We start from the raw sequence: 57,671 nt of genomic DNA on the forward strand, positions 1-57,671 counted from the left end.
ATGGGCGTATTGAATCACTTGGATTTACCGTAGGGCAAATGGTCATTACAAATGATAATTTGGCACAGGTGATCCCAAATGATGTAAAACCGACTTATTATTTAATCCTGTGGGTTCCTAATAACAGTTTACCCTACATTACAAAAGGTGATGCAATTAATATACGTTATGATGCCTTCCCATTTGAAAAATTCGGTCAGTTTTCAGGGCATATCAATAACATTTCATATGTTCCGGCTTCCTCTCAAGAAATGTCTCACTATAAAAGCTCACCGATAAATAAGGTTGGAGAAAAAGCCGAATCTTATTATAAGGTGTTAGTAAGTCTGGATAAGAATCAGTTCAGTTATAACGGAAAAAATTTATATTTATCTAATGGCATGAAAGCCCAGTCTACTTTCTTCCTTGAAAAAAGACCTCTTTATCAATGGATGTTCTCACCATTCTATGATATGAAAAAAACATTAACAGGCCCTAGCAATGAATAAAGCATCTTTTGACGTCATTACCGAAAAATTAAATTTAGGATTCAGAAGAAGAATCCCCAAGATTTTGCAAACTGAAGCAGCCGAATGTGGATTAGCAAGTTTAGCAATGGTATTTCATTATCATGGATTACAAATCGATTTATCCAGTTTACGCAGTCAGTTTGGAATTTCTACACGAGGAGCGACACTCCCTGTATTGATTAGCATAGCGACTGCGCTCAAATTTAAAACCAGGGCTGTGTCGTTAGATCTTGATGAACTTCATGCATTAAAAACCCCCTGTGTTTTACATTGGGATATGAATCATTTTGTTGTCTTGGTAAGTGTGAAAAAAAATAAAATTACTATCCATGATCCAGCATTTGGGCAACGGGTAATGAGTACTCAGGAATTTTCCAAACACTTTACGGGTATTGCACTGGAATTATGGCCGGGTAATGATTTTACTCCTGTAAAAAAACAAAATAGATTACGTATTATCTCCTTGTTAAATAATATTCAAGGAATTAAATCTGCACTGGGGAAAATTTTCTTCTTATCTGTTGTCATAGAGGCTATTAATATACTGCTCCCAGTGGGGACACAATTAGTTATGGATCATGTTATCGTTGCTCAAGATCATAACCTTTTAACTATTATTTGCTGTGGCTTGCTCTTCTTTATCTTATTTAGAGTCAGTGTGTCAACGTTACGCAGCTGGATATCCATTACTATGGAAGCATTCGTTGATGTACAGTGGAAATCAGGTGTATTCGACCATTTAATGAAATTACCTTTAGCTTACTTTGAAAAACGTAAGTTAGGTGATATTCAGTCACGCTTTGGTTCACTAAATATTATTCGCACAACCTTTACCCAAAATATTGTTAATGGAATTATTGACACCATTATGCTGATCAGCGTCTTTGTTATGATGTTGCTTTACGGTAACTGGCTGGTTTGGATTGTATCAGGGTTCACCATTATTTATATAGTAGTCAGATTTCTGACTTATCAATATTACAGACAGCTTTCTGAAGAACAGATCGTTAAAGAAGCCAGAGCAAACTCCCATTTTATGGAAACGTTATACAGTATTAATACCTTAAAGGCGTTGGGATTATGTGAAACCCGGGCAAAATCCTGGTTAAACCTGAATATTGATACCCTGAACTCAAATACTAAACTCAATAAGATAAGTTCAATTTTTAATATCATTAATGTTTTTATTACTACTTGTGAACAAATTATCATCCTGTGGTTAGGTGCATCATTAGTGATAGACAACCAAATGACTCTCGGGATGTTTGTTGCTTTTAACGCTTACCGGGGACAATTTGCGGATAGAGCAAGTAATTTGATCGATATGGCAATTAAATTGCGCATGTTAAATTTACATAATGAGAGAATTGCCGATATCGTCCTCTCTGAACCAGAAAGAGAAGCCCCTGCGCGGGAAATCGGCGTTTCAGGGCAACCTGTTGATTTGACAGTTCATGATTTACATTATCAATATGATAGCTTATCAAAACCTGTAATATCCGGCTTTAATCTTAATGTCAAAGCGGGAGAAAGTGTGGCCATTATTGGCCCATCTGGGGCTGGAAAAACAACACTCATGAAATTAATGAGTGGCTTATTAGAACCCGATAAAGGCACTATTTTAATGAACGGGCTTGATATTAATGTCATTGGTCTAAATAACTACCGGAAGTGTATCGCCTGTGTTTTGCAAGATGATAAATTACTTTCCGGCTCTATCGCTGAAAATATATCCGGCTTTGATCCTTCACCCGATATCGAACTTATACAAGAATGTGCTAAACGTTGCAGTATTCATGATGATATTTTATTGATGCCAATGGGGTATGAAACACTGATTGGTGAATTAGGCAATGGATTATCTGGCGGGCAAATACAAAGGTTATTGATAGCCAGAGCGCTTTATCGTCGCCCAAGTATTTTATTTATGGATGAAGCAACCAGCCATCTGGATTTAACTAATGAAGCATATATTAATGAATCAATCTCTGCATTGAATATTACCAGAATTATTATTGCCCATAGACCATCAACAATTAAATCTGCCGAGCGTGTTATCTCCATATCATAGATTTAATTCATTTTTTTCAATTTATTTTCTTCTATATTTTTAAACATACAGTAAATATTTTTAGGAAAATCATTAGCCATTCTAATAGAGTGGCTAATGATTCATATTATATTTAAAATTGATGTTCAAAACTTATCTGAATTAGTTATCACATACTGGTTCGAGATATGGGGGAATAATTGGCCATGCTGGGCGAATGGCATATGGTATATCTTCAATTACATGCTTTGCGTATTCTTCAATTTCTTTCAAGAATACAGAACCAGCACCTGAGACCTGCCCTAGTTCAATAGTTGTTAACTCTTTCATATATCACCTCATTATCTAATTATTGATTGCAATTGATATTAACTTTTTAGTACATTAATTAAAAAATCACATAAAATTCATATTATTCTATTTTATGAGTATGTACTCTGAAATTTGGAAGTTATTTATCACCAATACTATCAATTACATCGCAGCCAAAATTTCCTAAAGCATCTGCTTCACCTTTAATCAATCCGCCTAAATCTTTCGAAATATAGCCTTCATTAGCCAGAAAGTCAGTGGTATCACTAACTACTTTCTCAAAAAGGTGAATACCGGCTTTTACAGTTTTACGCCAGTCAAAAGTACCACCCGCAACCTGCTCTAATTCAATAATTGTTAACTCTTTCATATATCACCTCATTACTTAACTTATTAATATCATCATTAATTTATCTAAATTAGAACCATAATACATAAATAGATAATTGTTTGAATTATGGCTCCAGAAAAATTAAAATAATTATAAAATGAGACAAAGAAATTCAAAAAATAACTCTAAAGTCATTGAATAGAATCTTTCTGTGATTCAGATCAAATTTATATTTTTCTGGAGCCAGCTTTCTGCGCTTCTCCGATATCACCATAAATTATTTGTTCTTAACTTTTATTAAACAACCAACCATTTATCACATACTATTTTTGGAGTAGTGACTATCTTTTCAATAAGAAACTATTTTCATCCTTAATAGATAAAAAAAATTGATAATACATTAAAAATACTTATTTATTTGGCCACTTTCAATTTATCAACCATGACATACTATTATCTGAGAATTAATATAAATCACATTAACCTGAATATAGTCTTACTATTATTTTCCCACAGATAAATCATCAATAATTTTTAACAAAATTCATACAGAACAGATGGTTCTCATTCTTAGCTTGATCTGATCAATACAGAAGGCAAGAACCCTGTACTCCAGAGGGATATATATACCGTTCAGCTGCACCCAACTACTTGCGCCCAACGATGATATGATTATGCTGTTCACACTACATTAATTAGCGATTCTGGAGAGGCAAACAAACTATGCAGAATTCTCTTGACAGACTGAATCACAATGAAACAGAAAAGACGACTCCTCACGATAGTTATTCGGACACACAGGAATGGCAAGAACTATTCGACCAATTTACCACCAATATCGGTGAAAAAGCGTTGTCTGAACTGGAAGAGAAGATTGCAGATGATCCTATAGGTTATTGTTGCCGTGAGCTAAACAAACCAGTGCATGAATTAGCAGAACTGGAGAGAAAGTTCTCTTCAGTATTCATACCAGAAATGCCTGTCGATACCAAAAAATATATCCAAAATTTGAATGAAGATGTTCTTAACCAAGTGATGCCTGTGTCATCCCCCACTTTTGTTGGTCATATGACATCAGCCCTGCCCAGACATTTACCTGCGCTTGGCAAAATATTGACTGCCCTGAACCAAAATTTAGTCAAACTGGAAACATCACATGTTCTGACCGTACTGGAGCGCCAGGTATCGGGTATGATGCACAAACTGGTATACGGTTGTGATGAAAATTTTTATAAACAATGGCTGCACAGCGGTGATTATGCTCTGGCAGCCTTCTGTTCTGGCGGAACATTGGCTAATCTGACAGCCATGTGGACATGCCGAAACCTGCTCATGCCAGCCGACGAAAATTTTGCTGGTCTCAAGCGTGAGGGACTGGCCAGAGGCTTACTTCATTACGGTTATAATGGAGTGGCGATTTTGGTATCAGAACTAGGCCACTATTCGCTGAAAAAAGCTGTGGATGTGCTCGGACTTGGACAAGATGCACTAATCAGTGTTGATGCCGACAGGAACGGACAGATCTGCATTGATTCCCTGTACTCGCACCTGAAAAATCTGCGTCAGCGCAATATCAAGCCCATGGCAATTGTCGGAATAGCCGGAACAACCGAGACCGGCTCAATCGATCCGCTGGATGTGCTGGCAGATATCGCCGAACGCGAGCAGTGTCACTTCCATGTTGATGCTGCCTGGGGAGGCGCGAGCTTATTGTCAGAACGCTATCGGCATTTATTCAAAGGCATTGAGCGCGCTGATACTGTGACAATTGACGCTCATAAACAAATGTACGTTCCTATGGGAACAGGCATGGTACTGTTCCGCCAGCCTACTCTGACTGATTCTATTGCCCAACATGCCAATTATATTGTACGTAAAGGTTCAAAAGATTTAGGCCGCCACACTCTGGAAGGTTCACGCAGTGCGATGTCGCTTATGTTGCACAGTAACCTGCACCTGCTTGGCCGGCAGGGTTTTGCCCAATTAATAGATAGAAGTATCGAGAAGGCCCTGCAATTTGCAGACATTATCCGCCAGCAGGAAGATTTTGAGTTAGTCAGCGAACCACAACTTTGTCTGCTTACTTACCGATATATACCGCCAATGGCATTGACGGCACTACGCAACGCCCCTGAATCTGTGCGGGAAAAACTACACGATACACTTAATGTACTGAACCAAAATATCCAGTCTATGCAGTGGACTACCGGAAAGTTTTTTGTCTCACGCACCAGTCTCAGGCCTGTACAATGGGATCGACAACCAACAACTGTTTTGCGTGTTGTACTGGCAAATCCATTGACGACTTTGGAAATACTTGAGTGCATGCTGGAAGATCAACGCAAACTGGCACAGCAAAGTCCGTTATGGCAAACCTTACAGAATTTAATCAATTGAGATAACTTAATATCTGCTTCATCTTTCAAGTTGCAATTCGAACTCTATTGGGCATACACCCAATAGAGCTTCTGGGATAGTATGTATAAAAAAACAAATCGGAACAGTCATTACAGAATTAAATGAATCTGCCGCCTAAATAATACAAAACATTATTTAACCGCTTCAGCGATTAAATAAATAATATTTAAAACCAAACCTTTTAATTCAAATAAATATTTATAATGCCAGATCACTTTCGTACTCTTTGCTGTGCAAGGAGTAACAAAGTGCAACTAACAAAGCATGTTAATGGAATGATATAGAATTGCATAAAAGTACACCTACGTTACTACCTGATTACTTAGGGAATCATTTATGCGCCTTTATTCCACAATTACAAATAAACTCTATCAATTAATGAAAAAAATAACACACATCGGTTAATGTAATATCTATTACATCCTATTACATATGAATTGTGACTTTTATCACGATTTAACCTCATTCATATTTATGTTTATAAATCTTCCTTGATATTTCACCAGAAAAAAATAACCATGTTGAGTCTCATTGGCCAGTATATATTTTTTATATTACTCATAATTTCCTATAATGGTTTATTTTTATGACACTAATAGCTTATCTCTATCGTCAATCCTGGATATTGCTGTTTTTATCAACAATATTTGCATTAATCAGCGGGTTTGCTGGTGCATCAGTAGTAGGAATGATTAGCCAGGGAATTACAGGTGCAGCTAATCTCTCAACATTTATCTGGAACTTTTTTGGTATCTGTATTCTTTTTTTTATTACTAAAACTTTATCAGAAATTCTGCTTTCACATTTAACTCAGGCAACGATTTATTCCCTGCGACTGAGTCTGAGTAATAAAATATTACGGGCACCTTTTAAGAAGCTGAACAATATCGGGAAACATGGCCTGTTGGCTGTTCTGACCAAAGATGTCGATGTGTTTATACACTCTTTTATGTTAGCGCCAACCGTCTTTGGCAATATTACACTTATTATCGCTTGTTTCGGCTACTTAGCCTGGATTTCATGGCAACTCTTTATCATTCTGACTATTGTCTGTCTAATCACAATGTATATCTTCTATTTTTTGGAAAAGCGCCCTATCCGCCTGATGGAAGAAATGCGTGAGCAGGTAGATAAGATATACCTCAGCTTCCAACAGCTAATCGATGGCAGCAAAGAGTTAAAACTCAATAGCCAGAAAGGCAATGCATTTATTGACAGAGTCATTTCTCCCGGCGCGAAAAAAATTCAAAGATATCTGTATTAAAGCAAATAATAACTACGCCTGGGTACTGAATGCCGGCTCGATAGTCTTTTATATTGTCATCGGCTTGATGATTTTTGTTGTACCTATCTGGTTACCCCAAGAGCCTTCTGATTTGATGACAGTCACTCTGATTGTTCTATTTTTATCCGGCCCAATCAGCGAAGTGATCGGTGCAATTCCAGAATTAAGACAAGCCGAAATTTCACTACAAAAAATGAAACGACTGGATAGTCAGTTGGAAGAATCTCTGTATATACAACAAGCTAATACCCCAAACCCATTTGCAAATGAACAACCACTATCACTTGAATTGAGAGATGTTGTTCACCACTACACTACCGATAAAGAAGATCGGGAGTTTAAGCTAGGGCCAATGAGTCTGACTATTTCCCAAGGCGAAATTATTTTTATTGTCGGTGGAAACGGAAGCGGAAAGACAACACTTGCCATGCTGTTAGTCGGTTTGTTCGAACAAGAATCCGGCTCTATCTGGTTTAACGGTGTAAAAATGGATCAGACAAATAATGAACATTATCGCCAATATTTTTCAGCCGTTTTCTCTAATTATCATTTATTTGATCAATTGTTAAATACCGGGGCAAATGTTACCGAAAAAGCAACCCATTATATTGAAGCTTTAAACATGAGCCATAAAGTCAAAATCGTTAACGGACAATTTTCGACAACTGAACTTTCAGCCGGTCAGAGAAAACGCTTAGCCTTAGTGTCTGCTTATCTGGAAGATCGTCCTATTTATCTATTCGATGAATGGGCTGCGGATCAAGACCCTGTATTTAAAAGAATATTCTATACAGAATTACTGCCGGAACTAAAGGCTCGTGGTAAGACCGTTATTGTTATTAGCCATGATGATGCATATTTTGATATTGCAGAACGCATAATTAAGTTGGAAGATGGACACATTAAAGAGATAAACACTAATAGCCATTATTCTGACTGAAAATGATCTAGATCAAAGACAACCTACTTATTATAAATATATCCTCGCCCATTTTGAGAGCCTCGTTAAACAGGCTCTTTTTTTATAGGATATATATTATCATTTAGATTATTATGTAATATAAAATATTCATGCCAATAACACTATTATTACCTATAACAAAATTAGATATAAAAGTAAGGGAATATCACTATGTAAAGTTTTTTCATTTAATATATAATCTAACACCTTAAATACCATAATAAAGACAAAGTACAGCTTATATAAAAAATGAGATTAACTTATAACTTTCCTGTGAAATACCATTCATATCACTGTAATGGTTTTTTTTATTGCGTTGTACTTCCACCGCATTAATTTTCTGCTGGAAAATAAATTTATTGAACTTTATTTAACCAATATTTTTGGACTTAAATTCTGTTCTTATTTTTTTGTTTTATCAGTTCTCAAATTTTTGTTTTTCCATATACCCATAAAAGGGGAGCTATAAAATGAATTATCCTGAGACATTGAAATCATTTGCTTTATCAGAAGCACAAAGCAGCCGTTGGTTTCAATACCAAATTAACCCGGCCCAGAGGGGGCAGAATAATAGTGCGTTTTGTGCCAGAGTTAAAGGTTTAACTGCCGAGAAATTAGAAGACGCACTCAATCATCTGATAAAACGCCACCCCATGTTACGGGCTAGTTTTGGTCAATATGACGGTAAGTTAGGATACCAAATAGCAGAAAATGCCGTAATTAAGATCACAAGACATAATGCCAGGGATCTGAGTGAAGAAACACTACAACAGGTCGTCCGTAATGATTGCTGGCACGCTTTCGATCTGAATAACCCATTGCGTGTTTATGCCAGTTGGTATCAATGTGATGATCAGGAAAGTGTCATGGTATTAACCTTTGACCACCTTGCCGTTGATGGTTGGTCTTATTGGATATTATTGGAAGAACTGGGCAAGCTCTTAACCGAACAAGAATTACCCCCTGCACCAGAACGCAGTTACCAAGACTATGTTATCTGGCAACAGCAATGGCTGAATAGTAACAATGCCAAAAAACAACAACAATTCTGGTGCGATAACCTGAGCGGCCATTTAACAGAATTACAATTACCTGCCAGCAATAAACCGGTAATTAATCAATCTCCCTCAGCAACAGATAAAATTACGGTTCCCGGTAAGCTCTCCGCCACACTGGCCAGAAAACTACTGGTAATGGCGGAAAAATATGGCAATAGCCTGTTTGCAATTTTTCTGGCTGCCTATCAAATTCTGTTACATCGCTACACTGGTCAGGACGATATTTTTATCGGCTCCATCATGCCGGGGCGCAGCCGGGCTCCCTGGGGAAAATTGGTAGGTGAGTTTGTCAACCCAGTAGCCTTACGCGGCCAAATCAATGGCGAAATGACGGTACAGGAACATATCTTACAAGCAGCTAAAACTATTCGTCAGGCCATTGAGAACCAAAAATATCCTTTCCCCAAGATCCTGGAACAAATTAAGGTACAACGGCACGCAGATACTCACCCTGTTTTTCAGACGATTATGACCTTTCAACAACCCAGATATATCAGTAACCTGGTGTCGCTTTGGATGGATCAGAGCAGCAGTACGACTGTGCATTGGGGAGGAGCAGAACTGCGATCTTTCCCATATCCTTATTATGCCGAGATGCCTGTTCCTCTGATGGTCAATGTCATAGAAGTCGATCAACAGATTAATTGCGGTTTTCATTATGATACTAAATTGTTCGATGCTGAGTTAATCACTCAACTCATGAACAATTTTTTCAACTTGCTGACAGCAATGGCAGACGATGAGCAACAGACTATTGACAGCTTACCGTTGATGAATGAATCAGAACGCCAACGAATTCTCTATAATTTTAATGCAACTGACATCTCCTACCCGCAAAACGTTCTGCTTCACCAATTATTCGAACAACAAGTCAACTATGCACCGGCAGCAATTGCACTGATTTGTGATAACCACCAATTGACTTACGAGGAATTAAATCGTCAGGCCAATAAACTCGCACACGCTTTTGTTGCAGCCGGTATTCAGGCAGATAATCGCATCGGTCTCTGCATGGAACGTAGCCCGGAGATGGTCATCGCATTGCTAGGAATATTAAAAGCGGGGGCAGCTTATGTTCCTCTCGATCCAGAATATCCGGCAGATCGTCTCAGGCATATTCTGACCGACAGTGAACCGGCACTTGTCCTGAGCCATCATGGGCTACAAAGTCACTTACCAGACACTAGTGTTCCTTTGTGGATATGGGAAAGCGGAGAATTTCAGGCAACTATCACTGAGCAGCAGGAAGACAATCTCTCTATCACCGATTTGGGGCTGACATCACGTAATTTGGCTTATGTTCTGTATACCTCAGGGTCAACAGGTTTACCTAAAGGGGTAATGAATGAGCATCGTGGTATCGTCAACCGCTTACTCTGGGCTAAAGATGAATATCAATTGAGCCCTAACGATCTCGTATTGCAGAAAACCCCATTCAGTTTCGATGTTTCAGTATGGGAGTTTTTCCTGCCTTTGCTTGCCGGTGCTCAATTAGTTATGGCACGCCCCGGAGGTCACAAAGATCCCCTTTATTTGCTGGAAGAGATTGAATCCAGAGGTATCACAACCCTGCATTTTGTTCCTTCCATGCTGCAAAGTTTCATTCATCTCACTCCGGCAGAACGTTGCCCTTCCTTACGTCAGATTTTGTGTAGTGGAGAAGCCTTACCGTATTCCCTGCAACAACAGTGCTTGTCTCACTTCCCTCATAGTGAGCTGCATAATTTATATGGTCCGACCGAAGCCGCTATTGACGTGACTTCGTGGCGCTGTGGTTCAGAAAAATATGTCGATTTAGTCCCAATTGGTCATCCTATCGCTAATACACAAATCTATATTCTGGATAAACTTGGCCGGCTTGTTCCTATCGGTGTGACCGGGGAGATCCATATTGGTGGTATTGGTGTTGCCCGCGGTTACTTAAATCGCCCTGAACTAACGGCAGAACGTTTTGTTCATGATCCATTCAGTAATCGCCCGGATGCACGGATGTATAAAACGGGAGATTTGGGGCGTTGGTTACCTGATGGCAGCATTGATTATCTGGGCCGTAATGATTTTCAGGTCAAGATACGGGGAAATCGTATTGAGTTGGAAGAAATCGAAACTCGTCTGGCCCAATGCGCTGGTGTTCAGCAAGTTGTCGTTGTTGCACGTGCATATGACTCAGCAGATACAAGGCTGATCGCTTACATCATCCCCCAATCAGGTACTACACTGAATATTCCTGAACTGAGGGAACAATTGGGCAATAGCCTGCCTGATTACATGATCCCTGGCGCATTTGTCATGTTGGATACTTTCCCACTGACATTAAGTGGCAAATTGGATCGCCGCGCTCTACCCATTCCTGATCACCTGTCAGTGATCACACAAGAATATGCAGCACCACAAGGTGAAATTGAAGAACAACTGGCTGATATCTGGCAAACGATATTGAAGATAGATCGTATCGGACGTTATGACAATTTCTTTGAGCTCGGTGGTCACTCACTCTTGGTTCTGCAACTTCAATCAAGAATTAATGAAATCTTTGACGTTGATATTTCTATCCAGCAATTGTTTGCACATCCTTCTATCTGTCAGCTTGAAGAGTGCATTATCAACGCTCAATTACTGCAATTTGACGCAGATTCCCTACAAGATATTTATAAATCAATGGAATAAATCTGGCTCTCAAATGGTACTTAAACATGAATAATAATGAATTAACATCTTTACCATTAGCTGAACGGAAAAGACTACTTGAGTTAGCCAAAACCGCCAAGCTATCTCGTCAACATACACAAAAAGCAGAAATTCGCCCCCAAGCCCGCAACGGCAATGTGCCATTATCCTGGACACAACAACGCCTGTGGTTTCTGACCCAGTTAGATCCCGCAGCCCAGACGGCGTATCACATGTCAGTAGGGCTACATCTACAAGGTCAGCTTAACCTGAATGCGCTACAAGCGGCTTTGGATCGGATTATTGCCCGTCATGAGAGCCTGCGGACAACTTTTGTGGCCATTGAGGGTACTGCCCGGCAAATTATCGGGGATGCCAGCAGTGGTTTTGCTTTGACGACTGGAGATATCAGCCATTTACCAGAACCAGAGCAACAAACAACAGTGGAAGAGCGCGCCCGCCTTGAAGCTGTCAAACCTTTCGATTTTACCTGTGGGCCATTACTCAGAGGGCATTTGCTCCGTTTGGCAGCAGACGAACATGTTCTGCTGTTGACTCAGCATCACATTATTTCAGATGGCTGGTCAGTCAAGATATTGATACATGAACTCTCTGCTCTTTATCAGGCTTTCAGTCAGGGGCAACCCGATCCATTACCTGAATTGACGCTCCAGTATGCTGACTATGTTCTCTGGCAACAACAGTGGCTACAGAGCGATGTACTGAAAACTCAACTAAATTACTGGCGCAATCGTTTACAAGGTGCGCCTGAATTGCTCGAATTACCCACCGACAAACCTCGTCCGATACAGCAGAGTTACAGAGGTAAGCGCGTCGATCTGGCATTCTCACCGGAATTAAGTGCAGGATTAAAAAACCTCAGCCAGCGTCATGGCACAACTTTATTTATGACGTTGATGGCAGGTTGGGCAGTGCTGCTTTCTCGCATCAGTGGACAATCCGATCTGGTGATAGGAACGCCGATTGCCAACCGTCCACAACATGAGCTGGAGCCTTTGATCGGTTTCTTTGCCAATACACTGGCATTACGTATTCAATTAGGTGACAACCCAAATGTCAGCGAATTGCTGGCCCAGGTGAAAAATTGTGCGTTAAGCGCTTATGAGCATCAGGATTTACCATTTGAACAATTGGTCGAAGCTCTGCGACCAACCCGCAGCTTAAGCCATAGCCCTATTTTCCAGGTTATGCTGACTCTCGATAATAAATCAGAACAAAGGAATTTTGAGTTAGCCGGACTAAAACTGAGTGAACTTCCTCTGGTCAGAGAAAGCGCTTACTTTGATTTGACTCTGTCACTCAATGACAGCGAAAACGGGTTAACCGGTGAACTGGAATACGCCAGTGATCTGTTTGACCCGGCCACGGTTGAACGTATGGCGGGGTATCTGCACACCCTGCTGACCGCAATGGTGGCTGATGACAGCCAGCCGGTGGCCGATCTGCCGCTCCTGACGCCGCCTGAACGTACTCAGTTACTGACCGCATTCAATGCCCGCGAAGTCAGTTACCCGCAGGATCAGCTGCTGCAACAACTTTTCGAACAGCAAGTGACGAATTCACCGGCCGCAACGGCGCTGGTGTACGGCGAACAGCAGCTGAGTTATGCCGAACTGAACCGGCAAGCCAACCAGCTGGCCCATGCCCTGATAGCAGCCGGTGTACAGCCGGATGACCGTGTCGCCATTTGTGTTGAGCGCGGCGTTGATATGATCGCCGGCCTGTTCGGCATCCTGAAAGCCGGGGCCGGTTATGTGCCGTTAGATCCGGATTACCCGACTGAACGGCTGAATTACATTCTGTCCGACTGTGCACCTAAACTGCTTCTGACCCAGCAACACTTACAGCACCGTCTCACCGCCGGGGTGCCGGTCTGGGTCATGGATAACAGCGATTATCTGAACACGGTGGCCCAACAGCCCGGCCACAATCCTGCACCACAACAACGGGGCTTAAAGCCACACCATCTGGCCTATATTATCTACACCTCCGGCTCCACCGGACAGCCGAAAGGCGTAATGATTGAACACCGCCATGTGGTTAATTTTGTTCATGTCCAGCGCCAGACCAATGCACTGACGCCGGCGGACCGGGTACTGCAATTTACCTCGGTGGCCTTTGATACCACGGTTTCCGATATTTTCGCCACCCTGGCCGCCGGGGCCACCTTAGTGCTGCGTCCGGCGCCCCTGCGTATCCCGGATAAAACCTTCAGCCAGTTCTTACAGGCACAGGCGATCACCGTCTGCGATTTACCCACCGCGTTCTGGCATTTGTGGGTCCAGGAGATGGCCGCCGGCCGCTGTGGTTTCAGTGCGTCTTTACGGCTGGTGATTGTCGGCGGGGAAAAAGCCGAGCTGCGCCACTTCAACACCTGGCAATCGTTAGCGGAAACCCGGTCCTGCCGCTGGATCAACTCCTATGGCCCGACGGAAACCACGGTGATTGCCACCGTATGGCAGCCGGATACCCCGGCAGTTTGTCCGACCGGCACCGTCCCCATCGGCTACCCGCTGACCAATGCCCGTCTTTATATTCTGGATGCACAGGGGCAACCGGTGCCCATCGGCGTGACCGGTGAAATCCATATCGGCGGTGCCGGCGTCGCCCGCGGCTATCTGAACCGCCCTGACCTGACCGATGAGCGCTTTATACCCGATCCGTTCAGCGATCACGCCGGGGCCCGGATGTATAAAACCGGGGATCTGGGCCGCTGGCTGCCGGACGGCACGATTGAATACCGGGAGCGCAATGATTTTCAGGTCAAGATCCGCGGCTTCCGTATTGAACTGGGGGAAATTGAAGCCCAGCTGGCGCAGTGTGACGGTGTCAAAGATGCGGTGGTAACCGTCCATGAAGATGAAAGCGGCCATAAGCGTCTGGTCGCCTATCTGGTGCCGCAGCCTGAAATTACCCTGGATCTGGTGCCGTTGCGTGAGCAGCTCAGTACCCGCCTGATGGAGTATATGCTGCCCGGCGCTTATGTCATCTTAGACGCCTTCCCTGTTACCCCGAATGGCAAACTGGATCGCAAAGCCCTGCCCGCCCCGGACAGCGCGGCCCTTGTGCGCCGTGAATATGCCGCACCGCAGGGTGAAATTGAACAGACCCTGGCTGAAATCTGGCAGGATCTATTGGGCGCAGAGCAAATCGGGCGCCATGATAATTTCTTTGAACTGGGGGGACATTCGTTATTGACGGTACAGGCTGCTGCCCGTTTACGGGAAAAGCTGAATCTGGAAGTGACACTGCAAGATCTGTTCACTCACCCGGTACTGGCCGATTTGGCCGCTTCGCTGATGCATGCCGCCCAGTCCGTCCAGCCGGTGATTTTACCCGCAGACCGCCAGCAGCCGTTACCCCTTTCCTGGGCGCAGCAACGGCTCTGGTTTCTGGCACAACTGGACAGCGCCGCGCAGGCCGCCTACCACATTGCCGGCGGCTTAGAACTGCACGGTGTTTTAAATCCGGCCGCCCTGCAAGCGGCGCTGGATCGCATCGTGGCCCGTCATGAAATTCTGCGCACCACCATCACTGTTATCGACGGGGAAGCGCGCCAGATTATCGGTGAGGCTGACCGGGGCTTTGCCCTGATATACCGGGATCTCAGCCCGTTATCCCCGGCAGAGCAGAAAATGGCCCGGGCAGCGGCGGCCCAGGCGGAAGCCCGGCAGGATTTTGATTTTACGCAAGGGCCGTTAGTCCGCGCCCAACTGCTGAAACTCGCGGATCAACACCATATTCTGCTGGTGACCCAGCACCATATTATCTCTGACGGCTGGTCGATGAATATCCTGACGAAAGAGTTCTCCGCCCTTTATCAGGCCTTCTGCCAGCAACAGCCCGATCCGCTGCCACCGCTGCCCATCCAGTACGCTGACTACGCCCTGTGGCAGCGCCAGTGGTTGCAGGGAGACAGGCTGGACCAGCAGGTAAACTACTGGCGTAATGCCCTACAGGATGCGCCGGTCTTACTGGAACTGCCCACTGACCGCGTCCGCCCGCCGGAACAAAGCTATCGGGGAGATCTGGTACGCTTTACCCTGTCCCCTGCACTCAGCACCGGTTTACACGCCCTGAGCCAGCGTCATGGCACCACCCTGTTTATGACCCTGCTGGCCGGCTGGGCAGTTTTACTGTCCCGCCTCAGCGGGCAACCCGATGTGGTTATCGGCACGCCGGTGGCCAACCGCCGGTACAGTGAATTAGAGCCGCTGATCGGTTTCTTCGCCAATACGCTGGCCTTAAGAGTCCGGCTGGAGGATAACCCGACCATCAAAGCGCTATTGGCCCGTGTTAAAGCCCATGCGCTGGACGCCTACGCCCATCAGGATTTGCCTTTTGAACAGTTAGTGGAGGCATTACAACCGCCACGCAGCCTGAGTCACAGCCCGGTATTTCAGGTGATGATGGATCTGGATAATACCGCCAATCAACCGCGTTTTCATCTGCCGGAATTAACGCTCAGTGAACTGCCGTCAGACAGAAAAACCACCCAGTTTGATTTGTCACTGTCACTCAATGACAGCGAAAACGGGTTAACCGGTGAACTGGAATACGCCAGTGATCTGTTTGACCCGGCCACGGTTGAACGTATGGCGGGGTATCTGCACACCCTGCTGGCGGCGATGGTGGCTGATGACAGCCAGCCGGTGGCCGATCTGCCGCTCCTGACGCCGCCTGAGCGTACTCAGTTACTGACCGCATTCAATGCCCGCGAAGTCAGTTACCCGCAGGATCAGCTGCTGCAACAACTTTTCGAACAGCAAGTGACGAATTCACCGGCCGCGACGGCGCTGGTGTACGGCGAACAGCAGCTGAGTTATGCCGAACTGAACCGGCAAGCCAACCAGCTGGCCCATGCCCTGATAGCAGCCGGTGTACAGCCGGATGACCGTGTCGCCATTTGTGTTGAGCGCGGCGTTGATATGATCGCCGGCCTGTTCGGCATCCTGAAAGCCGGGGCCGGTTATGTGCCGTTAGATCCGGATTACCCGACTGAACGGCTGAATTACATTCTGTCCGACTGTGCACCTAAACTGCTTCTGACCCAGCAACACTTACAGCACCGTCTCACCGCCGGGGTGCCGGTCTGGGTCATGGATAACAGCGATTATCTGAACACGGTGGCCCAACAGCCCGGCCACAATCCTGCACCACAACAACGGGGCTTAAAGCCACACCATCTGGCCTATATTATCTACACCTCCGGCTCTACCGGACAGCCGAAAGGCGTAATGATTGAACACCGCCATGTGGTTAATTTTGTTCATGTCCAGCGCCAGACCAATGCACTGACGCCGGCGGACCGGGTACTGCAATTTACCTCGGTGGCCTTTGATACCACGGTTTCCGATATTTTCGCCACCCTGGCCGCCGGGGCCACCTTAGTGCTGCGTCCGGCGCCCCTGCGTATCCCGGATAAAACCTTCAGCCAGTTCTTACAGGCACAGGCGATCACCGTCTGCGATTTACCCACCGCGTTCTGGCATTTGTGGGTCCAGGAGATGGCCGCCGGCCGCTGTGGTTTCAGTGCGTCTTTACGGCTGGTGATTGTCGGCGGGGAAAAAGCCGAACTGCGCCACTTCAACACCTGGCAATCGTTAGCGGAAACCCGGTCCTGCCGCTGGATCAACTCCTATGGCCCGACGGAAACCACGGTGATTGCCACCGTATGGCAGCCGGATACCCCGGCAGTTTGTCCGGCCGGCACCGTCCCCATCGGCTACCCGCTGACCAATGCCCGTCTTTATATTCTGGATGCACAGGGGCAACCGGTGCCCATCGGCGTGACCGGTGAAATCCATATCGGCGGCGCCGGCGTCGCCCGCGGCTATCTGAACCGCCCTGACCTGACCGATGAGCGCTTTATACCCGATCCGTTCAGCGATCACGCCGGGGCCCGGATGTATAAAACCGGGGATCTGGGCCGCTGGCTGCCGGACGGCACGATTGAGTACCGGGAGCGCAATGATTTTCAGGTCAAGATCCGCGGCTTCCGTATTGAACTGGGGGAAATTGAAGCCCAGCTGGCGCAGTGTGACGGTGTCAAAGATGCGGTGGTAACCGTCCATGAAGATGAAAGCGGCCATAAGCGTCTGGTCGCCTATCTGGTGCCGCAGCCTGAAATTACCCTGGATCTGGTGCCGTTGCGTGAGCAGCTCAGTACCCGCCTGATGGAGTATATGCTGCCTAGTGCCTATGTTATCTTAGACGCCTTCCCTGTTACCCCGAATGGCAAACTGGATCGTAAAGCACTACCTGCTCCCGACCGTTCCGCTATTATCAGTCGGGAATATCAGGCTCCTCAGGGGGAAACTGAACAGCAATTAGCGTCTGTTTGGCAAGTCCTGCTAGGATTGGAACAAGTCGGACGCCATGACAATTTCTTTGAATTAGGCGGACATTCGTTGCTGGTCGTCAATTTAATCGAAGAACTTCGCCAACGAGGTTTCACTCTGGAGGTCAGTACCGTCTTCTCCTCTCCAACATTGATGGCAATGGCAGCACGTCTGATGGATACTGCGTTGGATGATACTGGCACATATGATGTACCTCCTAACCTCATTACTGGCGATTGCCAATCCATTACACCGCAAATGTTACCGCTAGTGACTCTGACACAGGATCACATCGACCAGATTGTGACTCATGTTTCCGGTGGTGTTACCAATGTTCAGGATATCTACCCGGCAGGGCCATTACAGGAAGGAATTTTGTTCCATCATTTGCTGGAAACAAAAGGTGATATTTATCTGGATAATCTGCTGATGAGTTTTGACAGCCGGGCCCGTCTGGATACTTTCCTGCTGACATTACAACAAGTCATTGACCGTCACGATATTCTGCGCAGTGCATTTCATTGGGATAACCTGCCGGAGCCTGTGCAGGTGGTTTATCGCCATGCACCTCTGCCAGTCATCGAATCAGAGCTATCATCTGATATCGACGCCATACAGCAATTACGTGATGTGACAGATCCCCGCTCAATACGGATGGATATCACCAGAGCACCACTATTGTCCGCCAATATTGCCAAAGATCCACAAACTGACTGTTGGCATTTGGCATTGCTCTACCATCATCTGGTTTGTGACCATTTGTCACTGGAAATGATCTTCAATGAAGTTGAAATGTTACTGCTTGGGCAAAAAGACCATTTACCGCCTTCTCTGCCTTACCGTAACTTTATCGCCCAGATCCGCTCGGTGCCAATTGAAAAACATCAAACCTATTTCCACCAGCTTTTGAGTGATGTGGATGAACCCACTCTGCCTTTTGACTTACTGGATGTACAAGGTAATCTCGACGAACACGACGATGCAAATGAAAACAGCAAGATAGAAGAGGCTGAATTTGCTTTGGATGATGAATTAGCTCATCAGATACGTGACTGTGCCCGTCAACAGGGGGTCAGTGCCGCGGTTCTGTTCCATGTGGCATGGGCACAGGTTCTCGCACAATGCAGCGGACGGGAAGATGTTGTTTTCGGTACAGTCTTATTGGGTCGTTCGCAACGAGGAACGGATACCACTCAGGTACTCGGTATGTTCATCAATACTCTGCCTGTACGTATTATGTTACAGGAGCGTACAGTACAGCAGGTGGTACAGGAAACTTACCAGCAACTCAGTACATTGCTGGAGCATGAACAGACTCCGTTAGCCATCGCCCAACGTTGCAGCGGTATTCAGGCACCTCAGCCACTGTTTAGTAGTCTGCTCAATTTCCGTCATAGCCAACGACACGATCAACAAGCCGGTTCACCCGTTTGGGAAGGTATTCAGACATTCAGCAGTGAAGAACGCAGTAATTATCCCTTGTCATTGGATGTGGATGATTTTGAAAATGGCTTTGCGTTAACTGCTCAGTGCAACCGTCAGGTTAACCCAACCCGCATTAACGCTTATATGGATACAGCGTTGAGAGCACTGGTAACGGCATTACAGAATATGCCAAAACAGCCTATTCAATCCATCACCATTCTGCCACCGGCAGAACGTGCACAGCTATTGGCAGACTTTAACAAGGCCAAAGTTGACTGTCCTCAGGATATGTTGCTCCAGCAGCTGTTTGAACAGCAGGTTGCGCTCACACCTGATGCCATCGCACTGATTCACGGCACACAAATTAGTACAGAGCAAATTAGTGAAGAACAGCAACTCACTTACAAAGATCTGAACCAGAGAGCCAATCAACTGGCTCACGCACTGATTGCAGCAGGGGTACAGCCTGATGATCGCGTGGCGATTTGTGTTGAGCGTGGTTTGGATATGGTGGTTGGCTTGTTCGGGATCTTAAAAGCGGGTGCTGGTTATGTGCCACTGGATACAGACTACCCGACTGAACGCCTGAATTACATTCTGTCAGATTGTGCACCTAAGTTATTGCTGACTCAGCAACACTTACAGACTCGCTTATCAACCGATGTACCTGTCTGGAACCTGGATAATCATCATCATGCAGAGCTGATGGCACAACAGCCCACTCACAACCCAGAACCGCAACAGTTAGGGCTGGAACCGCATCATCTGGCCTATATCATCTATACTTCCGGCTCTACCGGGCAGCCGAAAGGGGTGATGATTGAACACCGCAATGTGGTCAATTTTGTTCATGTCCAGTGTCAGACCAATGAGCTGACACCGGCAGATCGGGTACTGCAATTTACTTCCGTTGCGTTCGACACCACTGTGTCGGATATCTTTGCGACACTCGCAGCCGGCGCAACTTTAGTATTACGTCCATCCGAACTGCGTGTACCGGATAGCGCATTCGCCCGATTCTTACAACAACAGAAAATCACGGTGACTGATTTACCCACCGCGTTCTGGCATCTGTGGGTCCAGGAGATGGCCGCAGGACGTTGTGGTTTCAGCCCATATCTGCGTCTGGTGATTGTCGGCGGGGAAAAAGCGGAACTACGTCATTTTATGACCTGGCAATCTCTGCCGGAGACCCGTTCATGCCGTTGGATTAACTCTTATGGCCCAACCGAAACCACCGTTATTGCTACGGTGCTGAAACTGGATAGTACTTCTGTCTATACCGCAGAGGCGTTACCAATTGGCTACCCTCTCGCCAACACCCGCATCTATATCCTTGATACGCGGGGAGAGCCTGTCCCGATGGGCGTTTCCGGCGAAATTTATATTGCAGGTGCTGGTGTGGCCCGTGGTTATCTGAATCAGCCTGAACTCACGGCAGACCGTTTTGTACCTGATCCATTTGCTGGATCATCAACTGAGCCGTCACATGCCCGCATGTACAAAACCGGTGACTTAGGCCGCTGGCTGCCGGACGGCACGATTGAATACCTCGGACGCAATGATTTTCAGATCAAGCTCCGCGGATTCCGCATTGAGCCAGGGGAAATCGAAACTCAGCTAGCAGCTTGTGAGGGAGTCAAAGATGCTATCGCCATGGTTCGTGAAGATGAAACCGGTGATAAGCGTCTGGTGGCTTATCTGGTGCCACAACCTGATGCCACTCTGGAAGTCGCCAGCTTACGCGAACAACTGAGCAATCATCTGCTGGATTACATGATCCCCAGTGCCTTCATCGTACTGGATGCTTTCCCGCTGAACCCGAACGGTAAACTGGATCGTAAATCTCTGCCTGCCCCTGACCGTTCTGCTACGGCAACGCGGGAGTATGAAGCACCACAAGGAGAAGCAGAACAACAACTGGCGGCTATCTGGCAAACCCTGCTAGGGCTGGAGTTGGTTGGTCGTCATGATGATTTCTTTGAGCTTGGAGGAAATTCATTATCAATCATGCAATTATCAACGAGACTGCATGAAGAATTCCATCTGGAAATCTCAATTGCAGATATTTTCCGTCATTCAACCCTATCCAAACTTGCTGAACTTATTCTGTCAAAACAAGTAGAAACCTTTTTTGACCAGGATATTGAAGATATTCAAAAAGAGCTGGAAAACCTATCCGAAGAAGAGTTGCTTGCCATGCTAAATGGAGGTCAAAAATGAGTAAAAATGAACAAACACTGAATCAATTAAGGCAAGCAGTACTCCAGAAGAAACTGAAAGAACGCATTCAAAACAGTCTGACAGCAGAGAAAGATCAGATCCCTGCCAGAAATCCGCAGCAGGAAATACCATTATCCTGGGCGCAACAGCGCCTATGGTTCCTTGCACAATTAGATCCGGCGGCGCTGACAGCGTACCACATTCCGACCGCTCTTCATCTGCAAGGTCATCTGAACAAGCCAGCCTTACAGGCCGCGCTGGATCGGATTGTCGCCCGCCATGAGATCCTGCGTACTACGATTACATCGGCTGCGCATACATCAACGACATTGACGGAAGATAAAGTTAAGGTTGAAGGGAAAGCCGGGGCGGAAAGAGCCGCCCTGCAAATCGTCCACAGTGCAGATTATGGTTTTTCTTTAATTACCAAAGATCTCAGCCAGTTAACCAAAGATGAACAGCAGGCGACAATTCAGAGCGCCATGCAGTTTGAAGCGACTCAACCCTTTAATTTTGAAAGCGGCCCCTTAATACGGGGGCAATTATTCAAGCTCGCCGAAGCAGAAGATGAACATACCCTGCTATTAACTCAGCATCACATTATTTCGGATGGCTGGTCAGTCAACGTGTTAATGCAGGAGTTCTCCACCATTTACCAAAGTTTCTGCCACGGGATGCCTGACCCATTACCCCCACTGAAAATCCAGTATGCTGATTATACTCTCTGGCAACGGCAGAAATTACAGGGTAAAGAGCTGGAGAAACAACTGGATTATTGGCGTAACGCTCTACAAGATGCGCCGACACTTTTGACACTTCCGACTGACAGACCCCGTCCTTCACGGCAAACCTATGCCGGAGGAGAGGCTATCGTTACGTTGTCACCTGATTTGACCGGAAAATTAAAGGCTTTCGCCCAACGTCATGGCGCTACTTTATTTATGACCCTGCTGGCAGGATGGTCAATATTACTTTCCCGCCTCAGTGGACAAGATGATGTGGTAATAGGTACTCCCGTGGCTAATCGCAAACATCGCGATCTGGAACCGCTAATCGGCTTTTTTGTCAATACCTTAGCGTTACGGGTTCAATTACAGAATAATCCCACTGTCAGCGAATTACTGGCACATGTAAAAGCACATACTTTGCAGGCTTTTGAACATCAGGATTTTCCATTTGAACAACTGGTTGAAGCATTAAAACCGCCCCGCAGCCTGAGTTATAGTCCTATCTTTCAGGTTATGTTGTCACTGGACAATACGCCCGGACAACAGCAGTTTGAGCTGCCAGAGTTAACTATCAGTGAACTGGATCTATCCGAAGACAGTTCACACTTCGATCTTTCATTATCACTGCATGACACCGAAAATGGGTTAATCGGTGAACTGGAATATGCCAGCGATCTGTTTGACCAGGCCACCATGAAACGTATGGCAGGTTATCTGCAAACTCTGCTGGCCGCTATGGTTAGCGATGATTCACAACGTGTGGCAGATCTTCCACTGTTGATGCCACATGAACGTACCCAATTACTGGCAGATTTCAATGCCAGAAAAGCCAATTATCCACAAGATATGTTGCTCCAACAGTTCCTTGAGCAACAGGCCGGGCATTCACCTGATGCTATTGCGTTGATTAGCGGTAAAGAACAACTCAGCTATGCCGAACTGAACCAGCGGGCTAACCAACTGGCCCATGCCCTGATTACCGCTGGTGTGCAGCCGGACGACCGCGTGGCGATTTGTGCCGGACGTGGGCCGGATATGATTATTGGCCTGTTCGGCATCCTGAAAGCAGGTGCCGGTTATGTACCATTAGATCCTGAATACCCCACTGAACGCCTGGCTTATATTCTGTCAGATTGTGAACCTAAGTTATTGCTGACCCAACATCATTTACAGAGCCGTTTAACGACCAAAGTACCCGTCTGGGTCATGGATGATGATGACTATCTGGATTATGTGGCACAACAGCCCGACCACAATCCTGAACCACAAAAACTGGGATTAGAGCCACACCATCTGGCCTATATTATCTATACTTCCGGTTCCACCGGACAACCGAAAGGTGTAATGATTGAACACCGTAATGTGGTCAATTTTGTTCATGTCCAGTGTCAAACCAATGCACTGACGCCGACGGATCGGGTACTGCAATTTACCTCGGTGGCCTTTGATACCACGGTTTCCGATATTTTTGCCACCCTGGCCGCCGGAGCAACATTAGTGCTGAGAGATGCCCATCTGCGTATCCCTGATAAAAACTTCAGCCAATTCTTGCAGGAACAAGCGATCACCGTTTCCGATTTACCCACCGCTTTCTGGCATCTGTGGGTGCAGGAAATGGCGGCAGGACGTTGTGATTTCAGCCCCTTTTTACGTCTGGTGATTGTCGGCGGGGAAAAAGCCGAACTCCGTCACTTCAATACCTGGCAATCATTAGCGGAAACCCAGTCCTGCCGCTGGATCAACTCTTACGGCCCAACGGAAACAACGGTGATTGCCACAGTATGGCAACCGGGCAGTCACTCCCCTTGCCTGACGGGCACCGTCCCCATTGGATATCCGCTCACCAATACCCGCATTTATATTCTCAATACTCAGGGGCAACCAGTACCCATCGGAGTTGCAGGTGAAATCTATATCGGCGGCTCAGGCGTCGCCCGCGGGTATCTGAACCGCCCTGACCTCACCGCTGAGCGGTTTGTGACTGATCCATTCAGTGAACAACCTGATGCCCGTATGTATAAAACCGGGGACTTAGGCCGCTGGCTGCCGGATGGCACGATTGAATATCTGGAGCGTAATGATTTTCAGGTCAAGATCCGTGGCTTCCGCATTGAACTGGGAGAAATTGAAACACAACTGGCTAAATGTGATGGTGTCAAGGATGTCGTCGTTACCGCGCATGAAGATGGAAGCGGCAATAAACGTCTGGTGGCGTATCTGGTGCCACAATCTGCAATAACACTGGATATCATTCAATTGCGTGAACAATTAAGCACCCAATTGATGGAATATATGCTGCCGAGTGCATATGTCATTCTGGACGCCTTCCCGTTAACGCCTAACGGAAAAATCGATCGCAAGGCACTGCCTGCCCCCGATCGTACTGCTATCATCAGCCGGGAATATCAAGCTCCAGAAGGCGAAGCGGAACAACAACTGGCAACAGTCTGGCAAGCATTGCTAGGATTGGAACAAGTTGGACGTCATGACAATTTCTTTGAGCTGGGAGGCCATTCATTGTTAGTCGTCAGCCTGATCGAACAGCTACGTCAGCGCAATTGTGCTCTTGATGTCAGTGCTGTTTTCTCCGCTCCAACATTGGCTGCGATGGCAACTCATTTGACGATGCACGCCGGATCAGAGTCAAACAGTCCGGTCGTGCCACCAAACCTGATCCCAGATAACTGTCAGACGATTACACCGGATATGCTGCCATTAGTGACGCTGTCACAAGATAATATTGATCAGATAGTCGTTCAGGTAACAGGGGGGGTCAGCAATATTCAGGATATCTACCCACTCGGCCCATTACAGCAAGGAATTCTGTTCCAGCATTTACTGGAAACCGAAGGCGATATTTATCTCGATAGTGTCATCATGACTTTTGACAGCCGCCAGCGTCTGGATATTTTCCTGCTGGCTATGCAGAAAGTTATCGATCGCCACGACATTCTGCGCAGTGCTGTCCAGTGGCATAACTTGCCAGAGCCAGTACAGGTAGTTTACCGTCATGCACCACTTCCTGTTAAAGAGTTAACACTGGCAGGGGAAGACAGCGCGGAGCAACAACTGCGCCACCATACCGATTCTCATTCGACACGTATGGATATTACCAGAGCGCCATTATTGTCCGCCAGCATTGCGCAAGATCATCCTTCACAACACCATACTGCACAAAATCCGCGTTGGTTACTGGCCTTACAGCACCACCATCTGGTTTGCGATCATTTGTCACTGGAAGTGATATTCGACGAAGTTGAAACCATATTACTGGGACAGAGTGAAGATTTGCCTGCACCTCTGCCTTATCGCAATTTTATCGCTCAGACCAAAAACGTTCCGTTGGAAAATCATCAGGCTTATTTCCAACAGCTATTGGGAGATGTGGAAGAGCCGACTCTGCCGTTTGGCCTGCTCGATATACAGGGCAACCGTCACCAGATTGCAGAGGCTGTTTTCACACTGGATCGTGACTTGGCGCAAACGATACGGGATTGTGCCCGCCAGCAAGGTGTCAGTGCTGCGGTTCTGTTCCATGTTGCCTGGGCTCAGGTACTGGCGAAATGCAGCGGCCGGGATGATGTTATCTTCGGTACTGTTTTATTGGGACGGTTACAAGGCGGAGAAGATACAGCAAGAATATTGGGAATGTTCATCAACACATTACCTGTCCGCATTGTCCTACAGGGTCGTTCAGTTCAACAAATGGTACAGGAAACGTACCGGCAACTCAGCAAGTTGCTGGCACATGAACAGGCTCCTTTGGCTGTTGTCCAGCGTTGCAGCAGTATTCCTGCTTCTCTGCCACTGTTTAACAGCCTGCTTAATTTCCGTCATAATCCGAGTGACAACGAACAAGACATATCACCTGCCTGGGAAGGGATACAGACTCTCGAAACCGGAGAACTCAGCAATTATCCCCTGTCACTGGATGTGGATGATTTTGATGACGGCTTTTCACTGACCGCTCAGTGTAGCCAGCACATCGATCCTGCCCGCATTAACGCCTATATAGAGGTTGCACTAAGAGGGCTGGTGAACGCATTGCAAAATGCGCCTGAGCAAAATATTCAGTCTATTCCTGTTCTGCCACCAGCCGAACGTCGTCAGTTACTGGCAGACTTCAATGGTGCCAGTGTCACCTCTCCACAAGATATACTGCTGTTGCAACAACTAATTGAACAACAGGCATCTCTCACACCTGATGCCATTGCGCTGGTTAGCGGTGAAGAGCAGCTCAGTTATACAGAACTGAACCAACGTGCCAACCAATTGGCGCACGCCCTGATTTCGGCAGGCGTACAACCTGATGACCGCGTGGCTTTCTGTGTCGAACGCAGTCTGGATATGGTGATTGCCATGTTGGCAATATTAAAATCCGGTGCGGGCTACGTTCCACTGGATTGCGAATATCCGGTGGTAAGATTGGCTTATATTCTGTCAGACAGCCAGCCTAAGCTGTTACTGACCCAACAGCACTTACAAACCCGTTTATCAACTGATATACCAACCTGGATACTGGACAGCGACAACCATCTGGAGGCGATGGCACAACAGCCGGCATACAATCCTGATCCACTTCAGCTAGGGCTGGAACCACACCATCTGGCCTATATCATCTATACCTCCGGCTCTACCGGACAACCGAAAGGCGTGATGATAGAACATCACAATGTAGTCAATTTTGTTCACGTTCAGTGCCAGACCAATGAACTGACATCCTCTGACCGTGTACTGCAATTTACTTCTGTTGCCTTTGACACCACTGTCTCCGATATTTTTGCCACGTTGGCGGTTGGTGCAACATTAGTTCTGCGTTCTCCGGATCTGCGAATTCCAGATATCACCTTTACCGAATTCCTGCGGGAACAACAAATCACCGTTTCCGATCTCCCGACTGCCTTCTGGCACTTATGGGTACAGGAGATGGCAGCAGGTCGTTGCGGTTTCAGCCCATATCTGCGTCTGGTGATCGTTGGCGGTGAAAAAGCCGAACTCCGCCATTTCATGACCTGGCAATCCATGCCGGAAACTCATTCATGCCAATGGATTAACTCTTACGGCCCGACGGAAACTACGGTTATCGCTACCGTCCTGAAGCTGGATAGCCATTCACCTTACATGGCAGAAACCCTGCCGATTGGTTACCCGCTCACCAATAGCCGGATCTATATTCTGGATAAAGACGGTCAACCTGTTCCTCTTGGTGTTGCCGGTGAAATCCATATCGGTGGAGCCGGTGTTGCCCGTGGTTATCTGAATCGTCCTGATCTTACCGCCGAACGTTTTATCCCGGATACATTCAGTGAACAACCGAATGCCCGCATGTACAAAACCGGTGATTTAGGCCGCTGGCTACCGGACGGAACAATCGAATATCTGGAGCGCAATGATTTTCAGGTCAAGATCCGCGGATACCGTATTGAACTGGGAGAAATTGAAGCTCAGCTGTCGGCCTGTGATGGAGTCAAAGACGCTATCGTTATCGCGCGTGAAGATGAAAACGGTGACAAACGTCTGGTCGCATATCTGATACCACAACCGGAAATGCCATTAGATATTGTTCAACTACGTCAACAGCTTGGCTCCCGTCTGATGGAATACATGCTGCCCAGCGCCTTTGTGGTTCTGGACGCCTTCCCGCTGACTCCGAACGGTAAACTGGATCGTCAGGCCCTGCCTGCACCGGATCGCTCTGCAATTGTCAGCCGTGAATATCAGGCTCCTCAAGGGGAAACTGAGCAACTCTTAGCAACTATCTGGCAGACTTTGTTGGGGTTAGAGCAAGTCGGACGATATGACAATTTCTTTGAATTGGGTGGACATTCACTGTTAGTGGTTAGTCTGATTGAACAGTTGCGCCAGCGCGGCTTTACTCTGGCAATCAGTGCTGTCTTCTCTTCTTCCTCATTGATGGCAATGGCAGAACGTTTGACAAAAACAACAGCAGGTGACTGCATTACCTGTGATGTACCAGCCAATCTTATTTCTGATGACTGTCAGGCTATCACACCGGATATGTTGCCGTTGGTCACACTGACACAAGACAACATTGACCAGATTGTGGATCAGGTTGCCGGGGGCATCGCCAATATTCAGGATATTTATCCATTGGGACCATTACAGGAAGGTATTCTGTTCCACCATTTGCTGGAAACAACCGGCGATACCTATCTGGACAATCTGTTGATGACTTTCGACAACCGTACACGTCTGGATGCATTTTTGCAGACGGTGCAACAGGTCATTACCCGCCATGATATTCTGCGCAGTGCAGTGTACTGGGAAAATCTGCCGGAGCCGGTACAAGTGGTTCACCGCCACGTATCAATGCCTGTCACAGAGCTGGAATTGTCATCTGAAACTGATGCTGAACAACAACTGCGCGGTTATACCGATCCTGACGTGGTACGTATGGATGTCACCAAAGCACCATTATTGTCCGCCAGCATCGCCAAAGATCCGCATAGTGACAGGTGGCTGTTATCCCTACTGCATCATCATTTAGTCTGCGATCATTTATCGCTGAAATTGGTATTTAATGAAGTCAATGCTTTGCTACAGGGAAAAAGTGAGCAATTGCCAACACCTCTACCCTATCGCAATTTCATTGCCCAGACTAAAAATGTGCCGCTTGAACAACATCAGAGCTATTTCCGGCAACTGTTAGGTGATGTGGAAGAACCTACCCTGCCATTTGGTTTACTCGACGTTCAGAACAATGACGACATGATTGTGGAAGATGTCCTGACGCTGGATGATGATCTGGTTCAAATGATCCAGCAATGTGCCCGCCAGCAGGGTGTCAGCACTGCGGTCTTGTTTCATGTCGCCTGGGCTCAGGTACTGGCACAATGCAGTGGTCGTGATGATGTTGTCTTCGGAACAGTTTTACTGGGAAGATTACAGAGTGGAGAAGAGACAGAGCGAATATTAGGGATGTTTATCAACACATTGCCTGTCCGGGTTATTCTGCGGGGACGCAATGTTCAACAAACGGTACAGGAAACTTATCGGCAACTCAGTACATTACTGATACATGAACAAGCCCCTTTGGCGATTGCTCAGCGTTGCAGTGGCATTCCCGCTTCTCTGCCGTTATTTAACAGTCTGCTTAATTTCCGTCATAGCTCAGATGAGTCTGACGAAGATGAACAGGAACTCTCATCAATCTGGGAAGGTATTGAAACACTCAATACGAAAGAGTCACGCAGCAATTATCCTTTATCACTGGATATTGATGCCTATGATGATGGATTTGAACTGACCGCTCAGTGTAACCAGCAAATCGACCCTGCTCGCATTAATGCCTATGTGGTGACTGCACTAAGAGAATTGGTGACCGCACTGCAAAGCACACCGAAACAGGATATTCAGACAATAACTATCCTGCCACCAGAAGAACACACTCAGTTAATGGTAGATTTCAACGGTGCTGAGATTGTTTATCCGCAAGATGTCCTGCTCCATCAGTTATTCGAACAACAGGCCGTTGTTTCACCTGATGCCATTGCCCTGATGAGTGGTGAAGGACAACTCAGTTACACTGAACTAAACCAACGTGCCAACCAGTTAGCTCATGCCCTGATTGCCGCGGGTGTACAACCGAATGATCGGGTAGCTATTTGTGTTGAACGCAGTCTGGATATGATTATTGGTCTGTTCGGGATACTGAAAGCGGGTGCTGGTTATGTACCACTGGACACAGATTATCCGACCGAAAGGTTGAGCTATATTCTGGCGGACTGCAAACCGAAGTTATTACTGACTCAGCAACATTTACAGAGCCGTCTGGCAACTGACGTACCGGTTTGGTTAATGGATGGTGAAGACTATTTAACTACCGTGGCACAACATTCCACCCACAATCCTGAACCGCATCTGTCAGGGCTGGCTCCGCACCATCTGGCCTATATCATCTATACCTCCGGCTCTACCGGCCAGCCGAAAGGCGTTATGATTGAGCATCGTAATGTGGTCAATTTTGTTCATGTCCAACGCCAGACCAATGAACTGACACCTGCTGACCGTGTGCTGCAATTTACTTCCGTTGCGTTTGACACCACTGTCTCTGATATTTTTGCCACACTGGCAACCGGAGCAACCTTAATCCTGCGACCAGCTGATCTTCGTGTACCGGACAGCAACTTTGCCCGCTTCTTACGGGAACAGCAAATCACCGTTACAGACCTCCCCACTGCCTTCTGGCATCAATGGGTACAGGAATTAGCCGCAGGACGGTGCGGTTTCAGTCCTTCTTTGCGTCTGGTTATTGTTGGGGGTGAAAAAGCGGAGCTTCACCATCTCAACCTCTGGAAATCGCTGCCTGAAACCCAATCCTGCCGCTGGATTAACTCCTATGGGCCAACGGAAACGACGGTCATCGCCACGGTATTAAAAGTAGATGGTCATTCCGCTTATATTGCTGCCACCCTGCCTGTTGGTTATCCATTAACTAATAGCCGCATTTATATTCTGGATACACAGGGGCGACCTGTTCCTCTTGGTGTTGCCGGTGAAATCCATATTGGCGGCGCAGGTGTTGCCCGCGGTTATCTCAATCAACCTGAACTCACAGAGGAACGTTTTATTCCTGATCCATTCAGCCATCAGGCCGATGCAAGAATGTATAAAACCGGTGATTTAGGATGCTGGCTACCGGACGGTACAATTGAGTATCTCGGACGCAACGATTTTCAGGTTAAGATCCGCGGATTCCGCATCGAACTGGGGGAAATTGAAGCCAGATTATTTAATTATCCCGGAATCAAAGACGCAATTGTTATCGTGCGGGAAGACAATTTGCAAGAAAATATGCCCAATGATAAACGTCTGGTGGCCTATGTAGTACCACAACCAGAAACGACTATAGATCTGGAAAATCTGCGTGAGGCCTTACACACGAATTTAGCCAGTTATATGGTTCCCAGTGCTTTTGTGATCCTGGAGTCATTCCCGTTGACACCAAACGGCAAATTAGATCGTCGGGCATTACCGATACCGGATAAATCCGCTGTTATCAGTCGTGATTATGAAGCTCCTGTCGGAAAAACCGAGGAGATCATTGCAGAAATATGGCAGGACGTACTCAGGCTGGAACGTGCAGGACGACACGATCACTTCCTAGAGCTTGGTGGTCATTCCCTGTTAACTTTGCAAGTTGCTGTTCGTCTGCAACAGGTCTTAGGTAAAGATATCGGGATACGTGATCTGCTTGTCCATCCAACCATCAGTGAACTGGCTGCTTTTATTCAGTCAGACGCTGCACTTTCTCAACAAGAAAATCTGGTGACTATCCGTAAAGGCAATGGTGACATCTCACTGTTTCTTGTTCATGCGGTAGATGGAGATATTCACTATGCTTACGATCTTGCTCCTTATATTGAAGACAGTGAGCTGTCAATTTATGGACTCGCGACCAGTGACTCCTACGCAGAAGAAGATGCACAACTCACCGTTAACAAAATGGCTCAAACATATATTGCCTGTATCCGTCAGGTACAGGCTCATGGCCCTTATTATCTGGCAGGATGGTCATCAGGCGGAACTATTGCTTATGAAATAGCCTGCCAACTGGCCGCCGATGGTGAGGCAGTCAACTTTGTCGGATTACTGGATTCTGCTTCCAACTATCTGGAGTTCTTCACTCCAGAAGAACAACAAGCTGGAATACCATTTGAGAAAAGCACTACATTGCTTGAGTTACTGCCAGAAGGCATTCCTGAGCATTTCAGTGATGAACTGTATCGATTGGCTAAAAATCGTGATTACCATGCAATGCTGACCTTTGCAGAACAGAACAATTTGCTACCACCACAAATCACGCTTGAGAATATCAACGATCTCCTGCAATTACGCCACAATATCGCTGTTGCAGCCTACAACTATACGCCATCCCCGGCAGTCGTAGACGTTACTCTATTCAGAGCAACCGAAGAAGCGGCTCAGGGAGATGCAACTCTTGGATGGGATAAAATTGTACCAAATGAACGACTGACTATTATCCCGATTAAAGGAGACCATGGTTCTATTGTGACGCAACCTAATATTCAGGATGTGGGTAAGGTATTACTTGAGGCAATTATAGAGAGGAAATAAAAACATAAATCACGCCCGCAACAGCGGGCGTGATTTTTTATATTCTAATTAACCGGAGTTTCGTTTAAAAAGGGAGTTAAAGAGACCAGGGATCAACTTCAATTTTTATCAATGATAAATAAATTAGCGGAAACCAACAGACTCTAATTTACTTTAGACGGTCATTACAGAGATGTCGACAATTTCTGCCAAAAATTTATATTTTTTGACATGGGTTCCATTTGGAAGAGGGGAAATTGTTTCGCCTTTTCGAGAGGCATAATGATAAGTTAATCAGATAAATTATCTGCATTACTGTTACAATCGATAACACGATAACCTGATTCTCTGCCTGTTCTTATGAAATCGAAGATAATACTTTCTGAGCCTGAACGAATCACATTGCAACAACTTGCTTTGAATCATCCACATCGGGACATTCGTACGCGAGGAACGGGTTTGCTCATGCTTGCCAGAGGGATCAAGCCGTCCCAGATCACCGCTGAAATCGGATGCAGTCTCCGGGTTATCTATAATTGGGTTCACATGTGGCACAATTCAGGGATAGCGGGATTATTAGGTGGTCATGCCGGAGGCCGGTATCTCGCCATGACGCCTGACATGATTGCCACTGCGGTCGAAGCGGCCAGCGCAGAGTCCCTGACACTCGCCCGGATAGCTCAGTGCGTTGAGGCAAAGCATGGTGCCCTGCCTTGTACGCTTGAAACGCTGGCAAATACCCTGAAAAAGCAGGGGCTCACCTATAAACGAACCCGACTGTCGCTTAAAAAAAGCGTAACGAAACGGAGTTTGCTAAAAAATCCGCCTTGCTGAATAAAATTAAGGCTGGAGCACAGTTAGGCCATTACCGTCTGCTCTATTTCGATGAGGCGGGTTTTGCCGCGTCTCCTCCGGTGCAATATGGATGGAGTCCACGGGGTAAGCCCCATAAAACTGAGCCTCGAGAGCATGACAGACGGTCAGTTCTGGGGGCGTTAAATTACACGGATAACACGCTGTTTTACCAGACAACGTCAGGCAGTATCACGCGCGATGACGTGATTGATTTTTTAGAGCAGGTCGCCAAACAAGGGGACAACCGCCTGACATTTTTAGTGTTGGATAATGCGCGTATCCATCACGGGATCGAAGAACAAATCAGAAATGGCTGGTTACGAGAACACAACATGTTTTTATTCTATCTTCCCGCTTACAGCCCAGAGCTGAATTTGATTGAGATCGTCTGGAAACAGGCCAAATACCATTGGCGACGTTTTATCACTTGGACTCAGAATACAATGGAGCATGAATTAAATACTTTATTGAAAGGTTATGGCGACCAATTTGCAATTAACTTTTCTTGAGTACTTAATAATGAATGTTAAGATAATGCTTAATGATTTTGTCATGTATTTCAATGAATTTTGAAAAAATATTTATCTCACCAGTTTCGTCAAGTGTTACATAAGCTCAGGTTGTATTATTCTGTACGCTATGTGTAACGTTTACTGACAATATCAAGTCTACCCGCCAATACCTTTCTGTTTGTAGTGATATTTATAAATATTAATATCATCAGCCCCCATTTTTGATATTGATCATATGTAAAACTGCTGTAGAGTCGCAAATCGACAAACACAAAAATCCATTATCGTTATTTTAATTTTTTATTAATAGTAAGGTTGATCACTTTTGGATTTATCATGACGTGGAAAATAATATGGAAGAAACCATCGCCATTGCGAAGTATCCTATTGGTCTGAACCCGGCAAGGTTGTTTGCCGTACCTAAACTTAACTATGCGTTTATACGTATCAATAATATTTGTAATGCGCGTTGCGAATTTTGCGATGTCTGGCAAACGGCTCAGATTGATGCACATAAACAAATAGACATGGTTAAACTCTGGCAAGAACTGGAGGCACTCTCACCACAGGAAGTCAATATTCATGGGGGTGAAGCCTTTTTATCAAAAGATTTTCTGGCTATTTTGGATTGTAATAAAAATACACCGATTTCTATTACTACCAATGGAACGGCTTTATCAAAAAAGATTTTCAATCGTATACAAAATAAAAGCCATCTTGTCAGAAAATTTTATATTTCCATTGATCATGTAGAACCTGAAAAAAATGGTGAATCGCGCGGCATTCGTTGGTTAACAAACAATCTTTATGATGCAATGGAATATATTAAGCAGGAAATACCGGCTTCGATTATTGTCGTCAATCATGTTGTGACTTCACTAAATTATGACACTATCGATAAGTTTCTGCTTAAAATGGCTGAACTGGGCGTTGATGGTGTTAATCTGATCCCGATTAAAGATTACCCTCTGCTATTTTTAAATACGGCTCAAATTAAATTATTTATGCAGAAAATAACGACCCTGTTGGAAAATAAACAAATTTCACGTCATTTATTCATGGATGCCAACTACGAAATTTTCGGCCGCAATGAGGAAGATTATTCCCGCGCTGAAATGGGGAATTACAACGCTTCCAGCAAAAAAGCTTGTGCTATTCCACTGACAACACTATTCATTGATGCTGTAACAGGAAATGTTTACCCTTGCGATACTACGATGTATCGACCCAACCCTGAGCAGTATATTATGGGCAATGTTCTGGAGCATTCGCTGCACGATATTTGGCATGGTGATAAGTTCTCGCTGTTCCGTAAAAAAATGTATCCCGTCATCACTTGCGATTGTATTAAAGGCTGTGATCCTGCCAATAGATTAAGGTAACACGATGTCTCTAGAAATACATATCAATAATCAGGCCAGTTTTCATCGCGGGCAGCCGACGATTTTCTGTATGCCGGATATCAAAGACAGTGAACGTTTTATTCAATTATGTTATCAACATAATGTAAATATGCTTCTGTTGATCAAGAAAAAATGGCTGGACTCAACGGATTGTTCTTCAGCGTTGGCATATTTAGTGGTTGATGATCCGTTGGCTAATCATGCCGACAGAAGAATAATCGAGGCGCTGAAACAGGTCCAAAAAACACTATCAATGACTACCGGACCCATTCACATCGACTATTTTATGGCTTTTTCTGAGCTGCATGTTGAATTGATGGCGACGATCGCAGCTCATATTAACCATGATATTCACCTTATTGAGGTGGCCCGATCATTTAGGGATAAGTGGATAATGCGCAAGATTGCCAATGAACATGGGCTTGATTGTCCCAAATTCACTCTGGCATCAGAGATGCTCATCTCCCCTGAACATTTCGAGGCGTTTACCGAATCAGTCGAGAATGCCGCCAAACACAAGGGCAATCAAGTCGGTTTTATTGTAAAGCCTCGCTCATTTTGGGGATCGATGGGTGTTACAGCATATTCAGACCGCACTTCTTTGCTCTGTGCATTACAGAAACTGGATTCCCCGGAAGAGTATCTGGTTGAGGAAAAAATCCAGGGCAAGTTACTGCATGTTGATACCGCCGTTTTCCAGCATAAGATACTCTATCAAGGCATCGGCGTTTACGCTTGTTCATTACTCTTTGCCGATCAAACCGAACCCGGTCATTTTATGTGGCATACCATGTTGCCGGATTCTCCGGACAGCCACAGGTTGTTTGAATTTAACCGACGAGTATTGCAGGCATTCAATCTCGAATACGGTTTTACCCATACTGAAATTTTTATTGAAGAAAATACCGATAATTTGATACTTTGCGAAACCGCATCGCGTCCACCCGGACTCAGACTATTCGACCTTCATGCACAAGCCGATCATAGACATGCCTTTGATGTCTTTATCAACGCATTGATTTCTCAGTCTTCGATTAACAACACGCCTTCTTTCTCCACCAGGCACGCCGATCCCAATTGTATTGGCATGATCATTTTTAACCCACCGATTGGCAAAGTAGATGCCATAACACCTGTAGACGAAATTATTGATGAGCATGTTATTGAATGGGAACAGTATGCCAAAACCGGCAATTATTTCTCCAACACCCATTATACTGAAAAAATGGGCTATATTATTTGCTCTGCCAAAAACGAACATGAGTGTCTGCAACATTTAAATAATTACAAAACTAAATTCCACTATACAACCATAAAAAAAGATTAATGCGATGATAAGAAGTCTGTTTCTCATTTCTTTAGTGATTAATGGCATTGGTTCAAGTATTCTCGCTGTCGGATATCCCTATATATTATTATCTGAAAATACACCAATGACATACTATTATGCTAATATGGGCGTTATATTTTTATTTACCTCTATCGGTGCTTTGTTATGGGGTTATAAAATTGATTATGCAACGGATATTTGGCAGTTTCGTATTGTTATATTATTGATTGAAATCTTTAGCACTTTACTATTATTGATATTATTAGTGAGTAAAATAGCATTTTCTCCTATTATGCTGCTTTTGTTTATTGCCACATTGGAGTTTCTTTTTGCCTATGAAATTCCGTGGTCACGGGTTGCCTGGCATGAACTTAATGGCTGGACAGAGCAACAAGGTGGTCAACATTTAAATGTCTCTCTCTATATTGTTATTGCCACTTCACTTATTTCAGCCCTTGGCCCCGGATTGGGTGCTTTGCTGGGAATTACGCAAGGGATCGGTACGATTGTGGCAATCAAGTTATTTTCCCTGCTACCTTATTTCTATGTCTGCTATCTTATGATGAAAATGCAGATAAAGCGTACAGCAGAACAAAAATCTCAGTTAACCGTTAGGCTACGTTCTGTATTTCAACAGCGCTATTATAAGACGTTTGCCATTGCTGTTGTCTTCACCATTTTTGCCAATGCGTTTCTGATGGTGGCACTGCCCGTTGTTGTCATGGAAAGTTTGGCGCATAAAAGTTATGGATTGGTCACCCTGTTCTATTTACTCAGTGCTCTGATCCCGATTTTCTGCACCACCTTACTCAATAAAACCCGTGTTGATAACCATATCCAACGTTATCCCATTGCAATATTTATTAGTCTGTTGATATTTGGCATTCTGTTTTTTCAGCTACCAACATTTTATGCAAAATCCTTTTTCTATTTGCTCTACAACATTGCAATAATTTATTTCAATGTGTTAATTACCAACATCATTTATCAAAAAGGATTGGAAATGCAACAAGGCCGGTTATTTTCTTTATTCCAGGTCACAATGAATTTCTCATTCCCAATAGCAGCAATTACCGTATCCATTGCGCCTGATTCCAGCCAATATTTTTTACCGGTGTTTGGTTTCTCTATACTTTTACTGATGGCAATCGCTGTTTATTTCATCATTCAGATAAATAAAGTCCCTGCTCCACTGCATCATTGGCGCAGGTGATATTAATAAGTATATTCGTTATTAGGATAATAATATGTCATATCTTAGACCTTATCTCGGTAATACCAAGATTGCTGATAATGTACAATTCCGCTTGCAGACTGTCCTTGATAATAAAGCGGTATTCAGGTATGCCACAGAGAGCCAATATTGCTTTCAGGCAGAAAAGTTGTTGCAAAATATCCTGCATACTCAACACGCCATTCTCATCACAAATGGCACTGTTGCGCTTAAAGCTGCCCTGCTTGGGCTCAGACCCAAAATAGGGCAATGGGTGCTCATTCCTTCCATCTCATTTATCGCGACAGCCAACGCTGTACTGAGTTGCGGATTAATCCCTGTCCTTGTTGATGTCGATGACAATGGCATGATGTGTCCAATAGCACTGAAACGCACATTAAATCATCTGGAGACAAAACCTCTGGCAGTCATTGCCGTTCATCTGGAAGGGACTCCCGCTTCAATCGCTGAAATCACCCAGATTTGCCAGCAACATCATGTGCACCTGATTGAAGACTGTGCGCAAGCGATGGGAGTGAAATACCAACATCAGCCTGTCGGTACATTTGGTGAGTATGGTTGTTTCAGTTTTCAGGCCAATAAATTAATCAGCAGCGGTGAAGGCGGTTTACTGATTGCCAAAAATCTCCCCCTGTTTATCAATGCCTGCATGATGACTGACCACGGCGCTGAACGTACAGCAGAGGGCTATCCAGATTGGCGCAATAGTATTGGTTTTGGTGACAATAATAAATTCAATGAAATACAAGCTACCTTGCTGATTGACCAATTAGAAAATATCGAACAGTTTCGCACTTTGTTAACCGCGCGTTATCAAGAAATTCTGCAACATCTGCCCACAGATTGGGTCACTCCACGCCCGGAAGGTACGATCCCCGTCTCTGTCTGGCTAAAACGCAGCAAATTGCCCGCAGATCGTTGCAATTCAACCCTGCTATATGATTGGAAAGCATGGGATTTAGCTAATCACCCGATTATAAAAAATCAACTTTCGCCCTACTCTGACCATTTTCCCTGGAGTCTGCACCAAGATCCGCTCCCTGTACCAGAATTAGCGAAGCACCCTGCGATAGTGGCTGATCGCATTTGTCTGCCCGTGCCTATTGATAATGCAACTTATGAAAATGTCTTACAGTGGGTGGAAGGAAAGCCAGCATGATATTAAATAACAACTTTTTCACCCAACCTGGTAATAACAATCAGCCAGTCCAGTATGTGTTGGGCGGCTCTTGTATCTGTTACGCAAAAGGCATTCCCGCCCGGCTTTCACTACAGGATTTGATCGATTCTCTGCTGCCGGCAATTATCGCTTCACAACACAATGCCCCGGTTTATCTCTATTTTCAGTCTCATGAAGCGATCATGATGGCCGATTTATTGCATTTTGATCCTACACAGGCCAACCATACGACAATGAGGGCATGGCTGGAAGCCGGCATTATTTATACGTTGGAACAACTAAATATACCTTTACCCCCAATTTATTGGGTAGATACATCCGAGGATAAGATCCGCCAGCATCTTGATCAGTGGGTTCCCCATATCAAGACGGTTTTGCCACCATCAAGGCTATATGGCCTTTATGCTAAAAAACCGGATGCCACTTATCCGCAGGGAACCGATGAAGAACAGATGATGCTGGATGTGTATTACCGCAATATTACTCTTTACACTCCCGAATTCCTCAACGCAGCCCTTGGTATTCCCCCAGAACACACCCTGTTTGTGGAAAATACCACGCAACAAAAAGCCATCCAGATTTACTATCATGCGACTGGACAAAATTGCAACATATTGCTTTACCATCCGGCACCCAATACCCAAGGTAAAGAAATGTGTTTGGGTAATAGCAATCATAAAATCGAATTACGTCTAACCACCAAACAGATCATACATCGTGCCGCTAAAATGGGTCATGAGGATTATTACCAGGCTATCTTTAACCCACATTCTGTTGTGGATATCATGCAGGGCTGGCAAGCAAAGGTTTTGGACAATAAACGTTTTGAGCAATAAAGGTATTGGGCAATGAAGCATAAGACCGTTGTTGTTGTTAGAGGAACACCGGCAAGTGGCAAATCCACTACGTGTAACCAATTGAAAGAGGCCATGTTGGCACAGGGGTTAACGGTTTCCTATTTACCGTGGGATACTTTTCATCATTTCGTTGAACCACGATCACACCTTACGCAAAAAATTATCATGGAAGATACCTTGCGACTATTAAAGGTGGCGGATGATTGCCTTGATGCCGGTAGTGATCTGATTATTCTGGATGGCGTATTCATTTATCCTGAAGAGATTGACGCCATTCATTGCCGGTTTACCCGAAAAAATGTCCGAATTCTGCATTACCGACTGGTTGCACAGGAAGCAACACTGATTACCCGTAATCAGGAACGCGCGATCGAAGATCGTTTGCCCACTTGCCGGATAAGAGAAGTTGCTCAGGATAGTTTGTGGAATAACAATGTCCCTGATGAAACGTTGCTGGATAGCGCGAAATATTCTACAAACAGGATAGTGGCACTGATAAGCCAAGCGATTATGCAGCAATCTGCGCCAGTTCCAGTTGACGTCTTCGCCAATCCAACAACTTCACCTTTATGGCGTCTGGGAACGGTGCTGCGTTACCCAGAACTCAAACGTTTTAAGCATATTGATTTGGTCTGGCAAGAAAACCACCAGCAGTGGCAAAGCAATACTTTCTTCGATTTCACCTTTACGGCGAAAGAAGAAACAGAATTACTCGCTTTTTTACAGCAACAATCTCAAGCCATTGTATTTAAGTATTTGAATGCTGAGTCCCACGCTTATCACTATTTACATCATTTAGCGCAGCAGCATGGATTACACTGCCATGCAGAGAGTAAATGGTTAGCCCCCATTGCCAATATCCCGCCGCGAACAACGGTAACTGATTTTTTGATCCGGCACTCAACACGATTAAAACGCAGCCTGAAAAAAGCACGTGGCTACAGTACCGTCACTCGTTACAGTACCTCAGGGCAGACTGAGCAATTATGGCAAGATGCCTTATGTGTCGATGCCAGAAGCTGGAAAACCACTCAGCAAAGTGATATGCGCAGCCTGAACCGTGAAGATCTCCAGTATCTCCCCGGTCTGTTATCCAAAAGTAACCAATACCATCTGGCTGTCACTTATGATGATACGGGTACGCCCGGCGCTTGGTCATTGATGCTAAATGACGGCGCGGGTCAATGGTATGCTGCTAAATGGGGTTGCAGTCATCAAGGCAGAGAAAGCCTGATGGGGATTAATTGTCTGATGGATCATCTTGAGAGGCTTTACTGCCCTGATACCGGCCTTCAGGTTGATCTCTGGGGCAGAAACAATGAATTCTATGACCAATTAGCCAGTCAGTATATTGAACGGCTTCATCTCAGGATCACCCCATGATAGCTGACCACAATAACCTATTTTCGGAAAATATCATCCACTATGGCGACTCGGTACGAGACTTTTTCCGTAAAGATCTACAGGATATAGCGCCTCAAGGTGACTGTCTGATGCCGGAGTGGATATGTCAGAGTATGGTTGAATCCGTTTACGCCGCTAATTGGCAGCCGCGCTTCTATCCTGTTCTGTCGCCAGAACAGGCCAGCGTGGTTTTACAAGCGGATATCCACGCGATGATGGACATGCTAAATGCCCTGCCACAACCCTGCGCCGTACTTCTCGCCCATCCTTTAGGTTATATCGATCCGGAATGTCTGGCATTTTTGCAGCAAAAGCAAAACATCCCCCATGTTCATGTGTTTCTGGATCTTTCTCAGGGCTATGGCAGGGAAAATTGCCTACAGGAACTCTTGCATGTTCATGCTGCGTATTATTCTTTCAACGGCAATAAACTTATCCGTACTGGTGGTGCATTACGCCTTCGCCTGACAAACAGAAAGCCTGTTCCCGCCTCGGTCAGAAATATTTTCACGGCGTTTTATACCGCCGCTGAAGAAAAATTTGCGGCATTAAGAAACCAGCTAAAATTTCATGCCATTGAAGATGATATTCACAATGCCTCACTGTACGCTGCTTATCAATCAAGTCCCTACCGCACTGTATTGGATTGGGAGAAATGCTCTCCTTCTCTGCAAACATTGCTTAAACATCAGGGACTGATTCAGCCGTTACTCGCTGAACCCCGACAAGAAAAAGGGCTTTTAAGCTCAAATTATCATCAATGGTGTGAGAGCATCATGTTGATGTTCAGTTCACCCAGAGTTGAATGGAGTCAGTAAAATGCTAGAACTCAAACAAGTTACCCCGCAATCTCCCTTGTGGAATTCATTTCTTCATCTTTATGGCGAATATTTTCAACGCTATTGGCCGGACGTTTTTGGCGATCTGTCAGAAGAGGCGATGGCAAAAGAAAACCATACCGCACTTGAACAACGCATCCTGCAAGGTGACAGGGGGCTGTTTTTGTTGCTGAATGCCGGGCAATTGGCGGGATTAGCCAATGTATATCTTGAACGGGAAGAATTTGGGCAGGAAGAAAAAGTTACCCTGAATATTGCTGAATTTTATATCAGGGATGAATACCAACGCCAAAAGCTAGGTCATGGATTATGGCATGCCATGTTGCAATGGGGACGACGCCACGGTGCAACCCAGGTTCATCTGGAGACCGATGTCGGTAAAAGTGCCAACTTTTTTTGGCAATCCCATGGGCTTTCAAGCCACCAAGTCGATGAGCGTGTGCACTACCATGGCCCCATACCTCCCCTAAAGATACTGTGGTTAAGGCATGGACAAATTATCCCGCTTGATCATCTGGATTATTGCCCTGAAGATAATTTAATCGCTCTTGATGCGACTTCCATCAAACAAGCTAAAGAAATCGGTATCCGAATACTGGGGAAACTGCCGTGGCAAACTATTTATACTTCGCCCCAACGTCGGGCATTTGAAACTGCCAAAGCATTGAGTTCAGCCAATAAGTCTTGTTTAATACAAGAAACGGAGGCACTTTGTGAATTCTTTCCAGAAGAGCTTATTGGCATGAAGCTGGCAGATATTCCGCATCGTTATGGTGAAGATTATGCCCATCGGTTGCTATATACCCCCCTTGATTCGCCTTTCAAAAACTCAGAACAGGTAACGGATGCCGCCAACAGAATTCATCGTTTTATCATGCAAATGGGTGATGAGCTTTCAATGTCTTCCATGCGAATGATTGTTTCCCATCAAAATTTGCACAATATTTTCTTGGCTCATTTAATGACACGCGATCTCAATCTTTCTGGGCGATGGCATCTTAATCATCTTCATGGCAGTACTTTTTTATATTGCCCTTACACTAAACAGTTTGATGTGGAAAATGTAAATATTCCTTTATGAGAGAGTAACATGTTGAAAAACGCTCCCTGTATTATCTTTGACGCCGATCCATTCTGTTTTGGCCCAATATCCACCACGTTAAATGTAGTGGAAAAATTAAGGCGCCGAAATAAATTAATATCAGGCACTAAATTTATTTTGCTGGGTACACTCACTTCTTCCCAATTAGGCCAAAAATCCGGCTTATTTGATGCTGTTTATGAATGTGATACCACTGCTGTTACCGAGCTCTCACGCTATTGTGAACTTATTTCAGGTGCAAACTTGTATATCAGCAATACTAATCCTAACTCAATTAATTTCGTTTCGAAACTTGATACTCCCACTATCTATATCGATACGCTATTTTGGATGTGGGACAATCTTCATGTCGATCTGCACCAAACCGAGAAAACATTCATTCAGAACTTTCACGGAATAGAACGCAATATTGAACGATTCCAAAATAAGCTTGGCAATTATCAAGTGATACCACCGATTCTCCACAGCTCCCTGCAACAATATATGATGGATGAGCGTACGATGGATGAACATTCACCAGAAGGCGTGTTAATTACACTTGGTGGTATTGATACCGTCTACGCCGATACCACCGATTTTTATTACCATTTTCTGGCAGAATTATTGTCTATCCCTTATCTGCAACATGAAACTCATATTACTATTGCGGGTGGAGGCAAAACGATCGTCAATCTGGCAGATAGGTTTGCCAAAACGCATCCTCATATTAATATTGGCTGTTTTGCAAGGCATGATTTTCTGCAAAAATTACGCCGTGCCCGTAAGGTATTAGCCAATCCAGGTCTTACAACATTTTATGAGTGTGTCGCTCTCAATAAGGATGTCTTTTTCTTACCACCACAAAATTATAGCCAGCAATTACAATTAGACGTTTATCTGCAACATTATTATAGTCATGAATACGGTTTCTTATGGCAACCAGAATATGGTTACCCGGATATTCCCCCATATCTGCCGGAGAAAGAGGGATTAGCGTTAATTAAAAAATGTAATGACTTATTTATTAATAACCCCACAGAAAGAAAACGAGCGATGGATATGATCAGCCAATTTTTCGCAAAAGAAAAAAACCACCCTGATTTTTGTCATAACATTTACCCAAACGATATTTCCAAAAATGACATTTTCCCAAAAAATGCAGATGACATTATTGTTAGTTATATTGAAAATCGGTTTTCCAATCAAAAATTGGAAGATGGCACTCTAATTTAACGATAAAATAATAATGGGAATATAATTTATTCAAATGATAATCCTGTAATGTTTGTATAAAAATAAATTATTATCAGCTACGTATATATTCTATAAACTTCAAGTTGCAGCTTGCAAGACGAAAACCGCTTATTATCTCCCCGCACTGCGGAAAATAATAAATGCATCATGAAGTACGACGAGTATAAACATGAGATCTTATTTCTATAAGAGGAGACCCTATGTCTATGATATTTTCTAATCTTAACGTATTTATTGGCGGCCCTATTCAACATGCACTGAGATCCAGGGTATTAGACAATAATTTGCAAGTTCACATTAAATCGGCTATTCACCAATTGGAATCACTCGGTGCCAACGTTTTTTTCCGCTCATCGCGCAGAGCAGTTTGGTGGAGCAACCCATCTATTTACACCGGAGGAAGTTTCCCAACGGGATCGCCAATGGATGGAACAGTGTGATATTTTTGTTGCCATTTTGCCCGTCTGCCCACAACAAAAACAACTAATCAGAACGGATGGCACCCATATCGAATTAGGCTGGGCTTCCGCCTTAAAACGTCCAATTATACTGGTCACCGAACAACCCTTTAATCACTCTGCCAGCCATTTACTAAAAGGCTTATCAGCTATTGCTCAAGTTCATCATATTTCCCTGAATGATTTTGAACATGATCCGGCTATATTAAGCCATACAATTCAATCCATAGCAGAAAGGCAAGTTACCCAAAAATCTTTAACCATGGCATGAAATATGGCATGAATCAGAAAATAGGGGCTCCACGCCCCTATTCACCAATTTTCATTCATAATGAATGAGTATCTGAATGAGGGTGAACCAATTAGCTGTACCAACTAATTAATTCGTCACGCAATTTTTCGGGTAATACTGCGAAAGGAAAACCCACGGGAATTGCTTTTATTGATTCCATGAGTTAGCCAGGAACTGGCGGACGATTTAGCGCAAACAGGTGCCACTTTCATCACGAAAAAACGCCGTAACATGAAAGCGAAGGCGCAGGCAGAGTGGGACAGGATAATGTTATTAAAGCGTTTTCTCATTGAAACCATTAATGGTCAGTTAAAAGAAATTTCTCAAATAGAGCATTCTCGCCACCGAAGTCTAACAGGATTTCTGTTGACCGTTTTAGGCGGTGTGATTGCCTACTGCCTAAAATGGAAGAAACCATCACTGAAAATTTTCTACTCAGAAGAAGATGTTCCAGTGATGGTTTAAACAGAACTCGGGTTAATTATAACTATTTGTTTCAGACCAGTCTTTGTCGGTGAGCGTGGAAGTTTGAAAAGTCAGGCCACCAATTCCCGCGCCCGTTCCTCTATCCAATCAATAACTTCATCACTGGAAAATAAGTAGAAATGCTCTCCTGCAAAAACTTTTTGTGTCACAGGCATAGTGAATATTTCTCGCCATTGTGCCAACCAAAGGACAGGAACGTGCTCATCGTGATCCGCACCAATCACACAGGCCTGACAGTTTATCGCCGGCTTCGGCAACCGGGATAAAGAAGCCAGCAGACGAAGATCACTTCGCATGGCGTCAACCACATATTTTCGCAATTCAGGGTGTGTGAGAACATCCTGAGGCGTCTCTTCAAATTCTTCCAGCAAGTCTATTATTTCCGCTTCTGATAATGTCTCATTTCGTAAATCATCGGGAGCGGACGTTCCCCGCGCAGAAAGTATAAGGCCCAATTTCTTTCCCGGTGCCTCACCTTTTAATCTTCGAGCTACATGGTAAGCAAGCTCTGCTCCCAGGCTATGGCCAAACAACAACAAAGGCTTGTCTTCTCCCAATTTCAATCGTTTGATCGAAGCAAGAAGGTCAGATATTACCGTTTCAGCATCCGTCTGAAATGGCTGTAAGAAACGCGACCCCCTGCCTGCCAGTTCCATACAGTATGTTTCAATAAATCCAGATAGCTTCTGAGAAAGTTGCAAATAAGAGTAGCTGGAGCCACCAGCATGATGTAAAAACACAAGTTGAACTTTCGCTTCTGTTCTTTCGAACGCAGGGTATAGGATTGAATCAGTCAAAATTAAGGCCTTTAGTTAATCTGGTTATTCGTTAAGTTCGTCAGAAAATAATCGGAATTACCGGTAATTGGGTTAATACGATCTATTTTTTTCTCCGGCGCACTTTCCAGAGCAGTAACGATTTTCTGTAATATCGTTTGGAAAATGTCACTGACACGTTCAAGATTAATCCCCTGTTCAGCCTGTTTGTGGATCACAAAGTCTTCGCCGATATCTTCAATACTGATGTAAATCGGGTGATCCGGGTGTTCCACAATACCAGCGCTACTGAAAAGCTCAGCACCAGCAGGTGTTACTGCTAATAATGGTTTTGCCGGAGAGATGTTACGTATTTCACTATGACAATAATTGAATAATGAAGTAAATAATGGTGCAGCTCCCGACAATTGTGATAATTGCTGTTGTAACGATTGCAAAGTCAGTGCCTGCGATATTTTCTGATGTTTAACCAACTGTGCCAGATTGTCTTGAACAAGCCAGAGGCACTCAAGCACAGGCAAATTATCCAGACGCATATAAATGGGTATTATGTGGATAAATTGCTTTGCCCCATTTTTAGTATCGGCGCCTGCAAACATATGCTCCGATAAAACCGTGCCAAAAACAGCGTCATTACGTCCAACCAGACAACCCATTGTTTTGCCCCAGGCCAAATAAAAAATTGCAGCAACACTGACAGCATGTACTTTAGCTTGTTGGCGTATTTGATTATTTAAATTCTCCGGTAACAGTTGCCACGCTTGGGTTGTCACAGTATCAATGCCTAAATATGTTTCCACATCGAATGGAATTGAAGACGGTTTATCATCTTTTAACAAAGATGCTGTCATTTCGGGGCATTCCATCCCACTGGAGTCGATATCTGTTGAGTTGTAAGCCTGCAAATAAACGGCTAATTCGGACAATACAGGATATTGATACAGCATATGTGCTTCCACCATCAATCCGCGACGACGTAATTCCTGTACCATTTTTATAGCTGACAGTGAATTACCACCCAGATTGAAGAACTGAGCATGTCTGCTGACCTTTTTAACCCCGAACAATTCACTCCATACTTCAGCCAGTGTTTTTTCAATCCCCTCTTTTGCCGGAGCGGAATCCTGTTGTTTAAGCTTTCCAATAGCAATAACCGGAAAAGCCTTGCGGTCGAGTTTGCCGCTGGCAGATAAAGGAAAATGATTGACAATAACAATGGCTGCCGGTCGCATATAATCAGGAGCCACTCTTTTCATGAATTGCTGAATGCTCTCTTTCACACTACTCTGTGAATGATGCTGCAAAGCACGTTCTGAAATAATCACGAAAGCAATCAAACGATTGTCTTCTGAACTTTCACTTTGCTCCCGCGCGGTTTGTATCAGCACAACAGCATCACGTACAGCCGGATGTTTCATCAACAGCACTTCAACTTCACCCAGTTCAACGCGATAACCCCGTACTTTGACCTGAAAATCCATCCGGCCAAGAATGTCCAGCAAACCGTCCTGCCGCCATTTCGCTAAATCACCGGTACGATACATGCGTTTGGGAGGCGCACTATTGACCGCAATATTGACAAATTTAGCCGCGGTTTCTTCCGGGCGCTGGTGATAACCCTCAGCCAGTTGTGCTCCCGCAATACACAGTTCACCCGGTGTTTCATCCTTAATAGCACAGTTATTGGTATCCAGCAGATGGATTTCAACATTATCAATCGGTGCGCCAATAGGAGGCAGAACCGGCCATTCTTCTGCCTTGCCTTCCAGAGTGTAAGCTGTCACGACATGTGCTTCTGATGGGCCGTAGTGATTATGCAGGCGGCAATGGGGCAATGCCTGAAAAAATTGCCTGATAGCTGTGGTAATAACTAATTGTTCCCCCGCCGTGATCACATCAATAAGGCTCTCTGGATAACATTCCTGTGCAATCGCCGCCATTGCCAAACCATTTAATGCTACATAAGGCAAAAATATTCGTTCAATCTGCTGTTCTGCAATAAACGTAACCAGAGCCAATTGATCCAATCGTAAGTGATTGGAGATCAACACTAACTCACCACCGCTGGATAAAGTTGAAAATATTTCCTGAAATGAGACATCAAAGCTTAGTGGAGAAAATTGTAACGTTTTTTTACCGAAATAATCGCCTTGCTGATGAATTTGCCAGACCAGCATATTCATCAACGACTGATGAGGCATACAAACCCCTTTAGGCTTTCCTGTCGAACCTGAGGTATAAATTAAGTAAGCGAGATCTTGAGGAGTACAAGCTACCGTCAAGTTTTCTATGTCACAACTATCACTATTGCTATTTTCTTTTTTACTGTCGGAAAAATCACACTGAGCTAAATCAATACATGCGATAGTTTCAGGAAATGATAATTCAATATCTCCACGGGAAATAACGACTGAGACATTAGAATCGGTCAAAATGTAGGATTGACGCTCAATAGGATAACTCAGATCAATCGGGACATAAGCAGCTCCGGCTTTTAAAACACCAATAACCGCAACAATCGTATCAATGCTACGTTCAAGACAAATACCTATCGGAGAAATTTTTTCACCATCATGATGGTGATGCCGGCGGATATAATGGGCCAATCTGTTTGCTCTACGATTTAATTCATCATAAGACAATGATTGCTCACCAAATCTTATGGCAATAACATCCGGTGTTTTCGCTACCTGCTGCTCAAATAGTTCATGCACACAACAAAATACGGAATGATTTGAATGACGCTCTGACAATGATTCAACACGCATAGTTATCTTCCTTTTATTCCATAAACTGACTATCATTCATGGTAATCAGCACATTATTCTGCGCAAATATCTGTCCTTCATTTTTTAGTTACCCCTTTGTTTATTGTAAATAGGTTAATTATGAATAGATTAGTTGTGAATAGAAATAAATTGCCTCCGGATAATATTAACATTGATAAAACAGCTATAGATTAATAATATCGAAATAATCTTTCTATAATAGAAAATATTATTTTCATAACTCTTTTTTTCATCATCATTGTCAGACTGGCATATGTTATTAGGCAAATATCACGCTATATAATAGGAATAATAGAAATAATGGAAACACGACTAAATGATGTATCCAAATATTAAGCAAATAAAATTATATCCGGCCTGCACTACCACAGATAATGATTTTATTTTCCACAACTTTCTGCATTGCCAGCTTACCCGGTGTAATATATCTTCGTGGGTCATTGGCATCAGGATATTCTGTTTCCAGATTGTGTACGTTGAATGCCGGAACGGCATAACCTTCCCGTTGTGCTTTTTTCAACATTTTACTGTTAGAGATCAACATCATACTATTACCTTATTCTTACCCTGCTATCACTTTATTATCGTCTTAGATGCCGTCAACGTCGGGCAGTGCCTGTTTTGACTGCTGCTGTTCATGCCACAGGCTGGTCAATCCGCGACGACCACACTCCAGAGCCCTGTCACGAAATTCAATAGTGTTCATCTCATCACGCATTATCATCATTTCAACAGCCAACTGCATATTAGTCCCCGTGATCACCTGCCAGTGCGGATAAACTAATTGTGGATGTGTTAAAGCCAACTGTGCAGCCTGACGGAAAGGAGAGCCGCCTAACAGATCCGTCAGGAAAACGCCTCCTTTCCCCAAGTCGCACACTTTGCTGGCTATGTACAACGCTTGATACAGTTGCTCTGTCGTCATTCCGTCAGGAAAATCAACGGCAATGCATCCCGGCTGTTTACCAATGATCTGCTCTACCGCCTGTAGCAAGCCACTGGCAAACGTTCCGTGCCCGGTTATTACGATACCTAACATTTTTTCTCCTTATAAAATTCCGATCAATTTACCAACAACCCCAAACACGGCTGTAATCCCTATCAGCTTCACTGGCGAAAAACCACGTTTCATTAACCAGTAAACCAGCAATGTGAAGGTCAGAGGGAGTAAGTTAGGCATCAGCTTATCGAGTACATCTGTTTGCAGTGCGACTTTTGCTTCCCCGGCTTTCATGACAAGAGGAGTCGAAAGATGAACATAAGAAGCAACAAGAGCACCGATAACCGTCATACCAACAATTGACGCTGCATGAGAAATATTTTTCGTATGGATTTTCAGCATAGCTATGGCTTTAGTGCCGGTACGGTAACCGTAATGCGCCAAACCAAAACGCAAAGCAAAATGTACAATATTAAACATCAACAGAAACAGAATTGGCCCCAGGACACTGCCTTGCAGTGCTAATGATGCCCCGATACCCGCACAGATCGGTAATAAGGTCAGCCAGAACAGTGCATCACCGATCCCACCCAATGGCCCCATCAGAGCAACTTTTACAGCACGGATGGTAGAAAGTTTTTCCTTACTGCGTTCCATCGCCAGTACTAAACCGGACAGAAAAGTGACATCAAATGGATGGACGTTAAGAAATTCCATGTGCATTTTCATGGAATTTGCCAGATCATCGGGATTTTTATGCAGCTTACGCAGTGCCGGGATCAGTGTGTAGAGCCAGCCTCCCGCCTGCATGCGTTCATAGTTAAAAGAAGCCTGTAACAGCAGAGAACGCAGAGCCATAACATTGATATCGCGCTTTGTTAAATCTTCCGCCGGGGTCGTATCAACATAGTCATCACGATCTACCGTACTGCTGTCTTGCTCTGTATTCGCACCGTTTTTTTCGGACGCTGTGTTATCCAATGTATTAAATGCCATCTTGCATCTCCTCCGGTGAATTTGACTGGGATGACGTACCCTGCGTATTACCATCGTCGTTACGGGTACGGTTAAAGAAATCAATTAATGCAATCGCAAATGCACCTAGCGCAATAGCAATAATAGGCAAATGCAGGAAAGTGACAGAAATAAAACCGAGGATGAAATAAGCCACATAGGTCTTTTTCATCATGACCTTCATCAACAGAGCAAAACCGATAGCAGGCATCATGCCACCAGCAACAGAAAGACCATCAAGCAGCCATTGTGGTGCTTTCTGCACGATGACTCTGGCAGTATCTGCACCAAAATAAATAGGTAAGAAAGAGACAATGAAATAGAAGCAGAACAGGATAATGACACCAAAATAGTTTACCCATTCAACCCCGCGCCAATTGAGCTTTCTGACCATTTGATCGCATTTGTGCATCATCGGTGAGTAAATGGTAAACAGCAGTGTTATACACCCCTGAACAGCAATAGAGAAAGGAACTGCAATGCCAATCGCGACTTTGGGATCTGCCTGAGTGAGAATGGCAAAAGTTGTTCCGATAATCCCCCCTATAACAACATTGGGCGGTTGGGCACCCGCCAGCGGCACCATGCCCATCCAGACAAGTTCTAATGAACCACCAACCAGTAAACCGGTCTGAATATCGCCTAAAATTAATCCGACCAACGGCCCGATAACAATCGGACGATGGATGTGTGTCAATCCATTGAACAGATCAATCCCTGCAATCCCTGCCAATATTGAGATTAAAAGCGCTTCAATGAACATATTCACCTCCGTTATTTCAGAAGACGTTATTTCAGAAGACTAGCAATATTTTCACCTGCTTCGTCTGGCACCCGGCGGATTTCACAGGGAATGCCACGTTTTTCCAGTTCACGAAAGGCGTCAATATCACTTTTATCAACAGAAACTGTTTTATGGATCTGAGTTTTTCCTTCTGAAAAATGCATGTTACCAACGTTCACAAATTTGATTGGTACATTGCCTTTTACAAGCGTCAGCACATCTTGTGGTGTTTTACAGACGATAAAGATTTTCTGGCGCTCCGCAGCTTTATGAATGACATCAATAGTTTTTTGCAGAGTGAAATAGCGGGTCTGAACACCATCAGACATCACCATATCCATAAGCGATTGCTGAACAGGATCATTTGCTGCTTCATCATTCGCTACTACAACAAGGTTGGCACCCAGTGAATTAGCCCAGGTAACACCAACCTGTCCATGGATCAAGCGGTTATCAATACGGGTCAATAGAATATTTGGGGTAGACATTCTAACTCCTGTTACTTTTCTGATTCAGTGTAGGGATAAATTTGAACGCCTTTTACCACACGATTAACTTCACCTGTCGGGCATGGATTATCAGGAGACAGGCCGAGAATGCCTGATGTTCTGCCAGCCACCGGGATGAATAAGGAAAAAAGGGGGTCATAACACAGCTCCTTCTGTCTCTGTTTCACAGGCCTCAGCGTACAATACCCAGGGATTTGCGGAGCAAACAGAGTAAATTCCAACCGACTCACCAGATTTATGGCAACGGATAAGCTGTAATAGCGATTGCATAATGTTTCATGTCTCCAATACCTTAAATACATTGAGTTTTAGTGTCATTTTTTAAGCTCTGCCGTTGCTGGAATCTATGGAAAATAGGCAGAGTAAATAATAATAAGCAGGAAATGACGGGTAAAAATTATTAAGCATTGGTATTAATAACACCCAAGCATTACAACAAAGGAAATCCATCGAAACTGTGATCCTGATTAAAAGTTTATTTTTTTAATAAAACGCGAGTAAAGTACTCTTGTTTCATTATTAAACAAAAGATAATTTTTTCCGATAACTTTCAGTCGGATGTTTATAAGTGTGATATCCGATGGATTAGAAAGCCTGTGATGATATACAGAAAGATATTATTCTATTTATCGTAAGTAAGAATAAATCGTGGTGAGGAAAAAAATGATAAAGCTCATCTGTAAAGATGAAAAAAAGATATATGAGGCTGGGGAAATTATTACATTCTCATAAATTTCCCAGCCAACAATATTTTCAATTAACTAATCGATGTTACTGGAAATCACAAAGAAAATCAGACAATATCGGATTAAATCTGGCTGGTGTTTCCCAAAACGGTGCATGATCCACTCCGACCAAACTAAATACTTGATCTTGCCAAAGGTTTTGATAATTCAAACCTTCAACATATTCGGCATTGATGAAAGGATCACCTGCCCCATTCACAATAGCCAAAGGTATTTTACTTGTTTCAGCCAATAACTTCTGATCTGTTGCCTGTGGGGAAGTAAAAGCTTCAAACATATACTGGCGTGACAAACCATCTGTTCTTGCTACTGCCTCAAGGATAAACGGCTCATGAGGAGCGTTAACGCCCACTGTTTGATAGGCATAATTCTTCACATCTTCTTCAGTGAAATCAGCTTTCCCGGCAAGCCCCATATGCTCGCTTTGACGAAAACCAAGTGCGACATTTTCTTTACCCGCAGCCACAGGGGGTGTACCACAAATCATCAGCCCAATCATTTTGGGGTACAGTGCCAGCATTTCCAGCCCGATATGTCCCCCTAATGACCAACCAAAAACAACCACTCTGTCAATTCCGAGGTTGTCCAGTACTTCAATAACGGTGCGGGCATAACCCGGCATTGAATATGTCTGACGTGGATCACTGGCATTAGAAGATGCACCATGTCCCGGTAAATCCAGAGCTAAAACCCGATAATCCTTTTTAAAATATTCTATCTGATGGCGAAATATCTCTTTACTACTTGAATTACCATGTATTAAAAGAACCGGGAGCCGATTACCGCCAGTATCTAATACTGAAATACAAGCATAACGGGTGGATATATCATAGTAGTGAATATCAGTGTGTGCAGCAGCCATGATTTTATCTCTCCTGATGAGTGAATAGCAGAGTAATTTTTCTGCTAAAAATACAGTAACTTATTGCATTTTATCTTGATACCTTTATGTCTTACATACTAATGGCATGACACTACGGTATTTTTTGCCCCCTCTCAATTATTAACATTCACATACACCTGATTTTTTTTCTCAATGATTCTTAAATGAATAACAACTTTATAAATTCATTATTATTATTTTTGAATTTACCAGATTGATTCTTTCAATAACTGCCGTGTTCCAATATGAAATATTTTTACTATGAAAAATAGTAATTAACTATGGAATTAATTGTGCGGAATAAAGACGTGATGTTGTTCAAATTTCTACAATAATAAGTGAAGAAACGATTAATTTTATGATTGTGACATCTATCTCTATTCTCTATATTTCAGCGTCCATTGCTGTTCTTACCTTAATCACTCTGTCAACAGCATCAACCGCGATCATTGTCTTTATCCTGTTTGGTTCATTTTTGAGTGTCAGTGGCGCGACAGCACTGTTCAATGACTTAGCATTGGCAATCGCCGGACGTCGCCGTGGCGGGCCCGCACAAGTTGCGGTTATTTCTTCTGCCCTGACGAGTTCACTCAGTGGGAGAGCTGTCCGGCTGGCTTTACCCGGCTTTATCATCCCTCTTATTTTGGTATACAACCCCGCATTATTGATGCAAGGCAATGACTTGAATGTGCTGTCCATTCTTTACATGATAATGACGGCATTAATTGGTATTTATTCTCTTTCTATCGCAACCTCCAACTTCTGGATGATTAAGGCCCACTGGCTGGAAAGAGTCCTCTTCACTATTGCCGCTATTCTTTTAATCAAGCCGGGTATATGGACAGATTTAGTGGGTAATGCTGATTGTGTTATCAGGTGGTATTCATCTCCTGCGCTATAAACAATACCGGACAGCATTACGGGGCAATAGCAGCAAGCATGACCTTGAAGCCAATTGAGAAAACACAATTAAAGAGGCAAAGTAAAAATGTATGACGTTATTATTATTGGTGCAGGATTAGTCGGGCTTGGTACTGCCAATGCCCTGCAAGAACATCATCCACACTTACGCCTGCTGGTATTGGATAAAGAAAAGAATGTGGCTGCTCATCAGAGTGGTCATAACAGCAATGTTGTCCATTCTGGCATTTACTATCCCCCCGGCAGTCTGAAAGCGCGTCTGGCGAAAAAAGGCAATCGGACGATATATCAGTTTTGCCAAGAACATGGCTTATATTATGACCGCTGCGGCAAAGTTATTGTTGCAACCCAATTAAAAGAACTCCTTTTATTGGAAAATATTTATCACCGAGGTTTACAAAACGATCTTAATGTCAGTCGGTTATCACAAGCTGCTTTGAAAGAACGTGAGCCTTATGTCAATGGACTGGAAGCAATTTTGGTGCCGGATACGGGGATCGTGAATTATCCTGAAATTGCAGCAAAACTGGCTGAGATCATACAAACCAGGGGCGGAGATATTCACTGCCAACAACAGGTAAAAGCTATCCGTGAACATAGTAATTATGTTGAGGTACAGACTCAACAACGCAGTTATCAGGCCAGATGGCTGGTGAACTGTGCCGGGCTACACAGCGACAGGATTGCTAAGCTGGCGGGCTACGATACTGGTATGAAGATTGTGCCATTCCGGGGTGAATATTATGTATTGGATAGCAGTAAAAACTATTTGGTCAATCACTTGATTTATCCTGTCCCCAATCCTGATTTTCCGTTTTTAGGTGTTCATTTCACACGCATGTACAATGGCAAACGGGATGTTGGCCCTAATGCAGTACTGGCATTTAAGCGTGAAGGCTATCATAAAACAGATTTCAGCCTGCGGGATCTGACGGAGGTACTGACTTACAAAGGATTCTGGAAAATTGCCACACGCTATTTCGGTGAAGGCATGGCAGAAATACGCCGTTCATGTTCACACCAGCTTTTTACTGATAATGCCCGTCAGCTCATTCCTGATTTACAGCCCGAAGATATTATACCGGGGTCAGCAGGTGTTCGCGCCCAGGCATTAACAGTTGATGGCAAACTGGTGGATGATTTCCACTTTGTGAAGGGCCATCGCTCACTGCACGTTTGCAATGCCCCTTCACCAGCCGCTACGGCATCGTTTGAAATTGGGAGAGAAATTGTAAGACAATATTTTGAAAAAATTTAAGTGTTTGGCTGTTCATAAGTAAGCGCACAGTAAAATCACCCTGCGCTTACTGAAATGGTCAATTACTAATTAGTATAATTTATCTGAAAGACTATTCGCCTGCATCCATCGCATTCTCACAGCAGTAAGAGCATCATCATCGCAATCTATCATGTTTACTATCTATTTAATTAAAACAGATAAAAACCCAATAAATTTTATTGTAATTTTCATAGATAAATATTTAAAATCTAATTACCACAATTAACCTATTAAATATACAAGAAAATAATTGTATTATTGTTTAATAAATACAAAATAACAAACAATTATTTTATGAAATATACTTTATGACGTATTTCTCATATTTTAAACTCTCTATCCTTCATTATTAAGGGAAACATTATGTATAAAAACCTTTATAACAGAACAGGAGTGCCTTTAACTATAACCATTAGTGGAGACCCTAAAGTAGATCCTCCAAATAAAAACATTCGGATAACAATTCAACCTGGCCAAATAATGACAGTAAATATTGATTACCATTATATTGGCTTATTACAACCTCATATAAACATACCCGAAGTTTATTTTGTGCAGTCATACATTGTCTCAGATAAAAATTCTGATCTATTTCATTTAATTAATAATCGCGATAATTTACAATTTTTCTTTGATAAAAATCAATTTCTTTTTTCAATTGGTTATTATTAATTACGATATAATTCTATTGGGCACAACTAATAGGAGATTATAAAATGTATGATATTCCTTCCGACAGGCTATTAACTAATTCTACTGATTATTACGCTTATACAAATATATATCTGAAAGGAGGCAAAAACCCAAAAACAATGATAATGAAACCTATGAGCTCCACAAACATTTTACCAGAAACACAAGATACTCCTGTACAAATATTTGCAATAATGTTTAGATTAACCCTTGAAAATGATCCTTCGCTACAATCGAAAGACTACATAGAGCTGTATTATCAGGTATCTCAACAGGGGATGGGCATTGATAGAACATTTAACAACTTTGGTCACATTATGTTAATTCCGTCTCCACTCAGACCTGGATCAACACCGACTTTTAATTTTCGGTTATCGGGAAGATAACCAACATATTAATATCACACCCATGATATATTAAAATTATTATAATAAGTTTTAACTATATAATGGAGTAATGAAACCTTTTTATCATAGAATTATTCATCACTCCATTACAATAAAAGACTCACACCCAGATATTGGGTGTAAATGTTGTGGTTTGATTGTGTGGAATAAAAACCTATTGGAATAGGATCCAAATAACAATAAACCTTGTCAAATAAAAACAATCTTATTTATTAATTTCAATATATCTAAAATTAAATAAATATTTTTTAAAACCATAGCTCAATATAAGAGTCACCTACCACCTTGACACATAATTATTCCTCCTTATTCTAGTTTGGCATTGTTGCAATAAATTTA

General features: G+C 44.1%; 33 protein-coding genes and 6 pseudogenes (1 of these 39 only partly in view). 28 read left to right on the plus strand and 11 right to left on the minus strand.

Annotation, left to right across the window (positions count from 1 at the left end; translation table 11 throughout):
- Window positions 1-488, plus strand: the 3' portion of a protein-coding gene (locus BDD26_RS16280) for an HlyD family secretion protein (protein WP_038263027.1). Its footprint begins 811 nt before the window's first position; 488 of the gene's 1,299 nt are visible here — the last part of the coding sequence; its start codon lies off the left edge, out of view; it ends in the stop codon at window positions 486-488.
- Entirely contained in the window at window positions 481-2,580 is a 2,100-nt protein-coding gene (locus BDD26_RS16285; protein ID WP_115827127.1) for a peptidase domain-containing ABC transporter, read from the plus strand. Before BDD26_RS16280 ends, BDD26_RS16285 begins: the two co-directional genes overlap by 8 nt.
- A gap of 141 nt (window positions 2,581-2,721) precedes the next feature.
- On the opposite strand, the gene BDD26_RS19620 is transcribed toward BDD26_RS16285, so the two are convergent.
- A complete protein-coding gene (locus tag BDD26_RS19620) occupies window positions 2,722-2,889 on the minus strand; it encodes a hypothetical protein (protein ID WP_170140419.1) in 168 nt (55 codons plus the stop codon).
- Between the two features lie 121 nt (window positions 2,890-3,010).
- Window positions 3,011-3,241 (minus strand): hypothetical protein, encoded by a 231-nt coding sequence (locus BDD26_RS16290; RefSeq protein WP_038263021.1) that lies wholly within the window; start codon window positions 3,239-3,241, stop codon window positions 3,011-3,013.
- 684 nt (window positions 3,242-3,925) lie between these two features.
- Here BDD26_RS16290 and panP point away from each other — a divergent pair.
- The 22 genes and pseudogenes from panP to BDD26_RS16380 form a co-directional block, all read left to right on the plus strand.
- Window positions 3,926-5,599, plus strand: a complete 1,674-nt coding sequence (gene panP, locus BDD26_RS16295) for a pyridoxal-dependent aspartate 1-decarboxylase PanP (protein WP_115827128.1) — start codon at window positions 3,926-3,928, stop codon at window positions 5,597-5,599.
- Window positions 5,600-6,206: 607 nt separating this feature from the next.
- Window positions 6,207-6,884, plus strand: a complete 678-nt coding sequence (locus BDD26_RS20355) for an ABC transporter transmembrane domain-containing protein (RefSeq protein WP_244922755.1) — start codon at window positions 6,207-6,209, stop codon at window positions 6,882-6,884.
- Window positions 6,832-7,845: a cyclic peptide export ABC transporter gene (locus tag BDD26_RS20360; protein ID WP_244922756.1), complete on the plus strand. Its 1,014-nt coding sequence runs from the start codon at window positions 6,832-6,834 to the stop codon at window positions 7,843-7,845. Before BDD26_RS20355 ends, BDD26_RS20360 begins: the two co-directional genes overlap by 53 nt.
- 491 nt (window positions 7,846-8,336) lie before the next feature.
- The gene (locus BDD26_RS16305) at window positions 8,337-11,591 is read left to right on the plus strand and encodes a non-ribosomal peptide synthetase (protein WP_115827129.1); all 3,255 of its coding nucleotides are present in this window, start codon (window positions 8,337-8,339) and stop codon (window positions 11,589-11,591) included.
- A 26-nt stretch (window positions 11,592-11,617) separates the two neighbouring features.
- Window positions 11,618-14,641, plus strand: a pseudogene (locus BDD26_RS20935) (non-ribosomal peptide synthetase); the annotation flags it as partial.
- A gap of 87 nt (window positions 14,642-14,728) precedes the next feature.
- Window positions 14,729-16,300 (plus strand): annotated as a pseudogene (locus tag BDD26_RS20940) (condensation domain-containing protein); the annotation flags it as partial.
- 129 nt (window positions 16,301-16,429) lie between these two features.
- Window positions 16,430-17,842, plus strand: a pseudogene (locus BDD26_RS20945) (non-ribosomal peptide synthetase); the annotation flags it as partial.
- Between the two features lie 105 nt (window positions 17,843-17,947).
- Window positions 17,948-21,601: pseudogene (locus BDD26_RS20950) on the plus strand (non-ribosomal peptide synthetase); the annotation flags it as partial.
- Window positions 21,598-32,427 (plus strand): non-ribosomal peptide synthetase, encoded by a 10,830-nt coding sequence (locus BDD26_RS16315; RefSeq protein WP_115827131.1) that lies wholly within the window; start codon window positions 21,598-21,600, stop codon window positions 32,425-32,427. The pseudogene BDD26_RS20950 and the gene BDD26_RS16315, both read left to right, overlap by 4 nt.
- Window positions 32,428-32,766: 339 nt before the next feature.
- Window positions 32,767-33,240 carry a helix-turn-helix domain-containing protein gene (locus BDD26_RS16320; RefSeq protein ID WP_051502334.1) on the plus strand — a complete coding sequence of 158 codons (474 nt, stop codon included), beginning with the start codon at window positions 32,767-32,769 and terminating at the stop codon, window positions 33,238-33,240.
- Entirely contained in the window at window positions 33,234-33,770 is a 537-nt protein-coding gene (locus tag BDD26_RS16325; RefSeq protein ID WP_084766466.1) for an IS630 family transposase, read from the plus strand. The genes BDD26_RS16320 and BDD26_RS16325 overlap by 7 nt, the downstream gene beginning before the upstream one ends.
- A 356-nt stretch (window positions 33,771-34,126) precedes the next feature.
- Window positions 34,127-35,155, plus strand: a complete 1,029-nt coding sequence (locus BDD26_RS16330; protein ID WP_038260164.1) for a radical SAM protein — start codon at window positions 34,127-34,129, stop codon at window positions 35,153-35,155.
- Window positions 35,156-35,159: 4 nt separating this feature from the next.
- The gene (locus tag BDD26_RS16335) at window positions 35,160-36,503 is read left to right on the plus strand and encodes an ATP-grasp domain-containing protein (protein WP_115827132.1); all 1,344 of its coding nucleotides are present in this window, start codon (window positions 35,160-35,162) and stop codon (window positions 36,501-36,503) included.
- Window positions 36,504-36,507: 4 nt separating this feature from the next.
- Window positions 36,508-37,719 (plus strand): MFS transporter, encoded by a 1,212-nt coding sequence (locus tag BDD26_RS16340; RefSeq protein ID WP_147299027.1) that lies wholly within the window; start codon window positions 36,508-36,510, stop codon window positions 37,717-37,719.
- A gap of 34 nt (window positions 37,720-37,753) precedes the next feature.
- Window positions 37,754-38,899 (plus strand): DegT/DnrJ/EryC1/StrS family aminotransferase, encoded by a 1,146-nt coding sequence (locus BDD26_RS16345; RefSeq protein WP_115827134.1) that lies wholly within the window; start codon window positions 37,754-37,756, stop codon window positions 38,897-38,899.
- Entirely contained in the window at window positions 38,896-39,756 is an 861-nt protein-coding gene (locus tag BDD26_RS16350) for a hypothetical protein (protein WP_115827135.1), read from the plus strand. Before BDD26_RS16345 ends, BDD26_RS16350 begins: the two co-directional genes overlap by 4 nt.
- Before the next feature lie 12 nt (window positions 39,757-39,768).
- Window positions 39,769-41,160: a P-loop nucleotide/nucleoside kinase family protein gene (locus BDD26_RS16355; protein WP_115827136.1), complete on the plus strand. Its 1,392-nt coding sequence runs from the start codon at window positions 39,769-39,771 to the stop codon at window positions 41,158-41,160.
- Window positions 41,157-41,999 carry a hypothetical protein gene (locus tag BDD26_RS16360; RefSeq protein ID WP_115827137.1) on the plus strand — a complete coding sequence of 281 codons (843 nt, stop codon included), beginning with the start codon at window positions 41,157-41,159 and terminating at the stop codon, window positions 41,997-41,999. Before BDD26_RS16355 ends, BDD26_RS16360 begins: the two co-directional genes overlap by 4 nt.
- 1 nt (window position 42,000) lies before the next feature.
- Entirely contained in the window at window positions 42,001-43,101 is a 1,101-nt protein-coding gene (locus BDD26_RS16365; protein WP_051502230.1) for a GNAT family N-acetyltransferase, read from the plus strand.
- A 9-nt stretch (window positions 43,102-43,110) separates the two neighbouring features.
- The gene (locus BDD26_RS16370; RefSeq protein WP_038260177.1) at window positions 43,111-44,334 is read left to right on the plus strand and encodes a hypothetical protein; all 1,224 of its coding nucleotides are present in this window, start codon (window positions 43,111-43,113) and stop codon (window positions 44,332-44,334) included.
- Between the two features lie 351 nt (window positions 44,335-44,685).
- Entirely contained in the window at window positions 44,686-45,084 is a 399-nt protein-coding gene (locus tag BDD26_RS16375) for a nucleoside 2-deoxyribosyltransferase (protein WP_211305487.1), read from the plus strand.
- A gap of 183 nt (window positions 45,085-45,267) precedes the next feature.
- Window positions 45,268-45,570 (plus strand): annotated as a pseudogene (locus tag BDD26_RS16380) (transposase); the annotation flags it as partial.
- A 71-nt stretch (window positions 45,571-45,641) separates the two neighbouring features.
- Here the strand turns inward: BDD26_RS16380 and BDD26_RS16385 are convergent.
- The 9 genes and pseudogenes from BDD26_RS16385 to BDD26_RS16425 form a co-directional block, all read right to left on the minus strand.
- Complete coding sequence (locus BDD26_RS16385) at window positions 45,642-46,388, minus strand: thioesterase II family protein (RefSeq protein ID WP_115827138.1); 747 nt, start codon at window positions 46,386-46,388, stop codon at window positions 45,642-45,644.
- 11 nt (window positions 46,389-46,399) lie between these two features.
- Complete coding sequence (locus tag BDD26_RS16390; protein ID WP_170140420.1) at window positions 46,400-49,135, minus strand: amino acid adenylation domain-containing protein; 2,736 nt, start codon at window positions 49,133-49,135, stop codon at window positions 46,400-46,402.
- 478 nt (window positions 49,136-49,613) lie between these two features.
- Window positions 49,614-49,703: pseudogene (locus BDD26_RS19795) on the minus strand (class II fructose-bisphosphate aldolase); the annotation flags it as partial.
- A gap of 42 nt (window positions 49,704-49,745) precedes the next feature.
- The gene (gene agaF / locus BDD26_RS16400; RefSeq protein ID WP_115827141.1) at window positions 49,746-50,195 is read right to left on the minus strand and encodes a PTS galactosamine/N-acetylgalactosamine transporter subunit IIA; all 450 of its coding nucleotides are present in this window, start codon (window positions 50,193-50,195) and stop codon (window positions 49,746-49,748) included.
- A 9-nt stretch (window positions 50,196-50,204) separates the two neighbouring features.
- Entirely contained in the window at window positions 50,205-51,092 is an 888-nt protein-coding gene (locus BDD26_RS16405; RefSeq protein WP_038260184.1) for a PTS system mannose/fructose/sorbose family transporter subunit IID, read from the minus strand.
- Window positions 51,082-51,873 carry a PTS N-acetylgalactosamine transporter subunit IIC gene (gene agaW, locus BDD26_RS16410; RefSeq protein ID WP_115827142.1) on the minus strand — a complete coding sequence of 264 codons (792 nt, stop codon included), beginning with the start codon at window positions 51,871-51,873 and terminating at the stop codon, window positions 51,082-51,084. Before agaW ends, BDD26_RS16405 begins: the two co-directional genes overlap by 11 nt.
- 26 nt (window positions 51,874-51,899) lie before the next feature.
- A complete protein-coding gene (agaV, locus tag BDD26_RS16415; protein ID WP_038260187.1) occupies window positions 51,900-52,382 on the minus strand; it encodes a PTS N-acetylgalactosamine transporter subunit IIB in 483 nt (160 codons plus the stop codon).
- A gap of 156 nt (window positions 52,383-52,538) precedes the next feature.
- On the minus strand, window positions 52,539-52,673 hold the full coding sequence (locus tag BDD26_RS16420) for a class II D-tagatose-bisphosphate aldolase non-catalytic subunit (RefSeq protein ID WP_425330430.1): 135 nt from the start codon (window positions 52,671-52,673) through the stop codon (window positions 52,539-52,541).
- 501 nt (window positions 52,674-53,174) lie between these two features.
- On the minus strand, window positions 53,175-54,011 hold the full coding sequence (locus BDD26_RS16425) for an alpha/beta fold hydrolase (protein WP_115827143.1): 837 nt from the start codon (window positions 54,009-54,011) through the stop codon (window positions 53,175-53,177).
- A gap of 379 nt (window positions 54,012-54,390) precedes the next feature.
- On the opposite strand from BDD26_RS16425, the gene BDD26_RS16430 reads away from it, so the two are divergent.
- From BDD26_RS16430 to BDD26_RS16445, 4 genes are all read left to right on the plus strand, one after another.
- A complete protein-coding gene (locus tag BDD26_RS16430; protein ID WP_115827144.1) occupies window positions 54,391-54,933 on the plus strand; it encodes a DUF3394 domain-containing protein in 543 nt (180 codons plus the stop codon).
- A gap of 87 nt (window positions 54,934-55,020) precedes the next feature.
- Window positions 55,021-56,211, plus strand: coding sequence for an L-2-hydroxyglutarate oxidase (gene lhgO / locus BDD26_RS16435; protein WP_038260191.1), 1,191 nt, complete (start codon window positions 55,021-55,023; stop codon window positions 56,209-56,211).
- 384 nt (window positions 56,212-56,595) lie between these two features.
- On the plus strand, window positions 56,596-56,904 hold the full coding sequence (locus tag BDD26_RS16440; protein WP_038260195.1) for a hypothetical protein: 309 nt from the start codon (window positions 56,596-56,598) through the stop codon (window positions 56,902-56,904).
- Between the two features lie 44 nt (window positions 56,905-56,948).
- Window positions 56,949-57,311, plus strand: a complete 363-nt coding sequence (locus BDD26_RS16445) for a hypothetical protein (RefSeq protein WP_115827145.1) — start codon at window positions 56,949-56,951, stop codon at window positions 57,309-57,311.
- Window positions 57,312-57,671 lie beyond the last annotated feature (360 nt).

This window comes from Xenorhabdus cabanillasii (assembly GCF_003386665.1).
GTDB lineage: Bacteria > Pseudomonadota > Gammaproteobacteria > Enterobacterales > Enterobacteriaceae > Xenorhabdus > Xenorhabdus cabanillasii.

Excerpts from the sequence above, each read along its gene's own strand:
- BDD26_RS16285 (WP_115827127.1), top strand. The coding sequence starts at position 481 with ATGAATAAAGCATCTTTTGACGTCATTACCGAAAAATTAAATTTAGGA.
- BDD26_RS19620 (WP_170140419.1), bottom strand. The coding sequence starts at position 2,889 with ATGAAAGAGTTAACAACTATTGAACTAGGGCAGGTCTCAGGTGCTGGT.
- BDD26_RS16290 (WP_038263021.1), bottom strand. The coding sequence starts at position 3,241 with ATGAAAGAGTTAACAATTATTGAATTAGAGCAGGTTGCGGGTGGTACT.
- panP (WP_115827128.1), top strand. The coding sequence starts at position 3,926 with ATGCAGAATTCTCTTGACAGACTGAATCACAATGAAACAGAAAAGACG.
- BDD26_RS20355 (WP_244922755.1), top strand. The coding sequence starts at position 6,207 with ATGACACTAATAGCTTATCTCTATCGTCAATCCTGGATATTGCTGTTT.
- BDD26_RS16305 (WP_115827129.1), top strand. The coding sequence starts at position 8,337 with ATGAATTATCCTGAGACATTGAAATCATTTGCTTTATCAGAAGCACAA.
- BDD26_RS16315 (WP_115827131.1), top strand. The coding sequence starts at position 21,598 with ATGAGTAAAAATGAACAAACACTGAATCAATTAAGGCAAGCAGTACTC.
- BDD26_RS16320 (WP_051502334.1), top strand. The coding sequence starts at position 32,767 with ATGAAATCGAAGATAATACTTTCTGAGCCTGAACGAATCACATTGCAA.
- BDD26_RS16330 (WP_038260164.1), top strand. The coding sequence starts at position 34,127 with ATGGAAGAAACCATCGCCATTGCGAAGTATCCTATTGGTCTGAACCCG.
- BDD26_RS16335 (WP_115827132.1), top strand. The coding sequence starts at position 35,160 with ATGTCTCTAGAAATACATATCAATAATCAGGCCAGTTTTCATCGCGGG.
- BDD26_RS16340 (WP_147299027.1), top strand. The coding sequence starts at position 36,508 with ATGATAAGAAGTCTGTTTCTCATTTCTTTAGTGATTAATGGCATTGGT.
- BDD26_RS16345 (WP_115827134.1), top strand. The coding sequence starts at position 37,754 with ATGTCATATCTTAGACCTTATCTCGGTAATACCAAGATTGCTGATAAT.
- BDD26_RS16350 (WP_115827135.1), top strand. The coding sequence starts at position 38,896 with ATGATATTAAATAACAACTTTTTCACCCAACCTGGTAATAACAATCAG.
- BDD26_RS16355 (WP_115827136.1), top strand. The coding sequence starts at position 39,769 with ATGAAGCATAAGACCGTTGTTGTTGTTAGAGGAACACCGGCAAGTGGC.
- BDD26_RS16360 (WP_115827137.1), top strand. The coding sequence starts at position 41,157 with ATGATAGCTGACCACAATAACCTATTTTCGGAAAATATCATCCACTAT.
- BDD26_RS16365 (WP_051502230.1), top strand. The coding sequence starts at position 42,001 with ATGCTAGAACTCAAACAAGTTACCCCGCAATCTCCCTTGTGGAATTCA.
- BDD26_RS16370 (WP_038260177.1), top strand. The coding sequence starts at position 43,111 with ATGTTGAAAAACGCTCCCTGTATTATCTTTGACGCCGATCCATTCTGT.
- BDD26_RS16390 (WP_170140420.1), bottom strand. The coding sequence starts at position 49,135 with ATGCGTGTTGAATCATTGTCAGAGCGTCATTCAAATCATTCCGTATTT.
- agaF (WP_115827141.1), bottom strand. The coding sequence starts at position 50,195 with ATGTTAGGTATCGTAATAACCGGGCACGGAACGTTTGCCAGTGGCTTG.
- BDD26_RS16405 (WP_038260184.1), bottom strand. The coding sequence starts at position 51,092 with ATGGCATTTAATACATTGGATAACACAGCGTCCGAAAAAAACGGTGCG.
- agaW (WP_115827142.1), bottom strand. The coding sequence starts at position 51,873 with ATGTTCATTGAAGCGCTTTTAATCTCAATATTGGCAGGGATTGCAGGG.
- agaV (WP_038260187.1), bottom strand. The coding sequence starts at position 52,382 with ATGTCTACCCCAAATATTCTATTGACCCGTATTGATAACCGCTTGATC.
- BDD26_RS16420 (WP_425330430.1), bottom strand. The coding sequence starts at position 52,673 with ATGCAATCGCTATTACAGCTTATCCGTTGCCATAAATCTGGTGAGTCG.
- BDD26_RS16425 (WP_115827143.1), bottom strand. The coding sequence starts at position 54,011 with ATGGCTGCTGCACACACTGATATTCACTACTATGATATATCCACCCGT.
- BDD26_RS16430 (WP_115827144.1), top strand. The coding sequence starts at position 54,391 with ATGATTGTGACATCTATCTCTATTCTCTATATTTCAGCGTCCATTGCT.
- lhgO (WP_038260191.1), top strand. The coding sequence starts at position 55,021 with ATGTATGACGTTATTATTATTGGTGCAGGATTAGTCGGGCTTGGTACT.
- BDD26_RS16440 (WP_038260195.1), top strand. The coding sequence starts at position 56,596 with ATGTATAAAAACCTTTATAACAGAACAGGAGTGCCTTTAACTATAACC.
- BDD26_RS16445 (WP_115827145.1), top strand. The coding sequence starts at position 56,949 with ATGTATGATATTCCTTCCGACAGGCTATTAACTAATTCTACTGATTAT.